Source organism: Bacillus pinisoli (assembly GCF_023036475.1).
Taxonomy (GTDB): Bacteria; Bacillota; Bacilli; order Bacillales; family SA4; genus Bacillus_BS; species Bacillus_BS pinisoli.
This window is the reverse complement of the sequence record NZ_JAJQKI010000011.1, coordinates 57,672-115,342: the sequence shown is the minus strand read 5'-3', so window position 1 is coordinate 115,342 and position 57,671 is coordinate 57,672. Positions and strand designations below refer to the sequence as shown.

General features: G+C 36.2%; 52 protein-coding genes and 3 tRNA genes (2 of these 55 cut by a window edge). 42 read left to right on the top strand and 13 right to left on the bottom strand.

The genetic code is table 11. The annotated features are described in order from the left end of the window. The 7 genes from gyrA to dnaA all read right to left on the bottom strand — a co-directional run. Positions 1-35, bottom strand: the start of a protein-coding gene (gene gyrA / locus LT143_RS15660; RefSeq protein WP_246944330.1) for a DNA gyrase subunit A. 2,473 nt of this gene lie to the left of the window's left edge; 35 of the gene's 2,508 nt are visible here — the first part of the coding sequence; the start codon lies at positions 33-35; its stop codon lies off the left edge, out of view. 37 nt (positions 36-72) lie between these two features. Beyond that, complete coding sequence (gene gyrB, locus LT143_RS15655) at positions 73-1,986, bottom strand: DNA topoisomerase (ATP-hydrolyzing) subunit B (RefSeq protein ID WP_246944350.1); 1,914 nt, start codon at positions 1,984-1,986, stop codon at positions 73-75. A 136-nt stretch (positions 1,987-2,122) separates the two neighbouring features. Continuing rightward, the gene (remB, locus tag LT143_RS15650; RefSeq protein WP_246944328.1) at positions 2,123-2,380 is read right to left on the bottom strand and encodes an extracellular matrix regulator RemB; all 258 of its coding nucleotides are present in this window, start codon (positions 2,378-2,380) and stop codon (positions 2,123-2,125) included. Between the two features lie 9 nt (positions 2,381-2,389). Then, positions 2,390-3,508: a DNA replication/repair protein RecF gene (recF, locus tag LT143_RS15645; protein WP_246944326.1), complete on the bottom strand. Its 1,119-nt coding sequence runs from the start codon at positions 3,506-3,508 to the stop codon at positions 2,390-2,392. A 17-nt stretch (positions 3,509-3,525) separates the two neighbouring features. Beyond that, positions 3,526-3,747 carry a S4 domain-containing protein YaaA gene (gene yaaA, locus LT143_RS15640; protein ID WP_246944324.1) on the bottom strand — a complete coding sequence of 74 codons (222 nt, stop codon included), beginning with the start codon at positions 3,745-3,747 and terminating at the stop codon, positions 3,526-3,528. A 484-nt stretch (positions 3,748-4,231) separates the two neighbouring features. After that, positions 4,232-5,371, bottom strand: coding sequence for a DNA polymerase III subunit beta (gene dnaN / locus LT143_RS15635; RefSeq protein ID WP_246944322.1), 1,140 nt, complete (start codon positions 5,369-5,371; stop codon positions 4,232-4,234). 193 nt (positions 5,372-5,564) lie between these two features. Then, complete coding sequence (gene dnaA / locus LT143_RS15630; protein WP_246944320.1) at positions 5,565-6,914, bottom strand: chromosomal replication initiator protein DnaA; 1,350 nt, start codon at positions 6,912-6,914, stop codon at positions 5,565-5,567. Between the two features lie 811 nt (positions 6,915-7,725). Here dnaA and rpmH point away from each other — a divergent pair. The 11 genes from rpmH (at position 7,726) to LT143_RS15575 (ending at position 18,584) form a co-directional block, all read left to right on the top strand. After that, positions 7,726-7,860, top strand: a complete 135-nt coding sequence (rpmH, locus tag LT143_RS15625; RefSeq protein ID WP_246944318.1) for a 50S ribosomal protein L34 — start codon at positions 7,726-7,728, stop codon at positions 7,858-7,860. 148 nt (positions 7,861-8,008) lie between these two features. Continuing rightward, on the top strand, positions 8,009-8,356 hold the full coding sequence (rnpA, locus tag LT143_RS15620) for a ribonuclease P protein component (RefSeq protein WP_246944317.1): 348 nt from the start codon (positions 8,009-8,011) through the stop codon (positions 8,354-8,356). Between the two features lie 310 nt (positions 8,357-8,666). Next, the gene (gene spoIIIJ / locus LT143_RS15615; RefSeq protein ID WP_246944315.1) at positions 8,667-9,443 is read left to right on the top strand and encodes a YidC family membrane integrase SpoIIIJ; all 777 of its coding nucleotides are present in this window, start codon (positions 8,667-8,669) and stop codon (positions 9,441-9,443) included. Continuing rightward, positions 9,440-10,063 carry an RNA-binding cell elongation regulator Jag/EloR gene (jag, locus tag LT143_RS15610; protein ID WP_246944314.1) on the top strand — a complete coding sequence of 208 codons (624 nt, stop codon included), beginning with the start codon at positions 9,440-9,442 and terminating at the stop codon, positions 10,061-10,063. The genes spoIIIJ and jag overlap by 4 nt, the downstream gene beginning before the upstream one ends. A gap of 420 nt (positions 10,064-10,483) precedes the next feature. Next, positions 10,484-11,860: a tRNA uridine-5-carboxymethylaminomethyl(34) synthesis GTPase MnmE gene (mnmE, locus tag LT143_RS15605; protein WP_246944313.1), complete on the top strand. Its 1,377-nt coding sequence runs from the start codon at positions 10,484-10,486 to the stop codon at positions 11,858-11,860. Positions 11,861-11,884: 24 nt separating this feature from the next. Then, positions 11,885-13,777: a tRNA uridine-5-carboxymethylaminomethyl(34) synthesis enzyme MnmG gene (gene mnmG, locus LT143_RS15600; RefSeq protein ID WP_246944311.1), complete on the top strand. Its 1,893-nt coding sequence runs from the start codon at positions 11,885-11,887 to the stop codon at positions 13,775-13,777. A gap of 205 nt (positions 13,778-13,982) precedes the next feature. Next, on the top strand, positions 13,983-14,702 hold the full coding sequence (rsmG, locus tag LT143_RS15595) for a 16S rRNA (guanine(527)-N(7))-methyltransferase RsmG (protein ID WP_246944347.1): 720 nt from the start codon (positions 13,983-13,985) through the stop codon (positions 14,700-14,702). Between the two features lie 105 nt (positions 14,703-14,807). Next, a complete protein-coding gene (gene noc / locus LT143_RS15590) occupies positions 14,808-15,656 on the top strand; it encodes a nucleoid occlusion protein (protein ID WP_246944309.1) in 849 nt (282 codons plus the stop codon). A gap of 401 nt (positions 15,657-16,057) precedes the next feature. Next, complete coding sequence (locus tag LT143_RS15585; protein WP_246944307.1) at positions 16,058-16,819, top strand: ParA family protein; 762 nt, start codon at positions 16,058-16,060, stop codon at positions 16,817-16,819. Beyond that, positions 16,812-17,660, top strand: coding sequence for a ParB/RepB/Spo0J family partition protein (locus tag LT143_RS15580; RefSeq protein WP_246944305.1), 849 nt, complete (start codon positions 16,812-16,814; stop codon positions 17,658-17,660). Before LT143_RS15585 ends, LT143_RS15580 begins: the two co-directional genes overlap by 8 nt. Positions 17,661-17,882: 222 nt before the next feature. Next, a complete protein-coding gene (locus LT143_RS15575) occupies positions 17,883-18,584 on the top strand; it encodes a DUF554 domain-containing protein (protein WP_246944344.1) in 702 nt (233 codons plus the stop codon). Between the two features lie 128 nt (positions 18,585-18,712). On the opposite strand, the gene yyaC is transcribed toward LT143_RS15575, so the two are convergent. Continuing rightward, on the bottom strand, positions 18,713-19,330 hold the full coding sequence (yyaC, locus tag LT143_RS15570; RefSeq protein WP_246944304.1) for a spore protease YyaC: 618 nt from the start codon (positions 19,328-19,330) through the stop codon (positions 18,713-18,715). A gap of 114 nt (positions 19,331-19,444) precedes the next feature. Here yyaC and LT143_RS15565 point away from each other — a divergent pair, with 114 nt between their 5' ends. The 31 genes from LT143_RS15565 (at position 19,445) to LT143_RS15415 (ending at position 52,642) form a co-directional block, all read left to right on the top strand. Next, entirely contained in the window at positions 19,445-20,467 is a 1,023-nt protein-coding gene (locus LT143_RS15565) for a YkvI family membrane protein (protein WP_246944303.1), read from the top strand. 87 nt (positions 20,468-20,554) lie between these two features. Next, positions 20,555-21,451, top strand: a complete 897-nt coding sequence (locus tag LT143_RS15560) for a mechanosensitive ion channel family protein (protein WP_418909840.1) — start codon at positions 20,555-20,557, stop codon at positions 21,449-21,451. Between the two features lie 16 nt (positions 21,452-21,467). Beyond that, positions 21,468-21,668 (top strand): DUF951 domain-containing protein, encoded by a 201-nt coding sequence (locus tag LT143_RS15555; protein WP_246944302.1) that lies wholly within the window; start codon positions 21,468-21,470, stop codon positions 21,666-21,668. A gap of 20 nt (positions 21,669-21,688) precedes the next feature. Then, the gene (locus LT143_RS15550) at positions 21,689-23,686 is read left to right on the top strand and encodes a molybdopterin-dependent oxidoreductase (protein ID WP_246944301.1); all 1,998 of its coding nucleotides are present in this window, start codon (positions 21,689-21,691) and stop codon (positions 23,684-23,686) included. 207 nt (positions 23,687-23,893) lie between these two features. Next, on the top strand, positions 23,894-24,994 hold the full coding sequence (gene ychF / locus LT143_RS15545) for a redox-regulated ATPase YchF (RefSeq protein WP_246944300.1): 1,101 nt from the start codon (positions 23,894-23,896) through the stop codon (positions 24,992-24,994). Between the two features lie 129 nt (positions 24,995-25,123). Beyond that, on the top strand, positions 25,124-25,414 hold the full coding sequence (rpsF, locus tag LT143_RS15540) for a 30S ribosomal protein S6 (RefSeq protein ID WP_246944299.1): 291 nt from the start codon (positions 25,124-25,126) through the stop codon (positions 25,412-25,414). A 44-nt stretch (positions 25,415-25,458) separates the two neighbouring features. Then, positions 25,459-25,971, top strand: a complete 513-nt coding sequence (ssb, locus tag LT143_RS15535; RefSeq protein WP_246944298.1) for a single-stranded DNA-binding protein — start codon at positions 25,459-25,461, stop codon at positions 25,969-25,971. 43 nt (positions 25,972-26,014) lie between these two features. Next, positions 26,015-26,254 carry a 30S ribosomal protein S18 gene (gene rpsR / locus LT143_RS15530; RefSeq protein WP_246944296.1) on the top strand — a complete coding sequence of 80 codons (240 nt, stop codon included), beginning with the start codon at positions 26,015-26,017 and terminating at the stop codon, positions 26,252-26,254. A gap of 114 nt (positions 26,255-26,368) precedes the next feature. Continuing rightward, on the top strand, positions 26,369-27,307 hold the full coding sequence (locus LT143_RS15525) for a YybS family protein (RefSeq protein ID WP_246944294.1): 939 nt from the start codon (positions 26,369-26,371) through the stop codon (positions 27,305-27,307). Between the two features lie 30 nt (positions 27,308-27,337). Then, complete coding sequence (locus LT143_RS15520; RefSeq protein ID WP_246944291.1) at positions 27,338-29,314, top strand: DHH family phosphoesterase; 1,977 nt, start codon at positions 27,338-27,340, stop codon at positions 29,312-29,314. Next, positions 29,311-29,757: a 50S ribosomal protein L9 gene (gene rplI, locus LT143_RS15515; protein WP_246944288.1), complete on the top strand. Its 447-nt coding sequence runs from the start codon at positions 29,311-29,313 to the stop codon at positions 29,755-29,757. Before LT143_RS15520 ends, rplI begins: the two co-directional genes overlap by 4 nt. A 175-nt stretch (positions 29,758-29,932) precedes the next feature. After that, positions 29,933-31,291 (top strand): replicative DNA helicase, encoded by a 1,359-nt coding sequence (gene dnaB, locus LT143_RS15510; RefSeq protein ID WP_246944284.1) that lies wholly within the window; start codon positions 29,933-29,935, stop codon positions 31,289-31,291. Positions 31,292-31,556: 265 nt separating this feature from the next. Then, positions 31,557-32,849, top strand: coding sequence for an adenylosuccinate synthase (locus LT143_RS15505; RefSeq protein ID WP_246944280.1), 1,293 nt, complete (start codon positions 31,557-31,559; stop codon positions 32,847-32,849). Between the two features lie 506 nt (positions 32,850-33,355). Next, a tRNA-Lys gene (locus LT143_RS15500) sits at positions 33,356-33,431 on the top strand. A gap of 18 nt (positions 33,432-33,449) precedes the next feature. Further along, a tRNA-Glu gene (locus LT143_RS15495) sits at positions 33,450-33,524 on the top strand. 490 nt (positions 33,525-34,014) lie between these two features. Further along, a tRNA-Phe gene (locus tag LT143_RS15490) sits at positions 34,015-34,087 on the top strand. A gap of 295 nt (positions 34,088-34,382) precedes the next feature. After that, positions 34,383-35,819 carry a peptidoglycan DD-metalloendopeptidase family protein gene (locus LT143_RS15485; RefSeq protein WP_246944278.1) on the top strand — a complete coding sequence of 479 codons (1,437 nt, stop codon included), beginning with the start codon at positions 34,383-34,385 and terminating at the stop codon, positions 35,817-35,819. Positions 35,820-36,037: 218 nt separating this feature from the next. After that, positions 36,038-36,745, top strand: a complete 708-nt coding sequence (yycF, locus tag LT143_RS15480) for a response regulator YycF (protein WP_246944275.1) — start codon at positions 36,038-36,040, stop codon at positions 36,743-36,745. 5 nt (positions 36,746-36,750) lie between these two features. Continuing rightward, complete coding sequence (gene walK, locus LT143_RS15475; RefSeq protein ID WP_246944273.1) at positions 36,751-38,577, top strand: cell wall metabolism sensor histidine kinase WalK; 1,827 nt, start codon at positions 36,751-36,753, stop codon at positions 38,575-38,577. After that, the gene (locus LT143_RS15470) at positions 38,574-39,908 is read left to right on the top strand and encodes a YycH family regulatory protein (RefSeq protein WP_246944269.1); all 1,335 of its coding nucleotides are present in this window, start codon (positions 38,574-38,576) and stop codon (positions 39,906-39,908) included. The genes walK and LT143_RS15470 overlap by 4 nt, the downstream gene beginning before the upstream one ends. After that, the gene (locus LT143_RS15465) at positions 39,895-40,683 is read left to right on the top strand and encodes a two-component system regulatory protein YycI (RefSeq protein ID WP_246944267.1); all 789 of its coding nucleotides are present in this window, start codon (positions 39,895-39,897) and stop codon (positions 40,681-40,683) included. The genes LT143_RS15470 and LT143_RS15465 overlap by 14 nt, the downstream gene beginning before the upstream one ends. Then, the gene (locus LT143_RS15460) at positions 40,683-41,477 is read left to right on the top strand and encodes an MBL fold metallo-hydrolase (RefSeq protein ID WP_246944265.1); all 795 of its coding nucleotides are present in this window, start codon (positions 40,683-40,685) and stop codon (positions 41,475-41,477) included. The genes LT143_RS15465 and LT143_RS15460 overlap by 1 nt, the downstream gene beginning before the upstream one ends. Positions 41,478-41,608: 131 nt before the next feature. Next, the gene (locus LT143_RS15455) at positions 41,609-42,826 is read left to right on the top strand and encodes a S1C family serine protease (protein ID WP_246944339.1); all 1,218 of its coding nucleotides are present in this window, start codon (positions 41,609-41,611) and stop codon (positions 42,824-42,826) included. A 97-nt stretch (positions 42,827-42,923) separates the two neighbouring features. Next, positions 42,924-43,106, top strand: a complete 183-nt coding sequence (locus LT143_RS15450; protein WP_246944261.1) for a CxxH/CxxC protein — start codon at positions 42,924-42,926, stop codon at positions 43,104-43,106. 69 nt (positions 43,107-43,175) lie between these two features. After that, complete coding sequence (gene rlmH / locus LT143_RS15445; protein ID WP_246944259.1) at positions 43,176-43,655, top strand: 23S rRNA (pseudouridine(1915)-N(3))-methyltransferase RlmH; 480 nt, start codon at positions 43,176-43,178, stop codon at positions 43,653-43,655. A gap of 538 nt (positions 43,656-44,193) precedes the next feature. Further along, on the top strand, positions 44,194-45,144 hold the full coding sequence (locus LT143_RS15440; RefSeq protein ID WP_246944257.1) for an isopenicillin N synthase family dioxygenase: 951 nt from the start codon (positions 44,194-44,196) through the stop codon (positions 45,142-45,144). A gap of 661 nt (positions 45,145-45,805) precedes the next feature. Continuing rightward, positions 45,806-46,885 carry a glucosidase family protein gene (locus LT143_RS15435; protein ID WP_246944254.1) on the top strand — a complete coding sequence of 360 codons (1,080 nt, stop codon included), beginning with the start codon at positions 45,806-45,808 and terminating at the stop codon, positions 46,883-46,885. Between the two features lie 615 nt (positions 46,886-47,500). Next, positions 47,501-48,364: a DegV family protein gene (locus LT143_RS15430; RefSeq protein ID WP_246944250.1), complete on the top strand. Its 864-nt coding sequence runs from the start codon at positions 47,501-47,503 to the stop codon at positions 48,362-48,364. Positions 48,365-48,799: 435 nt separating this feature from the next. Beyond that, positions 48,800-49,894 carry an MBL fold metallo-hydrolase gene (locus LT143_RS15425; protein ID WP_246944248.1) on the top strand — a complete coding sequence of 365 codons (1,095 nt, stop codon included), beginning with the start codon at positions 48,800-48,802 and terminating at the stop codon, positions 49,892-49,894. 85 nt (positions 49,895-49,979) lie between these two features. Next, positions 49,980-50,396 (top strand): VOC family protein, encoded by a 417-nt coding sequence (locus LT143_RS15420; protein ID WP_246944246.1) that lies wholly within the window; start codon positions 49,980-49,982, stop codon positions 50,394-50,396. 296 nt (positions 50,397-50,692) lie between these two features. After that, on the top strand, positions 50,693-52,642 hold the full coding sequence (locus tag LT143_RS15415) for an ABC transporter permease subunit (RefSeq protein ID WP_246944244.1): 1,950 nt from the start codon (positions 50,693-50,695) through the stop codon (positions 52,640-52,642). 255 nt (positions 52,643-52,897) lie between these two features. On the opposite strand, the gene LT143_RS15410 is transcribed toward LT143_RS15415, so the two are convergent. From LT143_RS15410 to LT143_RS15390, 5 genes are all read right to left on the bottom strand, one after another. Next, positions 52,898-53,926: a LacI family DNA-binding transcriptional regulator gene (locus LT143_RS15410; protein WP_246944242.1), complete on the bottom strand. Its 1,029-nt coding sequence runs from the start codon at positions 53,924-53,926 to the stop codon at positions 52,898-52,900. 31 nt (positions 53,927-53,957) lie between these two features. Next, the gene (locus LT143_RS15405; protein WP_246944240.1) at positions 53,958-54,782 is read right to left on the bottom strand and encodes a carbohydrate ABC transporter permease; all 825 of its coding nucleotides are present in this window, start codon (positions 54,780-54,782) and stop codon (positions 53,958-53,960) included. Next, positions 54,779-55,735 carry a carbohydrate ABC transporter permease gene (locus LT143_RS15400; RefSeq protein WP_246944238.1) on the bottom strand — a complete coding sequence of 319 codons (957 nt, stop codon included), beginning with the start codon at positions 55,733-55,735 and terminating at the stop codon, positions 54,779-54,781. Before LT143_RS15400 ends, LT143_RS15405 begins: the two co-directional genes overlap by 4 nt. 76 nt (positions 55,736-55,811) lie before the next feature. After that, on the bottom strand, positions 55,812-57,104 hold the full coding sequence (locus LT143_RS15395) for an ABC transporter substrate-binding protein (protein WP_246944235.1): 1,293 nt from the start codon (positions 57,102-57,104) through the stop codon (positions 55,812-55,814). 18 nt (positions 57,105-57,122) lie between these two features. Next, on the bottom strand, positions 57,123-57,671 hold the final stretch of the coding sequence (locus tag LT143_RS15390; protein WP_246944233.1) for a GH1 family beta-glucosidase. The gene runs 813 nt beyond the window's last position; the window shows 549 of its 1,362 coding nt (coding positions 814-1,362); the start codon falls outside the window, past its right edge; the stop codon is at positions 57,123-57,125.

The following is a 57,671-nucleotide window of genomic DNA, read 5'->3' as shown; positions in this document are numbered from 1 at the left end:
ATTTCTTTTACTTGTGGTTTTCGGTTTTCAGACATATTGTTCCTCCTTGAGGACATTAGGCATATTCAAGTATTAGATATCTAAATTCTGTACATATTGAGCATTTTCCTCAATGAAATTACGTCTTGGGTCTACCTTGTCGCCCATCAGCATTTCAAAAGTTTCATCTGCTTCAATTGCATCCTGTAACGTAACTTGTAGTAAAGTTCTTGTCTCAGGATCCATCGTTGTTTCCCATAGCTGTGTTGGGTTCATTTCCCCTAATCCTTTGTAACGTTGTATACCTGGCTTAGGTTGATTTGGCATCTCAGCTAAAATTGTTTCAAGCTCACGGTCATTATAGGCATATTCAACTCGTTTCGCTTGTTGAATTTTATATAATGGCGGCTGAGCAATATAGATATATCCATGCTCAATGATTGGACGCATGTAACGGTAGAAGAAAGTTAGTAACAGAGTACGAATATGAGCACCATCTACATCAGCATCTGTCATGATGACAACCTTGTGGTAACGTGCTTTAGAGATGTCAAAATCTCCACCAATACCTGTACCGAATGCTGTTATCATCGCACGAACTTCATTATTGGAAAGTATTTTATCAAGTCTTGCTTTCTCTACGTTTAGAATTTTACCTCTTAATGGCAAAATAGCTTGGAAATGACGGTCTCTTCCCTGCTTAGCAGAACCACCCGCTGAGTCACCCTCAACGATATAGATTTCACTGATAGAAGGGTCTTTTGATGAACAATCTGCAAGTTTACCAGGTAAACTGGATACTTCTAGCGCAGACTTTCTTCTCGTTAATTCCCTTGCTTTCTTAGCAGCCATACGAGCACGAGCCGCCATAATTCCTTTTTCAATAATTTTTCTAGCTACAGAAGGGTTTTCCATCATGAATTTATCAAATGTTTCTCCAAAAGTAGCTTCTGTTACAGTTCTTGCCTCACTATTACCAAGCTTTGTTTTCGTCTGTCCTTCAAATTGAGGATCAGGATGCTTAATAGAGATAATAGCCGTTAATCCTTCACGAACATCTTCACCCGTTAAATTACTTTCATTGTCTTTTAATAAGCTATTCTTCTTTGCATAATCATTAATAACACGCGTTAAAGATGTTTTAAATCCAACCTCATGCATACCACCTTCATAAGTGTGAATATTATTAGCAAAAGAGTATATATTACTTGTGAAGCTGTCATTGTATTGAAGGGCAATTTCAACAGAGATATTATCTTTTTCACCCTCTACGTACACAACCTCTTCATGGACAACTTCCTTTGAGCGATTTAAATGTTCAACATAGGATTTAATACCGCCCTCATACATATATTCATTGGATTTCTGACGGTCTTCTCGTTTGTCTTCAATCGTAATTTTTAGTCCACGATTTAAGAAAGCAAGCTCTCTAATACGATTCGCTAACGTATCATAATCGTATTCAGTCGTTTCTGTAAAAATCTCAGTATCCGGCTTAAAGTGAACGATGGTACCTGTTATATCAGTCTCACCAACTACATCTAGGTCAGCAGCTGGAACTCCTCGTTCAAACTTTTGGTAATGAATTTTTCCGTCTCGGTGTACAAACACTTCAAGCACTGTTGATAGGGCATTAACAACTGATGCACCTACACCATGCAAGCCTCCTGAAACCTTATAACCTCCACCGCCGAATTTACCTCCAGCGTGAAGAACTGTCATAATAACCTCAACAGCCGGTCTACCCATCTTTTCATGAATACCTACAGGAATACCACGTCCATTATCCTTAACAGTAATACTGTTATCTGGTTCTATGGATACATTTATCTCTGAACAATATCCCGCTAACGCTTCATCAATACTATTATCAACGATTTCCCATACGAGATGATGTAACCCTTTAACGCTAGTTGATCCAATGTACATACCTGGACGTTTTCTAACCGCTTCAAGACCTTCTAATACCTGTATCTGATTCTCATCATATGCTTGTTGTTGTTCCATTTCTTTTTGTTCCATTACCACATATTTCACCTACACTTTAACTTTAGGTTACCTAAAGCCGCGATTTTTCTATTGCTATTGTATCTTAAGTCTGTTTTAAGGAATTTCTGTATGTGCCTTTTTAAAACGGGATGACCTACATGATTTGTTCCGATTCAAATATTTGAGTAGCTCTTCGTTTCAATGTGACAGAGGCAAGTGGAGAAAAATAGATCTGATTCATTGTAACGATAATTGTCTTCATTGTCGTTGAAATTTCAATAATTTCTTTTGTCTGTTTCTGAGCTTCAATAAATTCTTGGACAATATTGGATGAAAAATAGAGCTGTCCATCTAAAATGGCGATGATTTCACTGACAGGGACAACCACATTTTCACCTAAATGAATAAACAATCTTCCACCTCATTTCACCTTTTCAATCATACCGGTATTAACATGAAATTGAGCTGCCTGTTTCAATGTCTCATGATCAATACCTTCTACACTGGTAGTCGTTACAAATGTTTGCACCTTTCCCTGAATGGTATTCAATAAATGAGATTGTCTATAATCATCTAGTTCAGACAAAACGTCATCCAAGAGGAGAATAGGGTACTCTCCAATCTCAGAGTGAATAAGTTCTATTTCTGCTAACTTCAATGATAAGGCAGTAGTACGCTGTTGACCTTGTGATCCGAATGTTTGAACATCCTTCCCATTTACAAAAAACAGAAGGTCATCACGATGGGGACCGGCTAGCGTCATACCACGTTCAATTTCTCTATCTTTTATTTTATCAAACTTTTGCTCGTATACTTCTACCATTTTCGACAAATCTATCTTCTCTGATACATCAACAGATGCTTTGTATTGAATTTCTAATGTTTCTAATCCTCTACTTATCCCTTTATGAATAGGTTCTGCCCACTTTTGGAGGAGTTCTAGAAACTCAAATCGCTTCAAAATAATTTTAGCAGCTACTTCAGATAATTGTGAGGTAAGGACCTCTAACATGGTAGTATTACGATCTTTTTGTTTTTGTAGTTGCTTCAAGTAATGGTTACGTTGTTGGAGTATCTTTTGATAAGTACTCAAGTCGTGCATATAGATAGGGGAGACCTGGCCAATTTCCATATCTAAAAATCTCCGTCTGATTGAAGGGTTTCCTTTTACGAGATTTAGATCTTCTGGAGCAAACATGACAATATTCATGGCTCCAATATATTGACTTAATCTTTGCTGCTCTATATGGTTAAGTTTTGCTTTTTTACCTTTCGTTGAAATCACGAGTTGAAGGGGGACAGGCCCTTTTTTCCTCATGACTCTACCTTCTATTTTAGCATACTCTTCTTCCCATCTAATAAGATCTTTATCATTAGAGGTTCGATGTGATTTCGCAATAGCTAAAACATAAATAGCTTCCATCAGGTTTGTTTTTCCTTGTGCATTTTCCCCAAGAATGACATTCACCTTATTTTCAAAAACTACTTCTGTTTTTTTATAATTACGATAGTTTGTTAAAACTAGATTTTCTATAAACAAGGGAATTCCCCCAACTTTTATTCTTTTGTCACAACTGTATATTCCCCTTTACCTTCAACAATAATAGAATCTCCATTACGGAGTTTTCTGCCACGTCGATTATCTTCTTCTCCATTTACAGTGATGACATATTCTTGTAGAAACCATTTTGCCATGCCGCCTGAATCAATAATATTTGCTAACTTTAAAAATTGACCAAGAGTAATATATTCAGTTTGAATCGTTACTTTCTTTGTCATGTTAGTCTCCTTTTTTCTAATCAAGGTATGTATACCCTAATTGTACTAAATTTTTCATAACAATAAAAGAAAGCTAAGAGGGAAACAGATCATCATATCCTTCATAGCTTTCTTTTATGGCTCTTTTCTAAAACTTTGTTACTCTCTAATTTACTTTATCTATAGTCAAGCTCACTTTTAAAGATAAATTCCATATTTATCGTTTAGAAAAGAGCAACTATCTAGAGGGAAAGTGGATGACTATAAACTAGTAAGTAAAAATCCTGCTTTTGGGATTTTTACGAAAGTAACAATCTATTTGAAAAGAGCCTTTTTATTAACTGTTTTCTCATGTTGCGTTTCATCTTGCTTTGGTGGTTTGTGTTTTAAATCTATGTTTTTTCACTAAGACACCTACAGTACTATAACAGTTTCAACTAGATTTTATTATTTAATTGCAATTTGCAACCAAATACACAATTCGGTTCTTATCTAACTATAATAATTAATACGTTCTTACTGGAAGAATTAATTGTAATGTTTTATCGTCATTTACTGGCTGGATAAAGAAAGGTCTCATTGCACCAGTAAAACTAATTCTAACTTCAGAGCTATCAATGGCTTTTAAGGCATCCATCATGAATTTTGCACTAAAGGAGATTTTTAACTCTTCTCCTTCTACTTTTTCACTTTGCAGTTCTTCTGTTACTTTTCCGATCTCTGGAGAGTCAGAAGAGATTTCAACTAAACCATTTTCTAATGTACTGAATTTTACAACGTTATTTCTACCTTCCCTTGCTAATAGGGAAGCACGGTCGATAGCTTGTAAAAACTCTTTACCGTTTAAGAAAATATCTGTTTTACTTTCAGTTGGAATTAATCTAGAAGTATCAGGATAATTACCATCTAATAATCTAGAGAAGAATAGGATGTTCTTCATCTTAAATAGAATTTGTTGTTCTGTCATGACAATTTCAACTTTATCAGTTGTATCATCTAGAATTTTGCTAAGTTCATTTAAACTTTTACCAGGTATAACTACATTAGCTGCTGGAATAGAATTAGCTGATTCAATTAATGCCTTACGAAAAGCTAGACGGTGGCTATCTGTCGCAATACATTGTAGTTCATTGTTTTCAATTTTCCAATTAACACCAGTTAAGATGGGTCTTGTTTCAGAAGCAGATACAGCGAAAACAGTTTGTCTTATCATATGTTTCAATAAATCTGCTGGAATTGAAAAGACATTTTCTTCACTTACTTCTGGAAGTTGTGGATATTCATCTGCATCAATACCGTTTAAGTTAAATTCTGCTTTTCCTGAACGAATAACGGTTTGAAATTGGTTAAGTGTTTCGATCTGCACCATGTCTTGAGGTAATTTTTTTACAATTTCACTAAAGAATCTTGCTTGTAGCACAATACTTCCAATTTGTTCTACCTCTACAATTTCATCTCCTGCTTCTTCAACAGGGATAAAAGATTCAATAGAAATATCAGAGTCGCTTCCTGTTAAAGTAACTCCTTCTTCAGTAGCAACCATTTTTATTCCAGTTAGAATCGGAATTGTAGTTCTAGACGAGACTGCTTTCATTACATCCTGAACAGCTTGCACAAGATAATCTTTCTGAATGGAAAATTTCATTTTTAAAGACCTCATTTCGTCATAAATCTAGTTTCATATTCATATAATATATTTTTTAAAAAAATAGTAGTAATAGTAATAGGGCTTGTGGATTTGTGGATAACCGCAATATAAGAAAGGAACACAGCCTATCCACATGTGGACAGACTGTGTGTAAGTATGTTCCTGTTATGCACATTATTAAGAATGATCATTAACTTTTTAAGAGTCCTTGAATATCTTTTAACTGTTTTTGAAGCTGAGAATCAGACTGTAGCAATGTTGAAATCTTTTCATGAGCATGAATAACTGTTGTGTGGTCTCTACCACCAAATTCTTCACCAATTTTAGGTAACGAGAAATCAGTTAGTTCTCTTGATAGATACATTGCAACTTGTCTTGGGAAAGCTACAGACTTCGTTCTCTTTTTAGCTTTAAAGTCTTCAAGTTTTACGTTGTATTGTTGACCAACAACGCGCTGTATATCCAGGATGGTAATGACTTTTGGTTTAGAACTAGGAATAATATCTTTCAATGCTTCTGCTGCTAAATCAGCATTGATATCTTTATTAATTAAAGAAGAATAGGCAACAACGCGGATTAACGCTCCTTCTAATTCACGAATATTAGAATCAATCTGATTCGCAATATAAAGCATGACTTCGTTTGGAATATCTAGACCTTCTGCTTTTGCCTTTTTTCTCAAGATTGCAATCCTTGTTTCTAAATCCGGAGGCGTAATATCCGTAATTAACCCCCACTCGAATCTTGAACGTAAGCGGTCTTCAAGTGTCGGAATTTCTTTTGGTGGTCGATCACTTGAGATGACAATTTGCTTGCTTTCTTCATGAAGTGTATTAAACGTATGGAAAAATTCTTCCTGTGTTTGTTCTTTTCCAGCTAAGAATTGAATATCGTCAATTAAAAGGACATCTACACTTCTATATTTATTTCTGAAATCAACAGCTTTGTTATCACGAATGGAATTAATAAATTCATTCGTAAATTTCTCAGAAGAGAGATAAACAACTTTTGCTGATGGATTATGGTCAATGACATAATGACCAATTGCATGCATTAAGTGGGTTTTCCCTAATCCTACACCTCCATAAATAAAGAGGGGATTGTAGGCTTTTGCAGGTGCTTCTGCTACTGCTAATGATGCAGCGTGGGCAAACCTGTTCCCTGAACCAATAACAAATGTATCAAATGTGTACTTGGGATTGAGCATACTTTGTGGTAGTTCATGTGGTTCATCATCAACCTTTTGCGTGTTCTTTTTGGGAACCACTAAGTCAAAATCTTCTTCCATTTGATTTTGCGGAATGATGAATTTAATTTCGAGTTCAGCTCCAGTAATATCATGTATGGTGTCACCAATAAGGGAAGAGTATCTGGATTCTAACCAATCTCTAGCAAATTCATTTGGAGCGGTGATCACTAAAGTATTATTCTGAAGTGCATGTGCTTTTGTTGATTTTAGCCAAGTTTCAAAACTAGGTTTACTTAATTTTTTTTCAATCTCTTTTAACGCTTTATTCCATAAGTCAGAGATGTTCTCCAAAATATCCCTCCTTCGCTCCAGTATTAAAAGGCATAAGTGCCTACGTATGCACGATGCTAAATTATTCATCAATCCTAGTTGTACAACGTTTGTAGAACCGCGCGTATAATAATGAATAAGTATACATTTCCACAGTCAATGTGAGTAAACATATATATAGTAGAAAATCGGGTTTTCGACATTATTCACTAATTGTGGACAACCTTTTTAACAACCTCTGTATAAACTATCCACATTCTATCCACAAGTTGTGGATATCGTTATATAGCTTGATGATTAATTAAGAGTGAAAACATAAATATAGTAACAAAATAAAATCAGTAATGCAACGGTTTTTTAATACTTATCCACAACCACAACAGCTTGTGGGCTTTTTTTATCCACAACACAAGATACTGTGTAAAACTTGTCGATAAGTGTTGAAAGATGTTTGAAGAGGAGGGTTAAATTATCCACAAGGAGGAAATAATCGTGAAAAGTACAAACTTGGGGGTGTGTGTAAAACAAAAGGGAACGATTTGCTACTGTGAGTGAACGTAGATCTTTATGACATACTAAAAAAGATTATTTTTTGGTTTTTTTAATAGGAAGTTGACATTTATTAGGTTCGTTCTCTATAATGATTAAGACTGTCTTTTTGCTAATTCAAAAAGGTAAATGAGCAATCCCTATTCTATTAGGTTGCTAAATAAGTTAAGATCTAAAAATTGCATGAACTAAGGTCCTTTCATAATAGGGAATTGCCTAGTTTTATAACGTGGTTAAAGAAATTTAACTACAAAAGTCCTAAACTTCAGGAGGTGTCACACTAATGAAACGTACATTCCAACCAAATAAGCGTAAGCGTAGTAAAGTACACGGATTCCGTAGCCGTATGAGCAGCGCAAACGGTAGAAAAGTTCTTGCTCGTCGTCGTCGTAGAGGAAGAAAGGTATTATCAGCTTAAGGCCACTGTCTGAACAGTGGTCTTTTTTTCAAGGTTCTTTTCCTACCAACCAATGATCAATAAAGATTTATACTTTAAGGTATAAAGTGATAAATTTTGAGGTACGATGGCAAAGATATGAACAGTATCCCAAAATGGAGTGTATTTGATGAATAAGCAATATAGAATAAAAAAGAATGAAGATTTTCAAGCTGTTTTCCAAAAAGGTGCTTCAACAGCTAACCGACAGTTTGTGATCTATGTAAAGGATCAGCCTAACCAATCATCGTTTAGAATAGGTCTTTCAGTAAGTAAGAAGATAGGAAATGCAGTCGTACGAAATAGAATAAAAAGACTTATTCGCCAGGTGATGTTTGAATTTAAAGACTCTATTAAAGAAGGTAAGGATCTTGTCATTATTGCTAGAAAACCTACTGCTGATATGGATTATCATGAAGTAAAATCCTCTTTAGAGCATGTATGCAAACGAGCGAAAATTTTGCAAAGAAGACCATAATTCCTTTTGTCATATAAAAAGACTATTCTCGGCTAGACTGTTGCTCAAGTAGAATCCAAAGAACTCATCACTTCATAGAAAATAACCTGGTTTTACTCAGATAATAGCGAAGAAACAGTCTTCGACAAAGTCTTTGCTGAATTTGTCATGTTTTTATTTGCTGATATAAAAGATATTTTTGATTAAAAATGGTACAATATTTTTGGTAAGTAAGCTTTTAAATAGAGAGAGTTAGGAGTCTAAGGACTTCAATATGAATCAGCAATTATACATACAATTGTTTGATAGGTAAAAGGAGGACTAATTAGTAGTGAAAAAGAGGTTAGCAATATTTATAGGCCTGCTCCTGATTTTAGCATCTTTAACAGGCTGTACAGAGGTAAATGTGCCAATCACTGCAGAAAGTGAAGGGATCTGGAATAAGTATTTTGTTTACCCACTATCCTTTTTAATTATTTATTTTGCAGAACTTATGGGAGAAAGCTATGGATTATCTATCGTGGTGGTTACATTACTAATCCGATTTGCCTTACTTCCATTAATGATTAAACAAACAAAAAGCTCAAAAGCGATGCAGGCACTTCAGCCAGAGATGCAAAAGTTAAGAGAGAAGTATAGCTCAAAAGATCAGAAAACACAGCAACAGCTGCAACAAGAAACAATGGCTTTATTCCAAAAGCACGGGGTAAATCCTCTTGCCGGTTGTTTGCCAATCTTGGTACAAATGCCAATCTTAATTGCCTTTTATCATGCCATTATGAGAACAGGTGAGATTTCGACTCATAACTTCCTTTGGTTTGATCTAGGAGATCCAGATCCATACTTTATTCTTCCAATCGTTGCTGGTGTTACGACATTTATTCAGCAGAAGATAATGATGGCAAGTGGAGCTGCTATGCAAAATCCTCAAATGGCTATGATGCTTTGGATTATGCCAATTATGATTGTTGTTTTTGCAGTAACTTTTCCAGCGGCACTATCGCTTTATTGGGTAGTCGGTAATATCTTCATGATTGTACAAACCTTTCTTATTAAAGGTCCTGAGATTAAAGAAGCTGCCGGAAAAGCGGGGGAAGCTAAAAAGTGAAAGAAATAACGGCTACTGGTCATAGTGTTGATGAAGCATTACAAACGGCCCTAGCTCAATTACAAGCAAAAAGAGACGAGGTAGACATCGAGGTAGTAGACGAGGGTAAAAAAGGGTTTCTTGGTTTATTTGGAGCTAGGCTTTCAGTTGTAAAGGTAAAAGTTAAAGTAAATCCAATTAAAGAAGCTAAACAATTTATTGAAAATGTTATTCGTAAGATGGGTATTCAAGTAGAAGTTGTGACAAGTGAGAAGGATCGAGAAGTTACCTTTCAGCTTACAGGAAAAGATATTGCCCTTCTTATAGGAAAAAGAGGTCAAACCTTAAATTCACTTCAGTATCTTGCACAATTAGTATTTAACCGACATACGAATCAATTTACTACCATTATTATTGATGCTGAGAATTATCGTAGTAGAAGAAAAGAGACGTTAGAAGTTTTAGCGGGGCGGTTAGCAGATAAGGCAATTAAAACAGGCAAGGAAGTTTCCCTTGAACCAATGCCTTCCTTCGAAAGAAAAATCATACATGCGACATTAATAAAGAATAAAAAAGTAAAGACATTTTCAACTGGTGAAGAACCTTATCGCCACCTTGTGATCACACCTAAAAAACCTTAATCCATAGTTGGATTAAGGTCTTTTTTTTTGCTCATTTCTCATCATATGTTGCTTTCTTAAACTTCCGATTGACCCGATAGTACAATTTTATGTGCGTTAGAATTGAGCCATCTAGTCAGGAACTGGTTTAGTTTTTACACGCTATAAAGACAATTATATGTAAGTTAAAGTAGTTTTACTTCAAAACTTGACAAGTTAGTGGCAATTTTACGGAGTTAATAGTCAGGTTCCGGCTTTTGTTCTTGTCATTCGACCTGTGGATAAGTTAAAATTGGAATATGGAGAAATGTGTCGGAAAAGTTATCCACAGTGGATAAGATTGATTACGGACCAAATAGGTAATAATAAAAAATAAACAGAGTTGTGGATAAGAATATACATAGATAAGAGTTACTTTAGGAAGAGGTGAAAGATAGAATCATGGACCTAGATACAATAGCAGCCATCTCGACCCCAATGGGGGAAGGAGCCATCGCCATCGTAAGATTGAGCGGGGAAGAAAGCATACCCATTGCGAACAAAATTTTTAAAGGAAAAGCATTAACAGAGGTACCATCACACACAATCCATTATGGACATATTGTTGATCCAAACACTAAAAATGTAGTAGAAGAAGTGATGGTTTCTGTCTTAAGAGGACCAAGGACGTTTACAAGGGAAGATATCGTCGAAATTAACTGCCATGGAGGCTTAGTTTCAGTAAATAGAGTACTGCAGCTCATACTTGAAAATGGTGCAAGATTAGCAGATCCAGGAGAATTTACAAAAAGAGCTTTCTTAAATGGTCGGATTGATTTATCACAAGCTGAAGCGGTTATTGATCTGATTAGAGCTAAAACGGACCGCGCGATGAACGTAGCCTTAGGGCAGATGGAAGGTAGACTTTCACGTTTAATCCAGAAACTTCGTCAGGAACTTTTAGAAACTTTAGCACATGTGGAAGTAAACATTGACTATCCTGAGTATGATGATGTTGAAGAGATGACACATACAGTTCTGATTGAAAAATCAAAGCGAGTTCAAGAAGAAATCTCTCGCTTACTACTAACATCACAACAAGGTAAAATATTACGTGAAGGACTTTCTACTGTTATTGTAGGAAGACCTAATGTAGGAAAGTCCTCTTTGTTGAATAGTCTTGTGCATGAAAATAAGGCAATTGTGACAGATATTCCTGGTACGACAAGGGATGTCATTGAGGAGTTTGTAAATGTTAGAGGAGTACCTCTTCGCCTCCTTGACACAGCGGGTATAAGAGAAACAGAGGATATAGTCGAACGAATCGGTGTAGAAAGGTCAAGGCAGGTCTTAAAAGAGGCTGATTTAATATTGCTTGTCTTAAATTACAACGATGAATTAACGATAGAAGATGAACAGCTATTTGAAGCTGTGTCTGGAATGAATACCATTATTATTATTAATAAAACAGATCTTCCACAGAAAATAAATATGGAACGTGTCAGAGAGTTAGCAAAAGATTCTCCTCTAGTTACGACATCTTTATTAAATGATGTTGGAATTGATCAATTAGAGGAAGCAATTTCTACCTTATTCTTTGCTGGATCCATTGAAGCGCAAGATATGACCTATGTGTCTAACACACGTCATATTGCTTTATTAACACAAGCGAATAAAACAATTCAAGACGCAATAACAGGAATAGAGAGTGGAATGCCGATTGATTTAGTTCAAATAGACCTTACTAGAACGTGGGAGCTATTAGGAGAAATTATCGGTGATGCCGTTCATGAAAGTTTAATTGACCAGTTATTTTCACAGTTCTGTTTAGGGAAATAAAAGGTCTTATTTAGGAGGTTGTTTATGCAACATTATGACGGAGGTCAATATGATGTCATTGTTGTAGGTGCCGGTCATGCAGGATGTGAAGCTGGTTTAGCTTCTGCAAGAATGGGTGCTAAGACGTTAATGATTACAATTAATTTAGATATGGTTGCTTTTATGCCATGTAATCCTTCAGTAGGAGGTCCTGCAAAGGGGATTGTTGTGAGAGAAATTGATGCTCTAGGTGGCGAAATGGGCAAAAATATTGATAAAACTCACATTCAAATGAGAATGTTGAATACAGGAAAAGGACCTGCTGTTCGTGCTTTACGTGCTCAGGCCGATAAATTTGCCTATCAGCATGAAATGAAAAAGACGATAGAAAACCAGCCCAATCTGACTTTATTACAAGGTTTGGTAGAGAAACTTGTAGTAGAGGATGGGGTTTGTAAAGGCGTCATAACAAATACTGGAGCCATCTATCAATCCAAATCTGTTGTTATTACGACAGGAACCTTTTTAAGAGGGGAAATTATCATTGGGGATTTAAAATACTCCAGTGGACCTAACAATCAACAGCCGTCTATATTGCTATCTAAGCATTTAGAAGAACTAGGCTTTGATTTAGTTCGATTTAAAACAGGGACGCCTCCTCGAGTTAATAGTCATTCAATTGATTATTCTAAAACAGAGATACAACCTGGGGATGATGTACCAAGAGCTTTCTCCTATGAGACAACCAATTTTATTACAGACCAAATTCCATGTTGGTTAACTTATACGAGTCCAGAAACTCATCAAATGATTGATGAAAATCTCCATCGCTCTCCTATGTATTCTGGAATGATTAAAGGAACAGGACCTCGTTATTGTCCTTCTATTGAAGATAAAATTGTTCGCTTTAATGATAAACCAAGGCATCAGATTTTCTTAGAACCAGAAGGTAGACACACACAAGAAGTGTATGTGCAGGGTCTTTCAACTAGTTTACCTGAAGATGTTCAGAGAAAGATGCTTTCTACCATTCCAGGTTTAGAAAATGTGCAGATGATGAGAGCGGGTTATGCAATTGAATATGATTCCATTGTCCCGACTCAGCTTTGGCCGACTCTTGAAACGAAAAAAGTAGAGTCTCTATATACGGCAGGGCAAATCAATGGAACATCAGGATATGAAGAAGCTGCAGGACAAGGCTTAATGGCAGGAATTAATGCTGCTGCAAAGGCATTAGGTAAAAAAGAAGTCATCTTAAACCGTTCAGATGCTTATATAGGGGTACTGATTGATGATCTTGTGACAAAAGGAACGAATGAACCATATCGTTTACTGACATCAAGAGCAGAGTATCGACTATTGTTAAGGCATGATAATGCTGATTTAAGACTAACAGAAGTTGGTCACGAGATCGGATTAATTTCTGATGAGCGTTATAGCCGCTTTAATGAGAAAAAAGAAGCGATTCAAAAAGAAAAAGAACGACTTCAACAATTTATTATAAAACCATCGGCAGAAGTTCAACAGATGATAAGAGAAGCCGGCGGTAGTGAATTAAAAGACGGAATTCGTGCTGCGGACTTACTAAAAAGACCTGAAATGACCTATGAGCATATCCGTCTAGTAGCGGGTTCGGAGTCCGAAATCGATGATATTATTGCAGAACAGGTTGAAATCCAGATTAAGTATGAAGGATATATTGATAAATCCTTACAGCAAGTTGATCGAATGAAAAAGATGGAAGATAAAAAAATACCAGAAAACATTGATTATGATGCTATTTCTAGTCTAGCTAATGAAGCTAGACAAAAACTTAAGGAAGTTAGACCCTTATCAGTGGGCCAGGCTTCACGAGTTTCTGGAGTAAACCCAGCAGATATATCTATTCTCCTTATTTATCTAGAACAAGGGAAAATAGCACGAGTATCAAACGAATAGGCTCTTTATTAGCGATCAATACATCATTTTATCGTTTGTAAAAAACTTACTTCAGATAAGTTAGTCGAAATAGCAACAAAGTCTCCCCGCGAAAAGCAAGTGTCTGGAGTGCAATGGAACGACAAGGTATTTACATTTAACTCACTAAGAGCAACAAATAATGAGAAAAGAGCCAATTAATATTACTGCTAGAAAGGACCTTATTATGAATCAAACTGACTTTCTTACAATGCTTGAGGAGAAGGGGATTTCTCTTTCTTCCAAGCAATTGGATCAGTTCCAACTCTACTTTAAGTTACTAGTGGAGTGGAACGAGAAAATGAATTTAACAGCGATTACGGATGAAGAAGAAGTCTACTTAAAGCACTTTTATGATTCTATTTCTGCTGCTTTTTTTGTTGATTTTTCAGGTCCATTATCTATTTGTGATGTAGGCGCAGGAGCGGGCTTTCCGAGTATTCCTATTAAAATCTGTTTTCCACATTTAAAAGTTACGATCGTCGATTCTTTACAGAAGCGAATCACATTTTTAAATGAGCTAGCCAATCAGCTAGAATTAGATCACGTAGAGTTCTACCATGACCGTGCAGAGACGTTTGGACAAAATCCCTTATTCAGAGAAAAGTATGATCTCGTAACAGCAAGAGCAGTTGCGCGACTATCCGTATTAAGTGAACTTTGTCTTCCTTTGGTAAAGCAGGACGGTCTATTTGTAGCAATGAAGGGTGCTTCTGCTAAAGAGGAATTAGAACAAGGTAAAGCTGCTATCAAAGTCCTAGGTGGTATGTTACAGGAGTCTCACCAGTTTAAACTACCAACTGAGGAAAGTGATCGTTCTATCTTTGTCATAAAAAAGAAAGCGAAAACACCTAAGAAGTATCCGAGAAAACCGGGGACGCCTAATAAATTACCTATACAATCTTAATGTCTAATTACCTACAATGTTTCACGTGAAACATTTTTATATAGAAGGAAAGTAACAGATAGCATCGAATATATAAAAGAGGAGTTCCTAAAGGTGGTGTAGAGGATGAAGAGTCCTTTTTCTAAAATTTTTGGTATTGGGGAAAAAGAAGAAGTAATTGAAGTACTAGAGAAATCAGATCATGAAGAAGTTAAAAAACTACCTCTGTCTGCAATTGTACCTAATCAATTTCAACCTCGTACTGTATTTGATGATGAAAAAATTAGTGAGTTAGCTCTAACGATTAGAACCCATGGTATCATTCAACCTATTGTTGTACGTGAGTATAAAGAAGGTAAATATGAAATCATAGCTGGGGAAAGAAGATTCAGAGCTGTAACGAAGCTAGGGTGGGAAACAATTCCTGCAATAGTGAAAGAATTCAATGATGCTGAAACTGCTTCCGTTGCATTAATTGAAAACCTTCAGCGTGAGGAACTAACTGTCATTGAAGAAGCTATTGCCTATTCTAAACTGTTAGAGATTCATAATCTAACACAAGAAGCACTGGCACAAAGACTTGGAAAAGGTCAATCAACTGTCGCAAATAAACTTAGATTATTAAAACTACCTGATGAAGTACAGAACGCCTTATTACAAAAGCAAATAACAGAGAGACACGCAAGAGCACTTATACCTTTAAAAAATCCAGACATCCAAATAAAACTATTAAACGAAATTATAGAACAACAGTACAATGTGAAGCAAACTGAAAATAAGGTTAATAGATTACTAGAGGAAACAGTTGAAAAACCAAAACAAACACGTAAAGCATTTAGTAAAGATATGAGAATTGCTATGAATACCATTCGACAATCCTTAACAATGGTAAAAGATAATGGTGTTGATTTAGACTCTACAGAAGAAGAGTTTGAAGATTTCTATCAAATCACCATTAAAATTCAGAAGAAATAATGAGTGATAGAGTCCTAAGGGGCTCTTTTTTTTGGCTCTTCCCAAGATTCATGAATTTAAAGTACATGACATAGGCTTTGGGGATTCCTTTGTGATTGGACTCATTTAGAGGAGCAAATTAAAGAACTGTGGGAAGAAGAGAAAAGCAAGTGATGTAGTGCAAAGAAAAGATCGGTTACTTATACTAACCCTCATTAAAGGTAACAAAATATGCGTAAAGAGCCTTTTTTCACTAAAATACATTTAAAGACCAATGTAGAAGGCTAATAGATTTTGAAGAATCTATGAGTAATTTGACGGAATTAGTAAAAAAATTTTTAAATAAAACTCACTTTTATAATTTTCATGATAAAATGATATAGTTAATAGATAATTTGTAAGATTTGAAAGTAGGTGACACCGTGGCCAAAATTATATCGATAGCCAACCAAAAGGGTGGAGTTGGAAAAACCACTACTTCGGTAAACTTAGGAGCTTGCTTAGCATACTTAGGTAAGAAAGTACTTCTAGTTGATATAGATCCTCAAGGTAATGCCACTAGTGGAGTAGGAATCGAAAAGGCTGATGTGGATTCCTGTATATATGATGTATTAGTAGAAGATGCAAATGCAAAAGAAGTAGTCAAACCAACGGATGTTGAAAATTTATATATCATTCCAGCTACCATTCAACTAGCAGGAGCTGAAATAGAGCTAGTACCTACCATTTCTAGAGAAGTTAGGTTAAAAAGAGCACTAGAAGCTGTTGAAGCGCATTATGATTATATTATTATCGATTGTCCACCTTCACTTGGTTTACTTACCATCAATTCATTAACTGCTTCTCATTCTGTATTAATCCCTGTTCAATGTGAATATTACGCCTTAGAAGGGCTTAGTCAGTTATTAAACACAGTTCGTTTAGTGCAAAAACACTTGAATACAGATTTAAAAATAGAAGGTGTATTATTAACAATGCTTGATGCTAGGACTAATCTAGGTATTCAGGTTATTGATGAAGTGAAGAAGTACTTCCAGGAAAAAGTATATCAATCTGTCATTCCTCGTAACATACGTCTTAGTGAGGCTCCAAGTCATGGGAAGCCAATTATTATCTATGATCCAAAGTCAAGAGGTGCAGAAGTATATCTAGATCTTGCAAAGGAAGTGATGGCAAATGGCTAAAGGCCTTGGAAAAGGAATTAATGCATTCTTTCCAGATGTCAACCTAAGCAAAGAAGAACGTGTACAAGATGTAAAAATGAAAGAGATTCGCCCTAATCCTTATCAACCACGTAAACACTTCCAAGAAGAAGCTATACAAGAGTTAAAGGATTCCATCATTCAACACGGAATATTACAACCTATTATTGTTCGTAAAACTATTAAAGGCTATGAGATAGTAGTAGGAGAAAGACGTTTCCGTGCTGCTAAAGCTGCTGGATTAGAAAGTATTCCTGTTGTTGTTCGAGAATTGTCGGAACAAGAAATGATGGAGCTGGCTTTACTAGAAAATTTACAGCGTGAAGATTTAACACCGATTGAAGAAGCGCAGGCATACCAACTGTTAATTGAGGAATTAAAAGTTACACAAGAACAATTAGCCAAAAGATTAGGGAAAAGTAGACCGCATATAGCAAACCATATCCGTCTACTATCCTTACCGGAAAATATTCAAATGTTTATCTCAGAAGGTAAGCTCTCAATGGGACATGGACGTGCACTATTAGGTCTTAGAAAGAAGGATAAGCTAAAACCAGTAGTAGAAAAAGTGATTAAAGAACAATTAAACGTCCGTCAACTTGAACACTTAGTTAATCAACTAAATGAAAATGTTTCACGTGAAACATTAAAACCAAAAGTAGAGAAGAATGTATTTATTAAAGAACATGAAACTATTTTAAGAGAAAAGTTTGGTACATCTGTTTCTATTAAGCAAACGAAGAAAAAGGGTAAAATTGAAATTGAGTTTTTCTCACCTGAAGACTTAAATAGAATATTAGAATTGCTGGATGCTGTTGAATAATTAACTGCTCTATAACCACTAGTATATGTGGTTATTTTTTTAATGGCTATATTCTTTAAAAGCTCTAATATTTCAGCTGCTGATCGGCACTGCCCTATGTATAGACTCCTAGAAAAAGGAGTTGCAAATCCCATAATTAGAAAACTAATTTAGCATACTACCCCAAATAGTGGTGGGACGTGATGATGCACCTCTACAGTTAGGTTGATAAAGGAGAAAACGATGGTATTATTAGGCACAATCGTCAATGGAATCTGCATTATTCTAGGTACTTTTATTGGTAGCTTCCTGACAAAGATACCTGACAAGGTAAAACATACGGTCATGCAAGGAATCGGTTTATCTGTATCATTATTAGGAATACAAATGGGTTTGAAAAGTGAACAATTTTTAATTGTTATCATTAGTTTAGTTACTGGAGCCGTTATTGGTGAGTATTTTGACTTAGACCAAAAGCTTGAAAACATAGGAAAGTGGATCGAAAAAAAGATTGGCAAAAAAGCAAAAGGTGATATAGCGAAAGGATTTGTTACGGCAACGCTCATATTTGTCATTGGTGCTTTAGCTATCATTGGTTCACTTGATAGCGGTTTGAGACAGGATCATCGAATCCTTTATACGAAATCGTTAATAGATGGATTTACAAGTATAATTTTGACAACAACGTTTGGGGTAGGGGTTTTATTCTCTGCAATCCCGGTCATGCTGTACCAAGGTTCTATTGCTTTATTTGCAAATCAAATAGAGCACTTTATACCAACAGAGTTAATGGATTCTTTTATTGTAGAGATGACGTCAACAGGTGGGTTAATGATCTTGGCAATAGGATTAAATATACTTAATATCACTAAAATTAGAGTAGCCAACCTATTACCTAGTATCCTTGTTGTTGCATTAATTGTTTCGGTAATACATTATATCTAACGTTCATTGCGAAGACTGACTAAGAGTAACAAAGAATAATGAAGGTGAGATACCAACCTACAACTCTTCTTCCGAAACATGGAGGAAGAAGCGTTGTAGGTTGGTATCTTTTTTAGCTATTTAATATATTAAATGGGTCTTAGTTGTTCCGCATTTGCTTTACTCATAACTAATTTTCTCTTGTAAAGGAGACTTGCCTCAAAGATTCCGTCAGAGATGATGCTAGCCATCTTCATTACAAGATTTAATCGAGTATTTTGGAGAACAAAAAATTCCATGAAGCCACTAACGTTTACAATCCCTGTTATATGCATGTCTCCAACCGGTGGTAACTCCTTTTTCACACCAGCACCTGGCTTCACTGGACCATCCCCAACTTGAATCATCCCTACACTTTTTAATCTGCCTAAACAAGCATCTATTCCAATAATAAATGGGTAGTGTAAATCACTATTTATCAGCTTTAATTGATCTTCTAAATTAACAGCATGAATGGGGTCATCTAGCGTTCCGTACACATGAAATAACGGTGAACCTTTTTCTTCTAATTTAGTGCCAATTAGGGGGCCTAATGCATCTCCAGTAGACCGATCGGTTCCGATACAGACAATTGCAATGGGCTTGTTTAAATGAGTGGGTAAAATACTAACAATCTCTTTTGCGATCTTAGTGGAGGCTCCTTCTTCATCAAAAATAATCTTAGCTTCTCCACCTTTCTTTTCAAAAAAGTTAGGTCTTAGATTCATAGATTCCACTCCTTAATAATAGTAGTAACAGTATACGGAAAAACTTTTCATTCTATACATAGTGATTTGATTTTCTCTAAATTAACGAGGAATTACTGAAGGAGGCAGATAGGGTTGTGGAAGAATGGATTTAAATGGATGTATCTAATCTTAGGAACGATGATCGGGGCAGGTTATGCATCAGGAAGGGAGTTGTGGCAGTTTTTCGGGCCAGAGAGTGGACTTGCCATTCTGTTATTTACAATCTTATTTTCTATATGTACTTACGTAGTGATGAATATTAGCTACGAACAAAAGTCTGAGCATTTCTTACCAGTTTTACATAAGTTGATTGGTAATAAGCTTTCAAATGTTTATGATATGATTATTATTTTTTACTTATTTACAACAACAATGGTGATGTTAGCAGGTGGAGGCGCTGCTATTGAAATGTTTCATATTCCATATTGGATTGGCATTTTCATTTTTTCATGTCTTTTAATCACTCTATTTATTTGGAATATTAAAGGAATGACTTCACTGAATTCTGTTATTATTCCTTTACTCATTGTGGGGTTAATTGGAACAATTATTACATTTATGATGAAAAACCAAGAGAGTCTCAAACCAGAGCTATGGACAAACCAGTCTAATTGGCCCTCAGCGTTTACTTTCACGGCATTGAATGTTATTGCCTTAATAGCAGTAGTCGGGGCAATTGGAAAGGAAATAAAGCATAAGGGTGAATCTCTTATTGCAAGTATTGGCAGTGCAGTTATTTTAGGAGGAATTGCTTACTTTTATAATGAATCATTGTTGCAAGTGAGTCAGGAAATTGTGTTATATGAAATTCCCTTATTTGCAATCTTAAAGGATTATCCTTATAGTATGATTATTTTTATGACGGTCCTTTTATGGACAGCCATATTTACAACGGCTGCTTCAGGTATATTTGGTTTGACCTCAAGATTTCGCCAATATAGTAATTGGCCAACGTGGGTTCTGGCAACCGTTATTGTTGTTATTATGATTCCATTAACAAAGTTTGGTTTCTCTACCTTAGTTGCTGTATTATATCCGTTGTATGGACTCATTAACCTCTATTTGGTAGCTGCTATTTTAGTGTATCCTATTGCAAATTACTATAAATGGGAATAAGTTATTTGATATGATAAGAATGGGTACTAGCAATGCAACAAAGTCCTAGTAAATAGCCTTAGTGATTGATTAGAAAGGAATAAGACGATGAAAATGGTAACAGATGCTTATCAATCTTTTATTACGTACATGACGGATAAGGAGATTTGGATTGATCTTGGTCAGGGATTCTTGAAGATTTTATTAATCTTCTTTATTGCTGGAATTCTTATTAGACTTGGTAAGTTGGCCCTACAAAATGTGTTTAAGATTCGCACAAAGAGCCCCTTACGTGTTTCCGAAAGAAGAGAAGCCACACTGACTAGACTTTTAGACAATATTTTGACATATGTAATTTATTTCATTGCCTTTATAATGGTATTAGAGGTTTTTACAATCGATGTAACAGCCTTATTAGCAGGTGCCGGTGTTGCAGGACTAGCAATAGGTTTTGGGGCACAAAACCTTGTGAGAGACGTTATAACAGGTTTTTTTATCATTTTTGAAGATCAATTCTCGGTGGGGGATTATATTCGAACGGGTACCTTTGAGGGAACAGTCGAAGAAATCGGCTTGAGAATTACGAAAATAAAAAGTTTTACTGGTGAGATTCATATTTTACCAAATGGAAGCATTCAAGATGTTACTAATTTCTCCATTTCTAATAGTGTGGCAATTGTTGATATCAGTATTGCCTATGAAGGTGATATCAGTAAGGCAGAGAATGTTATTCAAGATTTATTACAAGAACTACCTGAAAGGTATGAGGACATGGTAGATGTTCCTCAACTATTAGGCGTTCAAATGCTCGGAGCCTCAGATGTTGTGTTACGAGTCACGTCAGAGGTAAAGCCAATGCGACATTTTGCCATCTCAAGAGCATTACGGAAAGAAATAAAAATTAGATTAGATAATCATGGAATTGAAATTCCATTTCCACGTGTTGTTATGTATAACCGGAATGATGAAGTTGACACCAATGAAAAACTAGAACAAAAGGGGTAAGAAGGGAGAGGCACAATTGGAAACAAAAGAATTTGGTATAAATGACATTGTAGAAATGAAGAAACAACATCCATGTGGAGAAAACCGATGGAAAATTATTCGTTTAGGGATGGATATTCGAATTAAATGTGAAGGCTGTCATCATAGTGTGTTAATCCCGAGAAGAGAATTTGCAAGAAAGATGAAGAAAGTTCTAGTGAAGTTCGAGGGTGAATGAGGAGTTAAGGAGAGGTACGTATGGGGAATATCGTAAAGTCAGCCTGCCCTCTAAATTGTTGGGATAGCTGCGGGTTTAACGTAACAATTGAAGATGGAAACATAAAAAGAGTAGAGGGCGACCCTCATCATCCAATCACAAAGGGGAAAATTTGTGGACGTGGAAGAATGCTTGAGGCACGGACAAATAGTGATCAGAGGATCACACATCCTCTTAAAAAAGTAGATGGCGAATTTCACCCTATATCGTGGAAACAGGCATTAGATGAAATAGCTGAAAAACTAAGCGAAATAAAAAAAGCCTATGGACCTACTGCTGTTTTTCATAGTCATGATTATGCAAATAGTGGGCTACTAGTAAACCTTGATAAACGCTTTTTTAATAACTACGGTGGAGTTACGGAAGTAATAGGAAGTTTGTGCTGGGGATCAGGGATAGAGGCTCAAAAATGGGACTTTGGTGATTCCTATAGCCATGCGCCTGAAGACATCTTTAACAGTAAACACATTGTTATTTGGGGAAGAAATGTAGCTAGAACCAATATGCATCTATACGAATATCTTCAAAAAGCAAAAGCAGCAGGTGCTACATTAACAGTTATAGATCCAATTTATAACGCGACGGCTAAAATAGCCGATCGATACATTTCCGTTAAACCAGGTATGGATTCCTTTTTGGCATTAGGTATTATGAAAGAAATTCTTCGTTTACAGCTTGAAGACCGTTTATTTATTAAGAACTATTCAGTTGGTTTTGAGGACGTAGAAGACTTATTAGCAAGCATATCTCTAGAAGAGCTTTCACAGTTTGCTGAAGTACCTATCGAGGTTTTTACAGACCTTGCAAAAATCTATGGAAATGGCCCAACAATGACCTATCTAGGTCTAGGTATGCAGCGTTATGAAAACGGTGGAAACACGATCCGTACTATTGATGCCCTCATTGCTATGAGTGGAAATGTGGGGGTCCCTGGTGGTGGAGCCAATTATGGTAATCTACAAGTTGGCCAAAGCTTTAATATAGAATCATTGACCATGCCACATAGAAGGCAAGAGAGTCGTCAATTTACGATGATGAAGCAAGCAGAGGAAGTCTTAAAAGCTAATGAACCACCAATAAAAATGATCGTCGTCACTTGTGGAAATCCACTGACTCAAGTACCCGATACGAATTTGGTAAAACAAGCATTCGAGTCAGTTGAAACAGTCGTAGTATTAGAACAATATATGACAGATACAGCTGCTGTAGCCGACTATATCTTGCCTGTAAAAACATCCTTTGAAGTTGAAGATATTTATTATGCGTCTATGTATCATGGATATATGAATTACAGTGCTGCACTCGTGGAAGCACCAGGTGAGGCACAATCTGATTTATGGATATGGACGGAGTTATCAAAAAGGTTAGGGTTTGGAGAAGTCTTTGACTTTACAAGAGAAGAATTTTTAGAAATGGGTCTAGCTGATTTAAACGTACATGGCATTTCCCTTTCTAAACTTAAACAAGAACACCACCTTCTGTTACCTGTTAAAAAGGTACCTTGGGAAGATAAGGTGTTTAAGACACCAAGTGGAAAGTATGAGTTTACTGCATCAAGATTAGATCAAGAAGGCAAGATTTCCTTGTCTTATCCAAGGGAGTCTTCTGTCAATAATCCTGTGTTAGTAGAGAAATATCCATATACTCTATTATCTTTACATCCCATGAGGTCAAATCATTCTCAACATTATCACTTGATAGCTGGTTTACAGCAAAATCGGGTTGAAGTATCTGAGGATGTTGCACTTGAGAAAAATCTTAGTGAAAATGATAGAGTACGAGTGTATAATGATCGTGGTCAAGTCATTGGACATGTGAAGATTATGAAAAGAGCTCATCCTAAAACGATTAATATCGATGAAGGAAATTGGAGTCAATTTGGTGGAACGGTCAACCTACTTACCTCAAATGAGCCATCTGATAATGGATTGGGAAGTATATTGTATGATTGCTTAGTTAATATTGAAAAATGGTCATGATGCCTTCTGGTGTCATGACTTTTTTATGCTCTAAACCCTCGTATAAAGCTTGTCTTTTTGAGTGCTTGTATCTATAATTGGGAAAGGTTAATGTGTTTACGGAGAGTTTTTCGCAAACTTATGATAGAAAGATTTTATACAAATAGTGAAATGGGCTCATATCGTAGATAATTTAGATAGAGCCTTATGGAAAGAGGAGTGAAGAAAATGGCATTAACAGCTGGGATCGTCGGTTTACCTAACGTAGGTAAGTCCACATTATTTAATGCGATTACACAAGCAGGTGCAGAATCAGCAAACTATCCATTTTGTACAATCGACCCTAATGTCGGAATTGTAGAAGTACCGGATGAGCGTTTAAATAAATTAACAGAGTTAGTAAAGCCGAAGAAAACAGTACCTACTACATTTGAATTTACAGATATTGCAGGTATTGTGAAAGGTGCTAGTAAGGGTGAAGGTTTAGGAAATAAGTTTCTTTCTCATATTCGTCAAGTAGATGCAATTTGTCAGGTTGTACGTTGTTTTGAAGATGAAAACATCACTCACGTGTCGGGGAAAGTTGACCCAATTGATGATATTGAAGTCATAAATTTAGAGCTTATTTTAGCAGATTTAGAATCTGTAGAAAAAAGAATTGATCGAGTGGCTAAGCTTGCTAAAACGAAAGACAAAGATGCAGTAGTTGAACATGAAATTTTGGTCATGCTGAAGGAAGCTTTTGAAAACGATAAACCAGCACGTACAGTAGAGTTTACGGATGAGCAATTAAAGGTAGTAAAAGGATTACATTTACTAACGATTAAGCCGATTCTTTATGTAGCAAATGTAGGGGAAGACGATGTCGTTGATCCATCAGAAAATCCTTATGTTCAAAGAGTACGTGAATATGCAGCAGAAGACAATGCAGAAGTGATTGTAGTTTGTGCAAAGATTGAGGAAGAAATTGCTGAATTAGATAAAGAAGAGAAAAAAGCATTTCTTGAAGAGCTAGGAATTGAAGAGTCTGGATTAGATCAATTAATCCGAGCGTCCTATCATTTATTAGGTTTAGCTACTTATTTTACTGCAGGTGAACAAGAGGTACGTGCTTGGACATTTAGAAAAGGTATGAAAGCTCCACAATGTGCGGGGATTATCCATACAGACTTCGAACGTGGGTTTATCCGTGCAGAGACGGTTTCTTATGACGACCTGTTAGCAGCTAAGACAATGGTAGCAGCAAGAGAAGCTGGAAAAGTCCGTCTAGAAGGAAAAGAATACATTGTAAAAGACGGAGACGTTATTCATTTTAGATTTAATGTATAGATTGCAAAAAGAGCCTTTGATAATAAGTTGCAGAGGGCAATTGACTCTGTTATAATATAAACTTGTGAGTGATTATATATTGCTCCTTGCCCTTAACCGGGCCGTTTAGTCCAAAAGGAGGTGACAGAAATGAGAAAGTACGAAGTTATGTACATCATTCGTCCAAACATTGAGGAAGAAGCTCAAAAAGCGTTAGTTGAACGTTTCAACGGCATTTTAACTGATAATGGTGCTGAGATTACAACTGCTAAAGCATGGGGGAAGCGTCGTCTTGCATATGAAATCAACGATTTCCGTGATGGCCACTACATGCTAGTAAATGTAAATGCTCCAGCAACAGCAGTTCAAGAGTTCGATCGTCTAGCTAAGATCAGCGAAGACATCATCCGTCATATTGTTGTAAACACAGAAGATAAATAATAAATAGATTTGAATCGTTGTATTCTTAAGGGAGTTGGGTAGTTATGATGAACCGCGTTGTACTTGTTGGACGTTTAACGAAAGATCCAGATTTGCGTTATACACCAAGTGGTGTGGCTGTTGCAACGTTTACATTAGCTGTAAACCGCACATACACAAATCAACAAGGAGAGCGCGAGGCTGATTTTATCAACTGTGTAATCTGGAGACGTCCTGCTGAAAACGTTGCTAACTTCTTGAAAAAAGGAAGCTTAGCGGGTGTAGACGGAAGGCTTCAAACAAGAAGCTATGAAGGTCAAGACGGCAAACGTGTCTATGTTACAGAGGTTGTTGCAGAAAGCGTACAATTCTTAGAGCCAAGAAGTGGTGGAAACCAAAGTGGTGGAGGCTATGGTGGTGGACAAGAAGATTATTCTTTTGGACAAGGACAAGGTCAAGGTCAGCGTAATCAGAACCAAAATACTCAGCGCAACCAAGGATATACTCGTGTTGATGAAGATCCGTTTGCTAATAATGGCGAACCGATTGATATATCAGACGATGATTTACCATTCTAAATAGACCGGACTTAAAAATATAAGTAGAAGGGAGGAATTTATCATGGCTGGACAACGTAGAGGTGGACGTGCTAAGCGTCGTAAAGTTTGTTTCTTCACTGCAAACGGGATTACAAACATCGATTACAAAGATGTAGATTTACTAAAGCGTTTTGTATCTGAGCGTGGTAAGATTTTACCTCGTCGTGTAACAGGTACAAGTGCAAAGTACCAACGTAAGTTAACAGTTGCAATTAAGCGTGCTCGTCAAATGGCATTGCTTCCATATGTATCTGGTGAATAAATAAGAGCAGCAGCAGGGAAACCTTGCTGCTTTTTTATTTCTTGCTAAGAACAAGTATATGTTATAATAGCAAAAAGTATTTACTGTACATAAACCTTGAAATGAGGTGAAAGATTGGGAAAAACGAAGGCATTAACGGAAGGTGCAATCATGCTTGCACTATACATGGTTTTATTTCTGGTCACACTCTATGTTCCGTTAATTGGTTCACTTACATTATTTGCTCTAGCTTTACCATTTGTCGTCTTTTCGAGTAGAAGGGGCTGGAAAAGTAGCCTTGTCTTATTTGGAGCATCGGTTATTTTAACGTTGTTATTTGGTTCGATTATAGCGGTACCAATAACATTTCTTTATGGTTTAAGTGGAATTGTGATTGGTTATTTATTTAAACTTAATCGGTCGAAATTGGAAGTACTCTCTGGGGGAAGTATTGCCTACATTATCAACCTCCTCGTGATCTATATTATTACAACAGCAGTATTTCAAATTAATCCGATAGAAGAGGCACAAAAGGCTGTTGATCAATCCATAAATATGTCCAGGGAAATGATGGAAGCGTTAGGTCAGTCCATTAACGAAGAACAAATTAATCTGTTTGCTGAGACATTCGAGCTAGTCCCACTATTAATGCCTACTGCTATTGTATTTGTGGGTGTATTTTTAGCGTTTATTACACAAATTATCTCGACAAGAATACTTAAAAGACTGGGACTTAAGGTTGAGAAATGGCCACCGTTTCGTTCTATTCAGTTACCAAAGAGCTTAATATGGTACTACTTAGTAACAATGATTGCCATGATGTTCCCTATGGAACAAGATTCCATGTTCTTTTTAGCTATTTTTAATTTATTTCATATTTTACAGTTATTAATGATTCTACAAGGATTCTCTTTTATCTTTTATTTTTGTTATCATAAAAACGTTTCAAAAGGAATACCCATTACCATCTTAATTCTTTCCTTCTTACTTCCGCCTTTACTTTATATCGTAAGGATCATCGGAATCATTGATTTAGGTTTTAATTTACGAGCTAGAGTAGAGAGTAAGAAATAAACAGTGATATCTGTTTAGGAGATGAAAACAATGCCTAATTTTTATCGAAAGAGAATCTTTCGTTTACCGATTTATACACTAATAACCTTAACTGCTTTCCTGATAGGAATCATTGGTTTTTTCCAATGGATAGCTGGCTTAGTTGGTTTCTTGATACTGGGCGTCATTCTATTTTTCCTAATTAAATCGGAAGTGCTACTACGCCGTGATATGGAGCAGTATATCTCTACTCTTTCTCATCGTGTAAAGCGAGTGGGTGAAGAGGCACTCATGGAAATGCCGATTGGAATTCTACTTTATAATGAAGACTTTCAAGTGGAATGGGGAAATCCATTCATGAATGCATTCTTTGAAGAGGAGACCATCATCGGCAAGCCTATACATGATCTGGCAGAGGTTCTGCTTCCCCTTATAAAGGATCAAGTTGAAAGCGAAGTCATTAATCTTTATGACCGTAAACTTAGGATTATCCATAAAAAAGAAGAGCGACTGATTTACGCATTTGATGTGACAGAAGAAATCCAACTTGAAAAGCAATATGAGGAAGAAAAATCTGTATTAGGTGTTATTTTCTTAGACAACTATGATGAAGTGACACAAGGTATGGATGACCAAAGAAAAAGTAATATAAATAGCCAGATTACATCCCTCTTAAATAGATGGGCGACGGATAATGGTGTTTTCTTAAAAAGAACATCTTCGGAAAGATTTTTTGCGGTATTTAATGAGCAAATCCTCCATCATTTAGAGAAAACAAAGTTTGAGATTCTAGATCAGGTAAGAGAGCACACGTCAAAGCAAAGCAGCCCGTTAACATTAAGTATCGGAATTGGAACCGGTTCATCATCACTTCCTGAATTGGGATCGCTTGCTCAATCCGGCTTAGATTTAGCACTCGGTCGTGGAGGCGATCAAGTAGCGGTAAAAAAATCAAACGGTAAAGTGAAGTTTTACGGTGGTAAAACGAATCCAATGGAAAAACGTACAAGGGTAAGAGCAAGAGTGATATCTCACGCTCTTAGAGAGCTTGTCGTTGAAAGTGATAAAGTGTTAATCATGGGACATAAATATCCTGATATGGATGCTATAGGTGCTTCTATTGGAATCCTAAAGGTAGCACAGGCAAATCAAAAGGAAGGGTTTATCGTTATTGATAAAACCGAACTTGATACAGGTGTACAACGGTTAATTGGAGAAGTCAAACAACACCCAGAGCTTTGGTCGCGCTTTATTAGTCCAGAAGAGGCAATGGAGCTATCTACAGAAGATACCCTTCTTGTTGTTGTTGATACACATAAACCATCCTTAGTCATCGATGAGAGGCTCTTACATCGTCAAGAAAGAATCGTTGTTATTGACCATCACCGAAGAGGGGAAGAGTTTATTGATAGTCCATTACTCGTCTATATGGAACCATATGCTTCTTCTACTGCAGAACTTGTAACAGAACTGCTAGAATATCAACCAAAGCGCTCTAAGCTAAATATACTTGAATCTACTGCTTTATTAGCTGGCATTATTGTTGATACGAAAAGCTTTACTTTACGAACAGGATCGCGTACGTTTGATGCAGCATCATACTTAAGAGCACACGGTGCAGATACAATCCTTGTTCAGAAGTTTCTAAAGGAAGACATTGATGTTTTTGTCAAACGATCTAAAATTGTTGAAAATACTGCGATTTATAAACCTGGAATTGCTATTACAAAGGGTAAGCAGGAAGAAAAATATGAACAAGTGCTAATTGCACAGGCTGCAGATACATTACTATCAATGAGTGGGGTAGTAGCATCTTTTGCGATAGCCATTCGTCAAGATGGATTGATCGGAATTAGTGCTAGATCTCTAGGTGAAATTAATGTTCAAATCATTATGGAAGCATTAGAAGGTGGAGGACACTTAACGAATGCAGCCACTCAGCTTTCTGGAATGACAATAGAAGAGGCAGAAGGTAAGTTAAAGCAAGCAATAGACGATTATTTAGAAGAAGGGAGTAAAGAGATATGAAAGTCGTTTTCTTAAAGGATGTTAAAGGAAAAGGTAAAAAAGGAGAAGTGAAAAATGTAGCAGATGGCTACGCTCACAACTTTCTCATTAAGCAAGGATTAGCAGTTGAAGCTAATGCAGCAGCTGTTAATACTTTAGAAGCACAAAAGAAAAAGCAACAAAAAGAGGCTGCTGAGGAATTACAGGAAGCCAAACAGCTGAAGGAAACGTTAGAACAGCTTACAGTTAATCTATCTGCCAAATCTGGTGAGGGTGGTCGTTTATTTGGATCAATCACAACAAAGCAAGTGGCAGATGAGCTTCAAAAGGCACACAAAATTAAGATAGATAAGCGCAAAATGGATTTAGCTGAACCAATTCGTACACTTGGTGTAACGAATATTCCAGTTAAACTTCATACTGAAGTAACAGCCACTTTAAAAGTACATGTGAAGGAACTGTAACACAAAAGGCAGCTAATTCGTTAGCTGCTCTTTTTATTGTTTGTGCAAAAAAACCATTAACAAGTAAAGGTATGAATTTACTCTTCTATGTTAAATATGGAAGTGCTAGTTTTCTATTATATATGTGGTACAATCAAGAGTAGAGTTTATAACAGAGGGGAAGGGATAATAGATTATGACTGATTTATTTGCAGATCGTACTCCACCTCAAAATATTGAAGCAGAACAGGCCGTTCTTGGAGCTGTTTTCTTAGAACCTGCTTCGTTAACGACAGCTTCTGAAATTTTGATTCCAGAGGACTTTTATCGTGCTTCGCATCAACGCATATTTAATGTTATGCTTGCGCTCAATGAAAAGGGTGAACCTGTTGATCTAGTAACGGTTACATCGGAACTAGCAGACTTAAAACTATTAGAAGAAATCGGCGGAGTTTCCTATTTAAGTGATCTAGCAAACTCGGTACCTACCGCTGCGAATATTGAATATTATGCCAAGATTGTTGAAGAGAAATCAATTCTAAGAAGACTGATTCGTACAGCTACGTCTATTGTGACTGATGGTTATGCAAGGGACGATGAAGTAGATGTTCTATTAAATGAAGCAGAAAAAGGAATACTTGATGTTTCAAGAAGAAAGAACAGCGGATCGTTTCAAAATATAAAAGATGTTCTAGTAGAAGCCTACGATAATATTGAACTACTTCATAATCGTGTTGGTGATATTACTGGTATCCCAACAGGATTCTCAGAACTAGATAGAATGACAGCTGGATTTCAACGTAATGATTTAATTATCGTAGCTGCTCGTCCTTCAGTAGGTAAAACGGCTTTTGCACTTAACATCGCTCAAAACGTTGCAACAAAAACGGACGAAAACGTTGCAATCTTTAGTCTTGAGATGGGTGCACAACAGCTAGTGATGCGTATGCTTTGTGCAGAAGGAAACATTAATGCACAAAATCTTCGTACTGGTAAATTAACCACAGAGGATTGGGGAAAGCTTACCATGGCAATGGGGAGTTTATCCAATGCGGGTATATATATTGATGATACACCTGGAGTAAAAATAAACGAAATACAGTCAAAATGTAGAAGACTTAAACAAGAAAGTGGTTTAGGGATGATCCTAATTGACTACTTACAGTTAATCCAAGGAAATGGACGTTCAGGCGAAAATCGTCAGCAGGAAGTATCAGAAATATCCAGATCCTTAAAGGCACTTGCCCGTGAACTAGAAGTTCCGGTTATTGCCCTTTCTCAGCTGTCCCGTGGTGTAGAATCTCGTCAGGACAAACGACCAATGATGTCAGATATCCGTGAATCGGGAAGTATTGAGCAGGATGCCGATATTGTTGCGTTCTTGTACCGTGATGATTACTATGACAAGGAATCTGAGAATAAGGATATCATTGAAATTATTATCGCTAAACAGCGTAACGGCCCAGTTGGAACAGTAGAGCTTGCGTTTGTTAAGGAATATAACAAATTCGTAAATCTTGAACGGAGATTTGATGATTCCGGCGTACCAGCTTAGCCGAAAGAGCCTCTCAATCATAAATTGAGAAGGCTCTTTTTTATTATGTATACATATTTACTTATGTAAGACAGAAACTACACAAAAGAAGAATACTAAAATTAGAAAGGTGACATTTGTGTCAATAAAACGAACGAATGGTATATGAATAATAATTAATGTTCGGATTTAATTGACTTTTTGTAGATATATAAGTATACTTACAGTTGTTTGAAAAGATATATATATAGATAATAGATAAGGTAAATAATGTGGAGGTGCTGAAATGTCATCAGTTGTTGTTGTGGGAACACAATGGGGAGATGAAGGAAAAGGAAAGATTACAGATTTCCTTTCAGAAAATGCAGAGGTTGTAGCACGTTATCAAGGTGGAAATAACGCAGGTCACACGATTGTATTCAATGGCCAAAAGTATAAGCTACATCTAATTCCTTCTGGGATTTTTTACTCCGATAAAGTATGTGTTTTAGGAAACGGAATGGTTATCGATCCTAAAGCATTAGTGGCGGAATTAAAGTACTTACATGATTTAGGAGTTTCAACAGAGAACCTCAGAATCAGTAACCGCGCCCATGTAATTCTACCTTATCATTTAAAACTAGACGAAGTAGAAGAAGAACGTAAGGGTGCTAATAAAATTGGTACTACGAAAAAGGGAATTGGACCAGCCTATATGGACAAAGCGGCAAGAATTGGGATCCGTATTGCTGATCTATTAGACCGTGAAGAGTTTGAGACAAAATTAACTCATAATTTAGCGGAAAAAAATCGTCTTCTAGAGAAATTTTATGAAGTTGAAGGACTAAAAATTGAAGATATTCTAGATGAATATTATGAATATGGTCAACAAATTGCTAAGTATGTATGTGATACATCAGTTGTACTAAATGATGCATTAGATGATGGACGACGTGTGTTATTTGAGGGTGCACAAGGCGTTATGTTAGATATCGACCAAGGGACGTATCCATTTGTTACATCTTCAAACCCAATCGCAGGTGGAGTTACAATCGGTAACGGTGTAGGACCATCAAAGATTAAGCATGTAGTGGGTGTTTCAAAAGCTTACACGACACGTGTAGGAGATGGACCTTTCCCAACTGAAATTCATGACGAAATCGGGCACCAAATCCGTGAGGTTGGTCGTGAGTACGGTACAACTACAGGACGTCCGAGACGTGTAGGGTGGTTTGACAGCGTCGTAGTTAGGCATGCAAGAAGAGTAAGTGGGATCACTGACTTATCTTTAAACTCTATTGACGTACTTACTGGAATTGAGAAGTTAAAGATTTGTGTGGCGTATCAGTACAATGGACAAATCGTTGAAGAATTCCCAGCTAGCTTAAAGGTGTTGGCACAATGTGAACCTGTTTATGAAGAGCTACCTGGCTGGACAGAAGATATCACAGGTGTAAAAAGCCTTAACGAATTACCTGAAAATGCGCGTCACTATTTAGAACGCATTTCACAATTAACGGGTATTCCATTGTCTATCTTCTCAGTAGGTCCAGATCGCAATCAAACGAACTTATTAAGAAGTGTATATGGACCACAATAAAGCGTAAAAACTAATGAAATAACCCTATTACCGCTTTGGTAATAGGGTTTATATTAATATACGTGACTAATGTGCATGCAAAAACCTATACCTATAAATCAACTAATAGGGCGAACTATACTTGGGAAGGAAAATAAAATATTAAAATATATTGCAATCTAGTAAAAGTACATGATATTATATTACATGTTGCTTATGCAGTAATAAGAACCATTAGCTCAGTCGGTAGAGCACGAACGAATAAGCTTCCCTGAAAAATCATCAGCGAACCAATCGAGCTGCTACTTGAATGATCTTTCTGAGATTGGGTCGTCTTTTATTAAGATAAACCAAGCTCGAACAAACACTTTTTAATAAGAGCCATTAGCTCAGTCGGTAGAGCACGAACGAATAAGCTTCCCTGAAAAATCATCAGCGAACCAATCGAGCTGCTACTTGAATGATCTTTCTGAGATTGGGTCGTCTTTTATTAAGATAAACCAAGCTCGAACAAACACTTTTAATAAGAGCCATTAGCTCAGTCGGTAGAGCATCTGACTTTTAATCAGAGGGTCGAAGGTTCGAGTCCTTCATGGCTCACCATTTTTATAAAATAAAAATGGCCCATTGGTCAAGCGGTTAAGACACCGCCCTTTCACGGCGGTAACACGGGTTCGAATCCCGTATGGGTCACCAATGTTTATAAAACAAATGTTTATAAAACAAATGTTTATAAAACAAATGTTTATAAAACAAGTCATAATAGAGAATATAAGTGAATAAGTTAAATAGGGTTTGGCCCAGCAAATAAAAGAAACAGCATAATTATTTACCTATAAACATGGTTAGTAATTATAATGAAATAAAGATCCTTTACAATTATATATATGGCTCGGTAACTCAGTCGGTAGAGCACGATCGAGTTAGCATCAATGAATAAGCTTCAGCGAACCAATCGAGCAGCATCTTGGATAACCTTCCAGAGATTGGGACGAAGGTATTACAGAGAAAAGTAGTTCTTATACAATTTTATATAATGGCTCGGTAGCTCAGTCGGTAGAGCACGATCGAGTTAACATCATTGAATAAGCTTCAGCGTACCAATCGAGCAGCACCTTGAATAATCTTCCTGAGATTGGGACGAAGGTATAACAGAAAAGTATGGTTCCTTTACAATTTTATATATGGCTCGGTAGCTCAGTCGGTAGAGCAAAGGACTGAAAATCCTTGTGTCGGCGGTTCGATTCCGTCCCGAGCCATCTCTAAAAGACATGCAAGTTAATGCATGTCTTTTATCTTATAGTCCATTTTCCTATTATATGACAGGTAGATACCATAATATGACAGGAATGATACAGTTTTGTTACATATTTCTATTTTTTGTCCTATATTCTCTCAGTTTATGCTAAAGTGAAAAAGTGAGACAATTATGAAATATTACCCATAATGTGTAATTTTAATAGTTTACTAGTCTATATGTACTAATAGAAACTGTTACACTTATTCAGTAGGCACATCTTAAAGAAGGGTGGCCTTGGTTTAGGAGGAAGAACAGTGGTGAATTGGAAAGTTAAATTAGAAGGTATGCCAAAGTTATTAAAACGAACAGCAATCAGTGCAATGGTTGCCTCGACGTTAACATTTGGTACAGTTTCAGCAAATAGTGGGATTGGTATTAATACGGTGTACCATGTTTATGTAAATAAAGAGAGAATTGGTACGATTGATAATAAAAAGATAGTTGAACAATACATAGAAGACCGAGAAAAGCAGCTTCTTGAAGAGAATCCAAACATTACTTTTGGTTTAGATGACAATGTAGTCTATGTAGAAGAAAAAGTGTTTAGATCAAACGTAAATAATCAGCAGGTTCTTCAGTTACTTTCAGATAAGCTTCAAATAGTTGCCGAGGCGTACTCCATCGTCGTAAATGAAGAACCTGTTGCCTTCCTAGATAGCAAAGAAGGTGCAGAAGAAGTAATCAAGTCTATGAAACTACAATATGTTTCTGAAGAAGTTTTATCTGAACTTGAGAGCCGTGATGCTGATGCTACTTTACCTACTCTTACAGTAGGACAGTCTCGTATATTAGACGTTACTTTTAATGAAAAAGTTTCAGTTTCTGAACAAAAAGTTTCCCCGAATGAAATTTTAACTGTAGAAGAAGCAGTTACTTATCTGACAAAAGGCGCACTTGAAGAGCAAAAATATCAAGTACAAGACGGAGATGTACTTGGAAGCATTGCTACTAAACATGATCTATCTTTAGATGAGTTACTTGCTCTAAATTCTGGTTTAAAAGAAGACTCTTTAATTAAGCCAGGGCAAGAACTAAATGTAACAGCACTAAAGCCATTTTTAAACGTGATTGTAAAAGAAGAAACGTATAGCAGTCAATCGATTCCTTTCGGTACTGAAATTGTAGAAAATAAAGATAAGCCTAAAGGTGAAAAGAAAGTAAAACAAGAAGGACAAAATGGTGAAAAGCTTGTTAACTCCATCACGACTAGACAAAATGGAAGTGTCATTGAACAAGAAACCATCAGTGAAGAGGTTGTAAAAGAACCTATAGCTAAAATCGTTGAAAAAGGTACAAAGGTCATTCCTTCACGTGGCACTGGTTCTTTTGCTTGGCCAGCAGTTGGTGGATATATCTCTAGTTATATGGGATATCGTTGGGGAAGAATGCATAAAGGTATTGATATTGCACGTCCAAGTAACCGAAGCATACTAGCAGCTGACAACGGTACAGTGGTACAGGCAAGCTATGATGGTGGCTATGGAAATAGGATTGTCATTAATCACAACAACGGCATTAAAACGACATATTCACATTTAAGCAGTATGTCTGTTAGTGTAGGACAAACCGTTCAACGTGGTCAGGCGATTGGTGTGATGGGAGCAACTGGGAACTCAACTGGTATTCACCTTCACTTTGAAGTTTATAAAAATGGTAGTTTACAAAACCCAATGGACTATATTGGGAAGTAATAGATTGAATCCTCTAGTGAATGAGACTAGAGGATTTTTTTATAGGCCTCAAAAGTAATGGAAGATTGCTGATCACCAACAAGAGAAGGTATTTGGTTTAAAAATGGAAACAACCACCGTCAGTGGAATAGGTGATTTAATCTTTAAGAAATGGTAAAGTTAAGGTAGATTACAAGATTAAACTTCTTCGCTAAATTATAAATGTAAGGGGTATATCTATGGAAAAAAGAATTCTTGTTGTTGATGATGAAAAACCAATTGCAGATATTTTAAAGTTTAATCTACAAAAAGAAGGCTATGACGTTTTATGTGCCTATGATGGAGTAGAAGCTGTACAAAAGGCAGAAGAGTACCAACCAGATATGATTTTATTAGACATCATGCTTCCCTTAAAGGATGGCATGGAAGTGTGTAGAGAAGTAAGGAAAAAATATGATATGCCGATCATAATGCTGACGGCGAAGGACTCTGAAATTGATAAGGTTTTAGGGCTTGAACTTGGGGCTGACGATTATGTTACGAAGCCATTTAGTACAAGAGAATTATTAGCACGAGTAAAAGCAAATATGAGAAGACATCAACAAAAATCATCTCAAGAAGTAGAAGTGGAAACCAATGAAATATCGGTTGGGTCTCTAGTGATACATCCTGATGCGTATTCCGTAACAAAAAGAGGAGAAGAAATTGAACTGACTCATCGAGAATTTGAGTTGCTTCATTACCTTGCCAAGCATATAGGTCAGGTCATGACAAGAGAACATCTTCTTCAAACTGTGTGGGGCTATGATTATTTTGGTGATGTAAGAACAGTTGATGTAACCGTACGCAGATTACGTGAAAAAATAGAAGATAGTCCTAGTCATCCAACGTGGATCGTTACTAGAAGAGGTGTCGGCTATTATCTTAGAAACTCAGAGCAGGAGTAAGAATAATGAAGAAAGTCGGTTTTTTTAAATCGATTCATTTTAAGTTTGTATTGATTTATGTGTTATTGATTCTGATTGCCATGCAGATTATTAGTGTTTACTTTGTTCAAAGGATTGAGAAGCAGCTCGTTTCCAATTTCTCAGAGTCATTAAATGAAAGAGTAGATTTATTAGCTTATAATCTTGAGCAGGAAATGATTATTGAACGTAATGAAGGCATGCCAACACTAGAGGAGAAAGTTCAAACCATCCTATCTGACTTCTTTTCCGGGGAAAAAGCAGATGTTCGAGTCATAGATAAAAACAGTCGTGTTGTTGGAACGACCAACCTTAATAATCTACAGATTATTGGAAGAAGGGTCACGGATATCCGCGTTAAGCAAGCATTGGTAGCAGGATTTAGAGACCAAGGAAAGATTATGGTAGATTCACAAACGGCTCATAGATTACTCGTTTTAACTGTTCCTATTAAAAGTGGAAACAATGTGCTAGGAGTAATAAACCTACAAGCGTCAATGGAAAGTGTTTATGAACAATTAAAGCAAATCAATACGATCTTTGTGAATGCGACTGTCATTGCATTAACGATTACAGCGTTATTAGGTATCTTTCTCGCCCAAACCATTACAAGACCCATGTCAGATATGAGAAAGCAAGCACAGGAGATGACAAAAGGAAACTTCACCCGAAAAGTTAAAGTGTATGGCTATGACGAAATTGGTCAACTTGCTATTACGTTTAATAATTTAACGAAGCGTCTACAAGAAGCGCAAGCGACGACAGAAGGTGAACGAAGAAAGTTAAGTTCTGTCCTTACACATATGACCGATGGGGTTATTGCGACAGACCGTAAAGGGAGAATCATACTAATAAATGATCCAGCTGCAGATATGTTGAACGTTTCACGTGAAACGGTATTAGCTGAATCTGTTTTAAGTGTTCTTGGAATTGAAGAGGAATATACGTTAGAAAAGGTCATAGAGGAAGTAGACTACCTGATACTTGATTTTAGCACAAAGCAAAAGCCCTATATATTAAAGGTAAGTTTTTCTGTCATTCAAAAAGAAACGGGACTAGTGAACGGTCTTATTGCCGTTTTATATGATATTACAGAACAGGAAAAGATTGAGCAGGAAAGAAGAGAGTTTGTTGCAAATGTGTCACATGAATTAAGGACACCTTTGACGACCATGAGAAGTTATCTAGAAGCATTAGCTGAAGGTGCGTGGAAGGATGAGGAGATTGCTCCTAAATTCTTAGATGTAACTCAAACTGAAACAGAGCGAATGATTCGACTTGTAAATGATTTATTACAACTATCAAAGCTTGATAGTAAAGATTATCGTTTTGTGAAGGAGTGGGTTCACTTTCCTTCCTACTTCAATCGTATTATCGACCGATTTGAATTAACAAAAGAACAAAACGTTACGTTCAATAGACATATAGTAGATCAAGAATTATTTGTTGAAATGGATGAAGATAAGATTACACAAGTCCTAGATAATATTATTTCAAATGCCCTGAAGTATTCACCAGAGGGGGGCCAAATTGAGTTTCACCTAAAACAGCACGACGACTGTATTGAAGTAACAGTAACGGACCAAGGTGTAGGTATTCCAAAGGAAAATATCAATCATATCTTTGATCGTTTCTACCGGGTGGACAAAGCAAGAACTAGGAAGCTTGGTGGTACAGGTTTAGGCCTAGCGATAGCAAAAGAAATGGTCGTCGCACATGGTGGTGATATCTGGGTTGATAGTGAAGAAGGAATCGGTACTACCTTTCACTTTACATTACCAGTTGATCAAGAGTTTGAGGATGAGTGGGAATGAACTACGAAAATATCAAATCATTTCTATTAACGATGTTAGTGATTTTAAGCCTTTTTTTAACTTGGAGTATCTGGGCGTACCAGCCTAATTTAGGCGTCATTGAAAGAACAGAATTTGTAAGTGATGTCATGATTGGAGAAAAGAGAGATGCAGCAAGTTTAATTCTTCCTGAACAAGTGTTGTTTCACCGGAATGGAAACCATTACGGAACAACGGATAATAGTATGATTAGAAGTATGATGCAATATATGAAACAGTGGAAGTTTGGAGAAATCACTGACATTACAACGGATGTTGGTGAAGATTTTTTATCTTACGTTCATGATCAAGATGGGGTTGAAGTTATTTTTCCCTCTGAACTTGCAAAGGAAACCTATAATAACATTATCTCTTTTGATGATGATGGGAGTAGTTCCATCACATTTGACCGTTTGATTGTACCAATGAACGAATCACAACAGGAAGAAACAGTAGCTTACTTCGTCTCGTATAAAAATAAGTATATCTATCAAACAACTATAACTAATTTCTCATATAAGAATTTTAATAAGGATGTATATCAGCTAGCTTTAATATATCCTTCCTTTACAGATTATGTGGTGACGGACAAGCATCGCATTTTCTTGCAAAGCGAACCAGTTAAAGCGAACCGTATTACCTATTATTCGATTAAGTATTCAGGTGAAGACTTTAAAGAGGCTTTATTTACGGATCAAAGTTCTGTAAAAAGAGATATACAGTCAACCGGTGAAGAAACTTATTCAGATGGGTCAAGAGCTCTGTTCATTAATAGTACGGGTGATATGCTTCAATATATTAATCCATCGGCTGCTACTGATCGGACATCGTTTACGATCCATGACACCATCCAAAAAAGTATTGATTTTATAAACGATCATAGCGGTTGGACAGATAACTACCAATTATCTGGAGTAGATCCTATCCAACAGTCTGCTACTTTTAGGCTTTTTATTGATGGCCTTCCTGTTTACAACTATAGTGGTATGTCTCGTATGAAGTTAGGATGGAATGGTACGAATTCTTTTAATACGTACATTCGACCTCTATTTAAACTTCACCTTTCTATTGATAGTGAATCATCACAGGTCGACCTGCCATCAGGGAAAGCTGTCATGGATTTACTAGGGAAGATAGTAGATGTAGAAAAAATAGAAGAGGCAAAAGTAGCCTACGAGTTAAAAAAGGACTTCTCCAGTGCAAAAGTAACAGTTGAGCCTATCTGGGTGATTAAATATAAAAATCAATGGAATAAGGTCATGTTTGATGAAAACATAAAAGAAAGAGGAGGAGCAATCCTTGTATTGGAGTAGAATAAAAACCATCTTTATTATTGTATTCCTCGTTCTTGATTTGTTCCTACTCTCTCAGTTTGTTGAAAAGCGTAACAGTAATCAATTAGGTCTTCTTGCTGAGGCCACTTTGGAAGATCAATTGAAGGAGAACGATATTACGTATGTTGATCTTCCAAAGGATCAAATACAAGAGACCTATATCACGGGAACAAGTAGAAATTTTACCACTGATGATTTAGAGAATCTAAAAGGTCAATTAGCACAAGTTCTAAATAAAACAAAGATATATTCTAGGTTTGACCAACCTATTCCTATTGAGGAAAACACGCCAGAGTGGTTAGAGGGATTTATTTCTAATTATGTACTCGACGGTGACTCCTATGTATTTTGGGGATATGAAGAGCAATCTAGGATGCTTATCTTTTTCCAACAATATAAAAACCGAACGATTTTTTATAACAATAATGCAGTATTAAAAATTATGGTGAATGAACGTAATGAAATCGTTGATTACCAGCAGACCATGTTAACAGAGCTAGAGGAAATGGAAGTAGATGAAGATCAAGCCGGTAGCTTTACAGCATTAAAAGCGATAGAAAATATGTTTGTTCGTAATGAGTTAAAGCAAGGTACTGAGATTTCTAAAGTGGACCTAGGCTATTATACGTTAATCGCTGATTCACAAGTGTTTGTACCAACCTGGCATTTTATCATAGACAACAAAGAAAACTATTTCGTCAATGCGATTGAAGGTCATATTATTCGAGATAGTGCAAAATGGAGTGAAGAATGATGAGCTTGCATTTTAGCGTACTTGCTAGTGGAAGTAGCGGGAATGCCATATACGTAGGGACCGATCAAATGAAATTACTAGTTGATGCAGGTCATAGCGGAAAGCAAATGGATCAATTGTTTAAAAAAGTAAATGTGAATCCAAAAGAATTATCAGGAATTCTCGTTACACATGAGCATAGTGATCATATAAAAGGTGTTGGGATTTTAGCAAGAAAATATGACCTACCGATCTATGCAAACAGCAAGACCTGGAAGGCGATGGAACATTTAATAGGAGAGATTCCTACTGAGCAAAGGTTTACCTTCGAAACTGGAGATACAAAAACATTTAAGGATATTGATGTTGAATCATTTGGTGTATCTCATGATGCAGCCGAGCCCATGTTTTATGTTTTTCATCACGGTGAGAAGAAGATTGTGATTATTACAGACACAGGGTATGTCAGTGATAAGATGAAAGGTATTATAAAAAATGCCGACGTGTATGTATTTGAAAGTAATCATGATGTTGAAATGTTAAGAATGGGTCGATATCCATGGAGTGTGAAACGACGTATATTAAGTGATGTCGGGCATGTTTCTAATGAAGATGCAGCTTTAGCAATGGCAGATGTCATAGGGGACCGAACAAAGAGCATTTATTTAGCTCATTTAAGTCAGGATAATAATATGAAGGATTTAGCTCGAATGTCTGTTCATCAAACCCTTGAGGAAAAAGATACAGGTGTTGGTCACCGATTTAAGCTAATAGATACAGATCCTAAAATCCCAACCGCGATTACAGCTGTGTAACAATCCACTTGGTGATCATATGATTAGAAATTTAGATACAATGAGTATATTATCAAATTATAAACAAACTATAGAATAGTATACAAATGGTCCTAATCATAGGTTCATCAGTGAAAGGATTGGTGAAGCAAATGGGGTATTATGATCAAGATTATCAACACATAAGAAAAAAGCAAAAAGGAAATCGTGGTGGTTACTTTATAGCAGGTTTTGTAGGCGTTGCACTTGGTGCACTTTTAGTCATTTTTGCTCTCCCTGCTTTTGACAGAATGACCACTCAGGATTTTAATCCTGGTGCCGCAGAGTCAGCCAAGTCAAACCAACAAGATACCACTGTTGATACAGTTCCAGGACAAACGGTTAATGTGAATGTTGTTTCACAGGTAACACAAGCAGTTGACCGTGTTTCAGCAGCAGTAGTCGGAGTTATTAATATTCAAACTTCAGGTTTCTGGGAAGATGCTGGAGAAGCGGGAACAGGCTCAGGGGTTGTGTACAAAAAGGAAGATGGTAGAGCCTATGTTGTAACGAACCATCACGTGATTGAAGGGGCTTCGACAGTAGAATTAAGTCTAGAAGATGGATCGCGTGTACCAGCAGAGATATTAGGAAGTGATATTTTTACGGACTTAGCTGTACTCTCTGTGGATGCAGATGCAATCGATGTTGTGGCGGAGTTTGGAGATTCAGACCGCGTTCGCCCAGGAGAACCTGTACTTGCAATTGGAAATCCACTCGGACTACAATTTTCAGGATCTGTCACACAAGGGATTATCTCAGGAACAGAACGTACCATTCCGCTAGACTTTGACCAAGATGGACATGTAGACTGGCAAGCAGAAGTACTACAAACGGATGCAGCGATTAACCCTGGAAACAGTGGTGGAGCTCTAGTGAACATCCAGGGACAGGTAATTGGGATAAACTCTATGAAAATTGCTCAGGAAGCAGTGGAGGGTATCGGCTTGTCTATACCTACAACCATTGTAAGACCCATCATTTCAGATATTGAGCGATATGGTGAAGTAAAGCGTCCATATATGGGAGTGGGTTTACGAAATTTATCTGATATCTCAAGCTATCATTGGCAGCAAACATTAAAACTACCTACTGATATCATAGCGGGCGTATTCTTAGAGGAAGTGGTTCCACTTTCACCAGCTGAAGTTGCTGGTCTTCAGGTGTACGATGTAATCGTTGCTCTAGATGGGATAAAGATTGAAAATGCATTAGAGCTAAGGAAGCATTTATATAACCAGAAGAATATTGGAGATTCAATGGAGGTTACGTTTTATCGTCAAGGAGAAAAGAGAACGACGACGTTGAGACTTGTAGAAGAATCCTACTAAAGGGACAAGCTAAAAAGCTTGTTCTTTTTTTGTCCACAACATTATTATAATGTGGATAAGGTATAATAAAAAAAACGACAAAAAGTGAGGAATAAGGATGGTAAAAGTTTGTGACGAACATATTGAGCTAGCTATTGATATCATGGTGGATGAAGAAGAAATTGCACCTGAAATTAACTTGTTAACAGAGGAAGAAAAGTTATCAACAACTTGTGAATATTGTCAAAAAAACGCGATATATGTTGTAGCGAACACATATTCTGACACAACATGTGGATAGAAATTGTGGATATGTGGATAAGTTATGTGAATAACTTGTTTGTAAACTGTTTGTAAATGGAGGATAACTGTGAATATCTCAATTGTCACAATTGGAAAACTAAAAGAGAAATACTTAAAACTAGGCATAGATGAGTATGCAAAGCGTCTTTCGACCTACGCGAAACTAGATATACTAGAACTACCTGATGAAAAAGCACCAGAAAATTTAAGTGACGCTGAAATGGAACAAGTGAAACAAAAAGAAGGGGAACGCATCTTACAAAAGTTATCCCCAGATACATATGTCATTGCACTCGCAATTCAGGGTAAGATGAAAAGTTCTGAACAGCTGGCAGAAGACCTTGATAAACTTGCTACATATGGAAAGAGTAAAATTGCTTTTGTCATTGGAGGATCGTTAGGATTAAGTGACGAGGTCTTAAAGCGGGCAGATGAGTCCTTATCCTTTTCAAAAATGACGTTTCCTCATCAGTTGATGAAACTGATACTTGTGGAGCAGATTTATCGGGCTTTTAGGATTAATCGGGGTGAACCTTACCATAAATAGAGGCAAAAAAAATCTGTAGATAAGGTGGCATTTTGTCTATAGTATCAGGATAAGTGTAAATGTATTGGACAGATTAACTTCGGAAAAGTCAAAATCGAGTTCAATATTAAAGAGTTGTTTTCTCTTTTCTCTCGGAGACTGTTGAAAATGCTTGAACATACTTTTCTAATAGATGCCGAACAACATCTGGTGGTATAACTTTCGAGTCTGAAGAACTTAGTTGAACGCTGAGTTCTTTTTCTTTTGTTCTAAGTCATTCTATGACTTAGCTAACTTCCGTAGCCGTTCCTCTAATATGGAAACTCATGAGCGAAAGCGAGAGCAATATAAAAAGTACCTGATTCAATAATTTGTTGTTCATTTTATAAGTTTTACTGTGAAAGAATGTGCTTAAGCTAACTTTTTATAGTTGAATTAATCGAGTTAAAAATTTATCGAAAAAAGTAAAAAATTCTTTGATTTTCCCCATTTTCATAGTTATAATGAGTTTTGTAACTGAAAACGCTTTCAAATGAAAGCAAAGGGGGAAATGTAAAAAATGACGACACCTTATGTTCGTACACTTAGCTTAAAAGATTTTACATATGGAAATACTGAGCAACGTGCTGCTTTTGCTGACGCTTTTGCAACAGGCTTAAAAGAAACTGGCTTTATTATTTTAGAAGGCCATGGAGTTAACCCTGATCTAATTGACAAAAACTATGAAATGTGGCAAAAGTTCTTTTCTTTAGATACAGAAACAAAAATAAAATGTGAAAGCGTACTTGGCGGAGCACGTGGTTATACTGGTTTCGGAAAAGAGCACGCAAAAAATCGTACTGTTGGAGATTTAAAAGAATTTTTCCACGTTGGACAAGAATTGCCGGTAGGTCATCCGTTAAGTGATGATTATCCTGCTAATGTTTGGCCTGAGGAATTACCAGAGTTACGTAAAAATGCAATTAGTTTCTATCGTGAGTTAGAACGTGTAGCTCGTAATATGCTTGAGGCACTTGCTTTAAACATGGACCTACGTCCTAATTTCTTTTCTGATATGATTAAAGATGGAAATAGTATTCTCCGTGCCATTCATTATCCACCACTAGATGATTCCATGGATCCTAATGCAATCCGTGCTGCTGAACATGAAGATATCAACTTAATTACATTATTAGTTGAATCAACTGCATCTGGATTACAGTTATTAACTCGTGAAGGGGAATGGATTGATGTTAAGGCTGAAAAAGGCCAAATCATCGTTGACGCTGGAGATATGTTATCTCGTATTTCTAATGAAGTAATTCCAGCTACGACTCACCGTGTTGTAAATCCGCAAGGTGAAAATACTTCACGTTACTCTATGCCATTCTTCGTTCATCCATATAGTGATTGTTTACTAGAAACAATTCCATCTTGTATTAGCGAAGATAACCCAGAGAAGCATCCTGCTATTACAGCTGGTGATTTCTTATATCAACGTTTAGTAGAAATCGGATTAATTAAAAAGTAATAAGATTAAACCGAGCACTTGCTGCTCGGTTTTTTCTTATAGATAAAATACTAATACATGCTATTTATACGATTACTATTCAACCTATATTAAGTTTGTGAATCTGATAATTCTTAAGATTACTTGTAACCTTATTTAAGCTAGTACGGAAATTAATTATTTGATAACTATGAAACTAATAAATTAGGTTAAATGAATATGCTATTTACTCGAAAATATACAATAAAAAGGCATTGGTTGTAGGCAACCAATGCCCTTTTTGCCTCTTAAATAACCACGGTGAACCATACCAAAAATAGTGGTATAGCAATGGATAGAAGTAATCCTGGATAAAGAAGGATTAAAAAGCTAACTTAAATTGAAGGAGACCGTACTTGTGATGTAGATGTTCTCCTTTTGGTTTTCTTACATTTTTATTACACTCATTAATGTATGATTATTATCTTCGGTATCTTTGAAAGATATCCGTGTTTGGTTCTGTCCCATTTTCGCTAAAACATGTGGTTCAAGACCATATCAAAAAGCTTTTTCTATGAAAAGTAACAAGATACAACTAAAGGAGTATTGTATTTTTACTTTTTTTAAAATAACCTTTAATGAAAGCGCTTAAATTCTGTTGGAAATCAACAAAGGGTTAAAATTAGTAATAGGAGGATAAAGAATGTTTAAGTTAAAATTTAGTTTTATAATGATGCTAAGTCTTATACTCATTTTTTCCGGTGTGTCACCTTCTTTTGCGGTTTCATCTACAACCACATCGTCAGACAATGCTTATAATTGGTTAAAGGGACAGCTATGTTCAACGGGTCTAGTCGATAGTTTTTCTGATAGTCAGCAGATTGCCTACACGTATGATCAAGCAGTTGCTGCCATTGGATTTCTTTTAAAAGGTGATACGGCCAGAGCAAAGACGGTGCTAGATGTTTTGAAATCTCTTCAAAATCCTTCAGGTTCCTGGTATACAGCTTATTATTGTAATAAATCCGTACAAGAACATAATCAGCATGTGGGTCCGGTGTTATGGGTAGCAATGGCTGTGGCTAAATATGAAAAAGACACTGGAGATACTTCGACGTATCGTAATATGGCGATTAAAGCTATTGATTGGTCAATACAATTCCAACAACTTGATGGAGGTATTAACGGGGGTATAGATTCTGCTAACAACGTACTTACCTGGGCTTCTACTGAACACAATCAGGATGCTTATGCCATGCTGAAATATTATGGTTATACACAAGAAGCGGCTAAAGTTAAGTCATTTTTAGATAATAAAGTTTGGCAAGATACAGAAGGGTTCTTTTGGGCAGGTCGTAATGACCCGAATAATCCAATGGATACAAACGCTTGGGGAGTGCAAGCACTTGGCACATCAGGAACATATCAATATAACCGTGGTTTGAACTATGTAATGAATAATCATCGTAATCAAAAAACAAAACGAGTAAAAACTAATACGATTACAATTGATGGGTTTGATTTCAATAGTGATAAAAATGATATTTGGTTTGAAGGACAAGGACAGATGGTCGTTTCATTTAAGATGGATGGAAGAACAACGGACGCAAATTATTTTCTGAATGAAATTATTAAAATACAAGATTTCTATGGTACTGGAGGAGTTCCGTATTCTCTACTAGGTACGAATAATGGATACTGGACAATGAAAAGCGTGGAATCTGTTTCAGCAACTGGTTGGCTAATCTACGCAATTGAAGGGTATAACCCATTTCAACCTTAACTGTAGTAATAGATATATCAAATAATAGCAGGCCATTTAGGCCTGTTTTATTTTTTATAGTAAGTTATAAAGTTTTTTTGGCTCTATAATATTTGTTGGGGCACTTATACAATTTGATTTTGCAAAAAAGCAAAAAATAAACGGAATCTACTCATTCTTTTATACTTAAATTGACGAGAAACAAGTAGAGAAAGTAACGCATTGTAGGGCAGTCGAAAGAATTAGTGGTATTGTATTCAGTAGGGAAAGGCTATGGCAAGCACCCTTTTTTTTGCTACGTCGAACCTTATCACAAATAGTTGTAAACAATGGATAGGACCAATATAAAATAATCATTAAGGAATGGTTAAAGTAGTTATAGAAGGAATACTGTTTATTAACGGTATCCTTATTTTTTGTCAAAGAAGCATATTCACTTATATTGTTGTAGAATTAATCAGTATGTATGTGTAAAATGCTAAAAGTGTTTACATTCTAATAATAGAGGGCTCTTTTCTAAAACTGTTATACTAACAAGTAAAAATCCGGCTTTTGGGATTTCTACGAAAGCAACAATATATACGAAAAGAGCTTAATAGAAAAATGATATTTCAATTTAATTATGGAGGCAGATTAATGATAAAAATCATGGCTGATTCAACATGTGATTTATCTGATGAAGTACTGAAAATGTACGATATCAGCTTGGCACCTCTAACCATAAATATAGAGGGAAAAATATATAGAGACAGGGTAGATATCCAACCAGATGAATTTTATGGAATGATGGAAGCGTTGCCAGATTTTCCGACCACAGGTATGCCAAGTCCAGCCGAGTACTTGAAAATAATAAAACAGGCTGTTGAGGCTGGAACTAAGGAAGTATTATGTATATGCATGTCTAGTGGAACAAGCGGTTCATATCAATCAGCTATAATAGCGAAAGATTATTTCTTCGAGGAAAGTCCGGAATCTAACGTTAAGATACATGTAGTTGATTCAAAATGTATGAGTCATGGAAGCGGTTGGCTTATTATGAAAAGTGCGATGATGAGGGAACAGGGAGCATCGTTTGAAGAAATAGTTGCTTTTAATGAAAAGTATAAGAGAAAGATAAAGCATTTCCTATCCGTGGATGATTTAGATCATTTGATAAAGAGTGGTAGGCTTACTAATGCAAGTGCCTTAATAGGAAAAATCTTAATGCTAAAGCCGATTATGACTATGAAGGATGGAAAAGGGGCCATAGTTGGAAAGGAAAGAGGATTAAAGAGGGTACTTAACCATTACACGCAGGAGTTTATGAAAAGAAATGACCAAGAATTGACGGACTTTATCATAGTTGGTTATACATCAGATATTAAAGTTGCCGAAAATCTTAAAGCTAAACTTCAATCGGATACTGATTTCTCTGGAGACATTTATATTATGCAAATGGGAGTATCAGTTGGGAACCATGTGGGCTTAGGTGCTATTTCAATGTATTTTGTAGAAAAGTAAGGGAAGATCATATAATTTTCACTCTTAAAGCCGTTACTAGCCAAACCTTGACCAAGTAGAAACAAAAGCCTTTCCGTTATTATGGAAAGGCTTTTGTTAAAATTATTTATCAAAAACTTAGTCCGGGATTATCTATTCCCTATAAGGTACCTGTAGTTGGATCTAGGTATCGAGATTCTTTAGGATATCAGGGGTGAATTTAGTCAAGGAAATTCCTAGAGATGGGATATACGCTACACGTACCCGACGTTACATGACTACATAGCCGGAAGATATATGACGAAAATGGCAAGGCAGACGAAAGGCAGAATGATTCGGTGAAGGCTGTATTTAGCTTGCATAAAGAAATGAACATAGGTTTAAAATAACCGACTAGTGTTAGTTGGTGTATGATAAAATAATTCAAACACTAAAAGGAAGGAATCACAGAAAACAATGGTCTATTTTCTTCTGTTTTTATTTGTTTTAATTGTTACCCTAGCAATGCTAAGTTATCTGCATCCAGTATTCGGAGGAAACCCAAATAGCGAGCAAAAAGAACTATACTCTAAGTTTGATAATCATGTTAATGGAAAATTTGTTAATCAAGTACCCACTAAGATGGCCATGAACGTATCTGATATTTTCTCTATGATGAAAGACTCTTTATCTGGTGCCAATGATCGAACTCCTGCTGGTCAATTGCCGGTTACTCAAATTGATTGGAACAAAATAAAAAGTGAAGAAGATAGTTTAACTTGGTTTGGACATTCGGCTTTTTTGCTCAGTCTTGATAATAAAAAAATGCTTGTTGATCCGATGCTTGGGCGAGTTGCGTCGCCTTTTTCTTTTGTAGGAAGTAAACGATACAGTGAAGATATGCTATACATTATTGATGAGATGCCGGCTATTGATGCGGTTTTTATTACCCATGATCATTACGACCACCTTGATTACCCATCTATTCGAAAGTTGAAGGACAAGGTTGGTCACTTCTTTGTACCTTATGGTGTCAGTGCCCATTTGGTTCGTTGGGGAGTTCTAAAGGAAAAAATTACGGAGCTTAATTGGTGGGATGAGACGGAATTCCAAGGCTTGACTGTTGCCTTCACTCCATCTAAGCACTTCTCTGGAAGAGGGGTGTTTAATCGAGATTCGACTCTATGGGGTGGTTGGGTGATACTTGGAAAACAAACTCGTTTCTATACCAGTGGAGATGGTGGCTATGATGCTCATTTTAAAAAAATTGGAGAAAAATACGGCCCATTTACGATCTCTTTATTAGAAGGTGGACAATATGATCGCCGCTGGTCATGGGTTCATATGACACCTGAAGAAGCTGTACAGGCCCATCTAGATGTAAATGGAGAAAATATGATGCTCATTCATTGGGGAGCTTTTACTCTTGCTTATCATGGTTGGACAGAGCCTATAGAACGTGCTTTTGCAGAGGCTAAAAAAGCTAATCTAAATCTTTTGACTCCCCAAATTGGTAAGACAATCATATTAACAGGAGAGTTAACAAACTATAATTCAACTTGGTGGAAATAACCAATAAACAATATTTATAGGTAGTACAACATTTTAGAGAAATCGAAAGAGTAAGTGGTATTTTATTCTAAAGGGGGAGGACTAAATGTCAAAAATAACTGGTATTGGTGGTATATTTTTAAATATCGAGGGTGATACCAAAAAGTTATTAAATTGGTATCATGAGGTTCTAGGATTGGATACTTCTAGTTATGGTATTAATTTTCTTGTGCCAAACATATTCACTCTTATTACATTCGATCAGAAAGAATCAGGGAAATCGATTCTTAATTTTACAGTAGATGATCTTGAAAAATACTTAGAGAAACTAAAGAGTAAGAATGTTAAAGTCATACAGGATATAAAAGTTTATGAGTACGGAAAGTTTGCTCAAATAGAAGATATTCTTGGGAATATGATAGAGTTATGGGAACCCTTTAATGATTCATACAGAAAGATGGTCGAGAAGGAAATAGAAGATCATAATTTGGAGAAGTCCGAAACAGATTCAGATGCGAAGTGAGACTGTTTTTGATACACATTGACTTTTTGAGTGGAGGTATAAGCAGACCATTTGAATAGGGTTATTGAAGGCAGTGTATCTAAAATTATTTATAAAAAGTTCATAGATAAGAGGTAAGAACGCTTTGTCCTAGTAAAAAAGGCCATCACATGATGGTCTTTTCTCATGATTTAAGGAGTAATTGGTAAAAAATAGTTGATTTAATTAGGCGTTCAATTTATATTAAATCTTAACTGTAAATATATACCATACAACACAAAGGGGTAAATGATATGCTCTTACTATTGAACAAAATGTTGAGGAGTTTCATACTACTTTTTCTTGCTTCAGGTTTTATCATTTATTTAGTTCTGATCTCAACAGATGACATATATTATTTACATAAATCTGATTGGAGCTATATGTTTCAAGCTATTCTTGATTATTATAGAGTACTTTTTAGCGAAAAATCATTAGGATTATCTAAACATTCAGTTCCTGTAAATGAAATAGTAGTTGAACATATTGGAAGAAGTTTAAAGATTATTATTCCTGCCTATATCATTAGCCTGATACTCGGAGTAACTGTAGGTATCATCCATTATATTGTTAGGAATAGAAAAATTCAGGGTAGATTACATAAAGTAAATCAGATTGTTTTTGGAACCGTTCCGGACTTTTTTCTACTTATTGCCGCTCAATATGGTTTCCTGTTACTAATTAGAGAAAAATATATTGATTTAGAATTATTTGGCTATGAAACTTGGTTTAACCTGTTATTTCCTCTTCTTATTATTAGTATTACACCCATTTTTTATATTTCAAATATTACCTATCAATCTATCTTTAATGAAAAAGATAAAGACTACGTTAGGACGGCTATGTCAAAGGGAACGAGTGAACTGTCTATTATCCTCAAACATTTACTCTGGAATGCATGGCCAACTGTTCTTGGTTACACCCAAACTCTTATGTTAATTATTATAAGTAGTTTACCCATCATTGAAAGATTATGCTTTTATAAAGGTGCAGGGTATCAGTTGATTATCTCCATTAAGGCGAATGATACATATACTATCCTTGGGTTGCTACTTCCATTCCTTTTACTAGTATTGATTAGTCTATGGGTTACAGATTTTATTAAATTAATCATTGCTCCGACAAGCCTTGACCATGAACTATCTGAAGAGACAATTTCTCGTGCAAATAAGTTTAAGACTCTAAGACAGATATATGACTTCTTAAAAACCTTTCCCTATAGAAAAACTAGCAAAAACATCCTTCATTTTGTGAAAGAACATCCTTCCTTTGCTTTGGGTGTATTCATTATAACGGGAATGGCTTTGATGGCTATCATAGGACCAATCATGCCTTTTGTTGACAGTGAACTAGAAGGATTCCGAATTAAATACGATGAGGATGGAAAGTTAATAAAGGCTCCTCTTCCACCTAGTAGTGAGTATTGGTTTGGTACAGATCGAGAAGGGCGTGATTTTTTCAGCATCGTTGTTCATGGAGCCAGTGAAACCTTTTCGGAGTTATTTTTTATAGTCGTTTTACGGTTTATGATTTGTATCCCCTTTGGTTATTTTGCTTCTGTCCATAAGGGGGCACGAAATTTATTAGGTTTTACGAACAGTATGCTCTCTTTTTTACCAACTATTATAGTAGTCATGTTAGTTGGTAATCTTCCTTCATTAATTGAATCTTATAGTCGTTACGCTATTCTTGTATTTGTTATCGCTCTTATAGATATAGGAAGAATTGGAGAGATCATGAGGCAGGAATTTACAAAGATTAATAAAACCGAATACATGTTAGCAGCAGTAGCAATGGGAACAGAATGGTATCATATTATTACGAGATACTATATTCCAAATATCTATCAAAAGATGGTTTATATTTTTATAAGTGACATGGCTCGTATTATGGTCCTCCTTGGTGGGCTTGGAATTGTTCAGGTATATTTAGCGCAAGACCTGAAATGGGAACAAGAGGTAGGAATCACGATAGAAAACTTAACGTTCACATGGCCGTCACTACTCTCAAACTCCATGAGGGACATACAATCGGCACCATGGATTCCATTTTTCCCATCATTATTAATTGCCATTTCAATTATCGGTTTAAATCTATTTGGCACGGGGTTAAAGAGGTTCATAGATAAACAGAAAGTTAAAAAGCAACAAGAAGAAATTTTAAAGGATAGGTATGAGCTAAAAGAAGAATGGAATGCAAATTTTTCAAATAAAAATATAAGTATCTAAGCTATAAAAGCAATGAGGATAATATCATAAAAAGTAAAACTCCACCATTTTACTGTAAATTTCTCTTCTCTACTGTAAGCTGGGAAAAAGATGTACCCTTGGGCATTTACCCAAGGGCTTTTTTATTGATAAGAAAAGAGTAAATGGAAGGTTTTAAAATTGTATTAAAGTGAACTTAACCTCAGATAAATTGGGCATGTAAAGCAACAAAAAAGAAGGAGCTAAAAGTCCCTTCTTTCACAATTGATTAGAGTATTAAAAATCTTTAATATAAGCACCGCAAGTTTTGCGTACGATGAGTTCTGGTTCAACAAAAAGTGAACTTGTCCCTAAGTTCTTCTCAATGATATCAGACAGCATATAAGCTGCAAGTTTCCCCATTTTCTCTTTATCTTGACTAATAGTCGTTAAAGGAGGATCGATGTAGCGGCATGCATCTAAATCATCACAGCCAACGATCGCAATATCCTCAGGAATACGAAGACCAGCTTCTTTTATTGCTCGTATTGCACCAAATGCCATGAGATCGGATGCAGCATAGACTGCTTTAGGAACTTCTGGCAAGCTTAGTAACTTTTTCATGACATTATATCCGCTCTGTTCCTTAAAGCTATCACCACGAATAATATATTCCTCAATGATAGGTAAGCCATACTCTCCTAGAGCTCTAATGAACCCATTGTATCTCATATCTGAGATTGGAGACCCTTTTTTTCCACCTATATGAGCAATGGAACGATGACCTAATAGATAAAAATGTTCAATCACTTTTGATGAAACTTTGTAATTGTCGGTCATAAGATAACCAGAACGCTCACCAGAAAGAACTAAATCGACACCGATACATGGTATTTCACTCCGATCTAATTCTATAATAGATGGCTGTAATTCATCACCACTAATGATGATACATCCATCTACTTGGTAGTAGCGACAGCGTGCTAGATAATCATCATCCGTTGCCTGGAATTTTTCGTTTGAGAAGAAGAGAAGGTCATAGCCTAAACTTCCTACAGTTTTTTTAAATGAGTTGACGATATCAACAAAAAAAGGATCATTGATGTCGACATTAATTTTCCCAGCAAAAATGACACCAATTAAATTTGATTTCTTTGTTGCTAGACTTTGAGCTGAATGAGTTGGACGATAACCTGTTTCTTCCATAATTGATAGGACCTTTTGTTTCGTCGCTTCACCAACATCAGAATAATTATTAATGATTTTAGAGACGGTAGCGGGTGATACACCTGCAAGTCTAGCAATATCCTTAATTGTAATACGCATTAGATGTTACCTCTGAATCAAGAGATTTTTCTTATTTAACGGAGCCCTGAGTGAGTCCTGCAATAAAGAATTTATTGAAGATAAGGAATACAATAACAAGAGGAACTGTAGCCCAGAAAGTTCCTGATAATATCATACCATAATCACGAATATAAACATCATTTAATGAACGTATTGCAACTTGAATGGTTTGGAAGCTAGGGTCTCTTAACACTGTTACTGGCCATAAGAAATCATTCCAGATTTGCATGAATGTTACAATTCCTAATGTTGCAAAAGCTGGAAGGACAGAAGGTACAACAATGTTCCAATAGATACGGAAGTTGCCACAACCGTCAATTTTCGCAGCTTGAATAATTTCATCAGGGACTGAATCTTTTATATATTGCCTCATCCAGAAAATACCAAATGCATTAACTAATCCTGGTACTACGAGTGCTTCCATGCTATTAAGCCAACCTAACTTTGTAATGATAAAATACGAAGGAACAAGACCTAATTGAGAAGGTACCATCATCGTAACAAGTATAGAAACGAAAAGCACATTTTTACCACGGAATTCCATTTTTGCAAATGCAAATCCAGCTAAGGAACAGAGAAATAATACACCAACTGTTACTAAAGTAGAGACGATAAATGAATTTGCAAGCGCCTCAAAGAATTTAATTTGTTGTAGTACATTCTGAAAATTAACTACCAAGAATTCTCCAGGTATAAAAGCTGGAGGTGTTTGATTTATAGCTTCCTTTGAATTGGTTGCCATGACAAACATCCAGTAAAAAGGAAAAATAGAGAGGATTGCACCAACTGACATCATGATGTATAAGAGTATTTTACTGATTGTGATTCCTCTCATCGCGATACACTCCTTTTAAATAGCTTACGTTCTCTGTTTGTTAAGAGGTAATTCAATATCGTGAATATAATAATAATAAAGAATAAAATAATGGCTGTTGCAGAGGCAGTTCCAAATGCATTGTTACGGAATGCTTCACGATATAAATATAGTACAACAGTCATCCCTTCGTCTCTTACATCATTTAGTCTTCCAAAGAACACAAGTGGCTCAACAAAAAGTTGCCAAGCACCTATTGTGGATAGGAAGGTTGTAAATAAGATAACAGGCTTTAATAAAGGCAACGTAATGTGACGAAACTTCATCAACGTGCTTGCTCCATCAATTTCTGCAGCCTCATAGAGATCATGAGGAATACTCTGCAAACCAGCTAAAAATATAATCGTGTTATAGCCTACCCAACGCCAGAATACCATCGTAGATATCGCGATTTTTACTCCCCATTCTGAAGTTGTCCAATTAATGGGATCAAAACCCAAGAATATTAGTATAGTGTTCATTAATCCTGAAGGTTGATTACTAAAAATAACACTAAATACAATGGCAACGGCTAGAATAGAAGTTACATACGGCATAAAAATTGCAATCCTAAATACATTCTTAAAGCGCAGCCATGTTGCATTTAGAATCGTTGCTAAGATCATTCCAATTAAAATTTGAGGTGCAGTTCCTAATAACCCAAGAATAATCGTGTTGTAGATAGATTTCCAAAATAAAGGATCTTCTAAGATCCAGATAAAGTTTTTCCAGCCTATAAAACTCATTTCGCCTAGTCCATTATATTTTTGAAAGGCTAGGTAAAAACTGAAAAGCATTGGGAATAAACCAAAAATAGCAAATAGGATAAAAAATGGTGAGATGAAGAAGTACGCAGAGATTGCATCTTTTTTTCTCTCGGAAAGACCGGACTTGGTAAGTGTCGTTTTTCTTTGATGGCTAGCTAATTCCTCCATAATAATGTCCCCTTTCACTCATTTACTAATAATAAGGTATGGCGGAGTTAATCAGCCATACCTTATAAATTAATTACTATTGTCTTTCTAATTGTTCTTTAATGCGATCCATTGCTTCATTCCATTCTTTTTCTGGATCTGCATTATTCGCTTGAACGTTTTGTAAAGCCTTCATAATTTCGCCTTGAACTAGTGTGAAGTTTTTACCATAGTATACGTCTTTTACTTTCTTAGCAGCATCACTTAAGATTTGTGCGGTTGGTAAGCCACTGAAGTACTCATCTGTATGATTTTTGAAAGCTTCTTCCTCATATACTGATACAGCTGATGGGAATAAACCTTGGTCTAAGAAAGATTTTAACTGGTTTTCCGGTGATACTAGCCATTCAATGAAGTCATAGGCTTCTTGTGGGTGCTTAGATTCTTTTGTAATAGCTAAATATGATCCACCCCAGTTACCAGCACCTTCAGGCATTTGGACCATAGCCCATTTTCCAGCCGCATCTGGTGCATTTCCTTTTACAACTCCTTGCATCCAAGCAGGACCTAATAGAGTCGCGTATTTACCATCTGCCATAGCAGCTCCCCACTCAGGTGTCCAAAGTCCTAGGTTACCAAGAAGATCTTTTTCGATTAATTTAACTGTGTAGTCATATGCACTTTTAATAGCTGGATTTTTATCAACAATCAGTTTTTCTGAACGATCGAAGTAAATTTCATCCGATTGGTCACGTAGAGCGTTGAAAATAAGTTCCACATTATCAGTCATAGGTTGACCTGTTTTTGCTTTTACTAGTTCAGCAGCCTTTTCAAAATCTTCCCACGTTTTAATTTCTTCAGCTACTTGAGCAGAGTCAGTTGGAAGGCCAGCTTGTTCAAATAAGTCTGTACGATAGTACATAACTGTTGGACCGATATCAGTAGGTAAACCGAATAAGAATGACTTATCAGCGCTCTCTCCTACACTCCATTTCCAGTCTAGATAGTCGCCTTTAATATCATCAGCACCCATATCGTATAGGTTTACAAATTTATCTTGAGCGTCTCTAAACTTTTCAATAAATCCTACTTCGATCATGACGATATCAGGTGATCCACTACCTGCAGAAATCGAAGTAAATAAGTTATTATGGTGGTCGTTAAAGTCAGCAGTGTTTACTTGAACTTTCACATTTGGATGCATTTTAGCATATTCTTCTGCAAGTTTTTCATACCCAGTGCTTCCAAATACGCCCATTGTAAGCTCAACAGTACCTTCTTTATCCTCTGAATCAGGTGTAGAAGAAGAGTCCGGAGCAGTGCTACATGCGAAAAGCGAAGTAGCTAACACTAATGATGTTCCTAGCTTTAAGAAATTTTTTAGTTTCATTTTGAAAATCTCCTCCATTTACAAGCTAACGCTATTTTTAGTCTTGTTAGTATTTATCATATCTCGATACCATAATGCACTTTTCTTAGGTGTTCTTTTTTGTGTTTCATAGTCTACATAAACAACACCGAATCTCTTATCGTATCCAAATGCCCATTCGAAGTTATCTAAAAATGACCAAACGTAATAACCTCTTAAATTTACTCCGCTTTCCATTGCCACTAGGCATGCTTCTAAATGTTGCTCAATATAGGAAAGGCGTAAGTCATCATGGATTTCTCCGTTTTCATCTACTGTATCATCGAAGGCAGCGCCATTTTCCGTAATATAAATTGGAATACCGTTATAATCGTTATGAAGGCGAATAAGTAAGTCAGTTAACCCTTGAGGGTGTATCTCCCAATCCATCGCCGTAACTGGTTTTCCGCTGGAAACGGTTTCAGCTTTAAGAAAATGAAACTCACCTTCTGTAGAAGGCTTAACATATGCGATTGAGTAGTAGTTAATTCCTAAGAAATCTGTTGGTTGAGAGATGATTTTTAAGTCACCATCATGGATAAACGAAAA

Bases quoted from the DNA above. Each gene is read 5' to 3' on its own strand.
- gyrB (WP_246944350.1), bottom strand. From the start codon at position 1,986: ATGGAACAACAACAAGCATATGATGAGAATCAGATACAGGTATTAGAA.
- yaaA (WP_246944324.1), bottom strand. From the start codon at position 3,747: ATGACAAAGAAAGTAACGATTCAAACTGAATATATTACTCTTGGTCAA.
- dnaN (WP_246944322.1), bottom strand. From the start codon at position 5,371: ATGAAATTTTCCATTCAGAAAGATTATCTTGTGCAAGCTGTTCAGGAT.
- rpmH (WP_246944318.1), top strand. From the start codon at position 7,726: ATGAAACGTACATTCCAACCAAATAAGCGTAAGCGTAGTAAAGTACAC.
- rnpA (WP_246944317.1), top strand. From the start codon at position 8,009: ATGAATAAGCAATATAGAATAAAAAAGAATGAAGATTTTCAAGCTGTT.
- mnmE (WP_246944313.1), top strand. From the start codon at position 10,484: ATGGACCTAGATACAATAGCAGCCATCTCGACCCCAATGGGGGAAGGA.
- mnmG (WP_246944311.1), top strand. From the start codon at position 11,885: ATGCAACATTATGACGGAGGTCAATATGATGTCATTGTTGTAGGTGCC.
- rsmG (WP_246944347.1), top strand. From the start codon at position 13,983: ATGAATCAAACTGACTTTCTTACAATGCTTGAGGAGAAGGGGATTTCT.
- noc (WP_246944309.1), top strand. From the start codon at position 14,808: ATGAAGAGTCCTTTTTCTAAAATTTTTGGTATTGGGGAAAAAGAAGAA.
- LT143_RS15580 (WP_246944305.1), top strand. From the start codon at position 16,812: ATGGCTAAAGGCCTTGGAAAAGGAATTAATGCATTCTTTCCAGATGTC.
- LT143_RS15575 (WP_246944344.1), top strand. From the start codon at position 17,883: ATGGTATTATTAGGCACAATCGTCAATGGAATCTGCATTATTCTAGGT.
- yyaC (WP_246944304.1), bottom strand. From the start codon at position 19,330: ATGAATCTAAGACCTAACTTTTTTGAAAAGAAAGGTGGAGAAGCTAAG.
- LT143_RS15560 (WP_418909840.1), top strand. From the start codon at position 20,555: ATGAAAATGGTAACAGATGCTTATCAATCTTTTATTACGTACATGACG.
- LT143_RS15550 (WP_246944301.1), top strand. From the start codon at position 21,689: ATGGGGAATATCGTAAAGTCAGCCTGCCCTCTAAATTGTTGGGATAGC.
- ychF (WP_246944300.1), top strand. From the start codon at position 23,894: ATGGCATTAACAGCTGGGATCGTCGGTTTACCTAACGTAGGTAAGTCC.
- rpsF (WP_246944299.1), top strand. From the start codon at position 25,124: ATGAGAAAGTACGAAGTTATGTACATCATTCGTCCAAACATTGAGGAA.
- ssb (WP_246944298.1), top strand. From the start codon at position 25,459: ATGATGAACCGCGTTGTACTTGTTGGACGTTTAACGAAAGATCCAGAT.
- rpsR (WP_246944296.1), top strand. From the start codon at position 26,015: ATGGCTGGACAACGTAGAGGTGGACGTGCTAAGCGTCGTAAAGTTTGT.
- LT143_RS15520 (WP_246944291.1), top strand. From the start codon at position 27,338: ATGCCTAATTTTTATCGAAAGAGAATCTTTCGTTTACCGATTTATACA.
- rplI (WP_246944288.1), top strand. From the start codon at position 29,311: ATGAAAGTCGTTTTCTTAAAGGATGTTAAAGGAAAAGGTAAAAAAGGA.
- dnaB (WP_246944284.1), top strand. From the start codon at position 29,933: ATGACTGATTTATTTGCAGATCGTACTCCACCTCAAAATATTGAAGCA.
- LT143_RS15505 (WP_246944280.1), top strand. From the start codon at position 31,557: ATGTCATCAGTTGTTGTTGTGGGAACACAATGGGGAGATGAAGGAAAA.
- yycF (WP_246944275.1), top strand. From the start codon at position 36,038: ATGGAAAAAAGAATTCTTGTTGTTGATGATGAAAAACCAATTGCAGAT.
- walK (WP_246944273.1), top strand. From the start codon at position 36,751: ATGAAGAAAGTCGGTTTTTTTAAATCGATTCATTTTAAGTTTGTATTG.
- LT143_RS15470 (WP_246944269.1), top strand. From the start codon at position 38,574: ATGAACTACGAAAATATCAAATCATTTCTATTAACGATGTTAGTGATT.
- LT143_RS15460 (WP_246944265.1), top strand. From the start codon at position 40,683: ATGAGCTTGCATTTTAGCGTACTTGCTAGTGGAAGTAGCGGGAATGCC.
- LT143_RS15455 (WP_246944339.1), top strand. From the start codon at position 41,609: ATGGGGTATTATGATCAAGATTATCAACACATAAGAAAAAAGCAAAAA.
- LT143_RS15450 (WP_246944261.1), top strand. From the start codon at position 42,924: ATGGTAAAAGTTTGTGACGAACATATTGAGCTAGCTATTGATATCATG.
- LT143_RS15440 (WP_246944257.1), top strand. From the start codon at position 44,194: ATGACGACACCTTATGTTCGTACACTTAGCTTAAAAGATTTTACATAT.
- LT143_RS15435 (WP_246944254.1), top strand. From the start codon at position 45,806: ATGTTTAAGTTAAAATTTAGTTTTATAATGATGCTAAGTCTTATACTC.
- LT143_RS15430 (WP_246944250.1), top strand. From the start codon at position 47,501: ATGATAAAAATCATGGCTGATTCAACATGTGATTTATCTGATGAAGTA.
- LT143_RS15425 (WP_246944248.1), top strand. From the start codon at position 48,800: ATGGTCTATTTTCTTCTGTTTTTATTTGTTTTAATTGTTACCCTAGCA.
- LT143_RS15420 (WP_246944246.1), top strand. From the start codon at position 49,980: ATGTCAAAAATAACTGGTATTGGTGGTATATTTTTAAATATCGAGGGT.
- LT143_RS15410 (WP_246944242.1), bottom strand. From the start codon at position 53,926: ATGCGTATTACAATTAAGGATATTGCTAGACTTGCAGGTGTATCACCC.
- LT143_RS15405 (WP_246944240.1), bottom strand. From the start codon at position 54,782: ATGAGAGGAATCACAATCAGTAAAATACTCTTATACATCATGATGTCA.
- LT143_RS15400 (WP_246944238.1), bottom strand. From the start codon at position 55,735: ATGGAGGAATTAGCTAGCCATCAAAGAAAAACGACACTTACCAAGTCC.
- LT143_RS15395 (WP_246944235.1), bottom strand. From the start codon at position 57,104: ATGAAACTAAAAAATTTCTTAAAGCTAGGAACATCATTAGTGTTAGCT.